Genomic DNA, 56,172 nt, shown 5'->3' on the forward strand with positions numbered 1-56,172 from the left:
CGTCGGTCGTCTATCGTCGCCACGCCTTCGACTACGGCCTGATCCGGCTCGCGTAGAAGGTCTTTCGGCCGGGGCCGTACCACGCGCCCCGGCCGCACTGTCTGTGACAGCGTGTATCGCCTTTTTCCTTACTTTGGAGTAAGTTGGTGGCCTCGGGTTCTGTGTGAGAGGAATATGTCGTGGCTGCCAAACGTCGTGCTGTGATCGTGTCGGGTGTGCGGACGCCGTTCGTGCGGGCGTTCACCGACTACACCCGGCTGGATTCGATCGACCTCGCCGATGCGGCGGTCGCCGGACTGCTGGAGCGGACCGGCCTGCCGAAGGATCAGGTCCAGGCGATCGTCTGGGGCGGAGTGATCCTGCCCAGCGCCGCGCCGAATATCGCGCGCGAGATCGCGCTGGATCTGAAGCTCGATCCGGGCTGTGAGGGTTACACCGTCACCCGGGCGTGCGCGTCCGGTCTGCAGGCGGTCACCTCGGCCGCCGCGGCCATCGAGCGCGGTGAGTACGACGTGATGATCGCGGGCGGAAGCGATTCCACCAGCAATGCCGAGGTGAAACTGCCGCAGAAGGTGGTGCACGCGGCGGCCCCGCTGGCCCTGGGCAAGCCCAAGCCGAAGGACTATCTGTCGGCCGTGGCACAGCTGGCGCCGTTCACCGATATCGTGCCGCGCCGGCCCAAGATCGCCGAGCGCACCACCGGTGAGGTGATGGGCGAGTCGGCGGAGAAGATGGCCGGGATCCACGGCGTCACCCGCGCGGCCCAGGACGAATTCGCCGCGCGTTCCCATCACCGGGCCGCCGCGGCCATCGAATCCGGGCGCTTCGACCGCGAGGTGCTGGAAGTCGTGACGCCCGAGGGGAAATCGGTGCGTCGCGATGGTCTGGTGCGCGCCGGGACCAGCGTCGAGAAACTCGCCAAGCTGGCCCCGGTCTTCGCCAAGGACGGGACCGTCACCGCCGGTAATGCCAGCCCGCTCACCGACGGCGCCTCGGCGGTGCTGCTGATGAGTGAGGAGAAGGCCCGCGCGCTGGGCTTCGAGCCGCTGGCCGCGTTCCGCTCCTGGACCTACGTCAGCGTCGATCCCACCGATCAGGTGCTGATCGGCCCGGCGATCTCCATGCCGCGCGCCCTGGACAAGGCCGGAATGTCGCTCGGGGACGTCGATTTCGTCGATATCCACGAGGCCTTCGCCGCGCAGACCCTGTCGGTGGTCTCCGCGCTGGCCAGCGACGCCTGGGCCAAGGATCGCCTGGATCGCGACACCGCCGTCGGCGAGATCGATCCGGCCGTGCTCAATGTGCACGGCGGTTCGGTCTCCCTCGGCCATCCCTTCGGCGCGACCGGCGCGCGCATGGTCACCACCATGGCCAACGAGTTGGCGATCTCCGGCAAAAGCGCCGCGCTGCTCGGCATCTGCGCCGCGGGCGGCATCGGGGCGTCGGCGGTGCTCGAGCGCGTCTGAAATTCGATTGAGGCGGGCGTTTCCGGCTGGTATCAAATCCTCATGTCCGAATCGCCCGTTTCCGCCGATATCCGCCTGCGTCCCGTCACGGCGGAAACCGCCTGGGACATCTTCGAACTGAGCAAGACGCTCTCCACCGAGCAGCGGAACATGGTGGCGGACAACGCGGAATCGGTCGCCGAGGCGCATTTCTCCGAGCGCGCCTGGTTTCGCGCGATCTACGTCGGCGATGAACCGGCCGGATTCCTGATGTTGCACGTCGGGGCCGACGAGGAGATCGACTGCGACGGGGTGTATCTGTGGCGGTTCATGATCGCCGGGCCGTACCAGGGCCGCGGCGTCGGTCGGCGGGTGCTCGAATCGCTGGCCGGATATCTGCGCGGGCGCGGCGTCCGGGAGTTGCACACCAGCTACGGCATCGGGCCGGGCTCACCCGAATCGTTCTACAAGGCGGTGGGTTTCGTGCCGACGGGGGAGTTCTACGGCGACGATCACGAGGTCGGCGCGGTGCTGCGCTGGTGAGGTCTAGGGGCGGAACCGCTCCCAGTGCACGGCCTCGGTCAGCGGCCGCCGGGCTCGCCAGCCGAAGCGCTCCAGATCCGGAACCTCCTGGAATTCGTGCACCGGGCCGACGCACAGCCAGGCGACCGGGCGAATGCCGGGCGGCAGGCCGGTGAGTTCGGTGAGAAACGGTTCGTCGTAGAAGCTGACCCAGCCCACACCGATGTTCTCGGCCGTGGCTGCGAGCCAGAGGTTCTGGATCGCGAGAATGGTGGAGTAGAGCCCGGTTTCGGGCACGGTCGCCCGGCCGAGCACCTGCGGGCCGCCGCGTCCGTCGTCATGGGTGACCACGATGCCGGTTCCGCTCTCGATGATCCCCTCGATCTTGATCGGTTCGAAGGTCCGCGCCCGCTCCGGCGGCAGCGATTCCCGGAACGCCACCCGCTTATCCGCCACATGCCCCGCGAACTTCTCCAGCGTCCCCCGATCCCGCACGACCACGAAATCCCACGGCTGCGAATTCCCCACGCTCGGAGCCCGATGCGCCGCATCCAAGATCCGTAGCAGCGTCGCATCCGCCACGATCTCGCCCGTGAACTCCGCGCGCACATCCCGCCGTCGCCGGATCACGTCGTATATGTCGGCCCGCATCCCAGCAGTCAACCAAAGCCCGCACCACCCGACGAACCGCACCCCTTCCAGCGTTCCGCACCCATTTCAGGCAGCCACAACGGGTGCGAAGCGCCGGAAAGGGTGCGGCGAGGGGTACCGAACGTTGTCGCACCCTTTCTCGCGCTTCGCACTCGCTGTGGGTAGCCGCAGCGGGTGCGAAGCGCGGAAAGGGGTGCGGGGTCAGCCGACGGTGACGGGCTCGCGGCGCGCGGCGATGCGGCGGCGGCCCTCCTTCAGGGCCGTGCGCAGGCCGCGACGGCGTCCGGTCGAGGCGTCGATCGTGGACGCGCCGCCGAAGACCTTCTCGGAGCGGGTCTCCGGGGCGTCGTGGGTGCTGCGGCGCAGGTACTTGTTGGGCAGCGACAGCTTCATGATGGTGCGCCAGGACTTGGCGTACTGCACCGGAAGCGAACCCGTGGTGTAGGGCAGGTCGTACTTGTCGCACAGCGCGCGCACCCGCACCGCGATGGCGCGGTAGCGGTTGCTCGGCAGATCGGGGAACAGGTGGTGCTCGATCTGATGCGACAGGTTGCCGGTCATGAAATGCATGAGCGTGCCGCCGGAGATATTGGCGCTGCCCAGCATCTGGCGCAGATACCACTCGGCCTGGGTCTCGTTGTCCACATCGAATTTGGTGAACTTCTCCGCGCCGTCGGGGAAGTGGCCGCAGAAGATCACGGCATTGGTCCACACATTGCGAATGACGTTGGCGGCGAGGTTGGCCGTCAGCGTCGACAGGAAGAACGGGCCCGTCAGCAGCGGGAACAGCAGATAGTCCTTACCAGCCTGCTTACCGATCTTCTTCAGCACCAGGCGACGGTCGGCCTCGAACTGCTTGCGCTCGGGGCTACCCGGCGCCCACTTCTTCTTGGCGAGCTTGCCCAGCTCCAGATGCTGAACGGCCACACCGTATTCGAAGAACATCTGCAGCAGCAGGTTGTAGACCGGCTGGCCGAGGTAGAACGGCGACCACCGCTGATCGCGGGTGACGCGCAGCAGGCCGTAGCCGATGTCGTCGTCCATACCCAGCACATTGGTGTACTTGTGGTGCAGGTAGTTGTGGGTGATCTTCCAGTGCTCGGAAGGGCCCACATTGTCCCATTCCCACGTCGCGGAGTGGATCTCCGGATCGTTCATCCAGTCCCACTGCCCGTGCATGACGTTGTGGCCGATCTCCATGTTCTCGATGATCTTGGCCGCGGACAGCAGGGCCACGCCCGCGAACCACGCGGGCGGGAAGAAACTGGCGAACAGCACTCCGCGCCCGCCGATTTCGAGGACGCGCTGTAACCGGATCACATTGCGGATGTAGCGCGCATCGCGCTCGCCGCGGGAGGCCTCGATCTCGCGCCGGATCGAATCCAGCTCGGCACCGATCGCTTCCACATCCTCGGGAGTGAGGTGGGCGTATTCCTTGACATCCGAGATTGCCATGGGGGTTACACTACCGTAGGTTACGGTTCCGTAGGTTAACTCTGGATTGATTCACAGTTGTGATCTGCGCCGCATTGTGAATGTTATCAAGGCCGCGCGTGACGCCGCCGAACGCGCCAGAGGGCCCGCTCGCGCAGGGCCCTTCGGCGCAGCGATTGCTGCTCCTCGCGGGCCTTGTCCTGCAGGGCCTGTTTGGCCTCGCGCAGCGCTTCCTTCTCCTGGCGTGCCTTCTCCTTCAGGGCGACCTTCGCCTCGGCCATGGCCGAGCGCAGGCCGCGGCGGCGACCGCTCTGCGGATCGAGTCCGGGCCAATGGCTTTCGGCCCACTGCGCGAACATCCGTTCCGAAGAGGTCTCCGGTGCGTTGTCGGCGGTGCGCCACAGGAACCGATCCGGCAGTGCCAGTTTGTGAATCGTACGGAATGCCAGCAGATATTGCTTGCCGAGCGAACCGGTCGTATACGGCAAATCGTATTTATCGCACAGTTGGCGCACCTGGGCGGCGATCTCGGGATACCGACTGCTCGGAATGTCCGGGAACAGATGATGTTCGATCTGGTAGCAGAGGTTGCCGCTCATGAACGCCATCGTCGGGCCGGCCTGGAAATTGGCGCTGCCCAACATCTGTCGCAGATACCACTCCGCCCGCGTCTCGTCGGCGAAGTGCTCCTCGGTGAATTTCTGGGCGCCGTCGGGGAAGTGACCGCAGAAGATCACCGCGTAGGCCCACAGATTGCGGATCAGGTTCGCGGTGGCGTTCGCCTTCAGCGTCTGCTTCCACGCCGGACCGGTGAGCAGCGGATAGATGACGAAGTCCTTGGCCACCTGCCGACCGGCCTTGCGCGCGAACGCCTTGTTCGGCTCGGACAGCAGCTTCCACGGCGATACGCCGGTCTGCTCCTTCTCCGCCGACAGATCGTGCAGCGCGATACCCCACTCGAAGGTCGCGGCGAGGATGAGATTGGCCAGCGGCTGCACCAGATGCATTGGCCGCCACTGCTCGTCGCGGGTCATCCGCAGGATGCCGAAGCCCAGGTCCTCATCCTTGCCGAGCACATTGGTGTAGGTGTGATGCGAGTAGTTGTGCGCCCGCTTCCACTGGCCGGACGTTCCGGTCATATCCCACTCCCACGTGGTGGAGTGGATTTCCGGGTCGTTCATCCAGTCCCACTGCCCGTGGCTGATGTTGTGCCCGAGCTCCATGTTCTCGATGATCTTCGCGACCGACAGCATGGCGGTGCCGAGCAGCCAGGCCGAGCGTTTCCGGCTCGCGAACAATGTGGCCCGTCCGGCCGCCTCGAGCATCCGCTGGGCGCGAATCGTCCGACGAATATATTTCGCGTCGCGCTCGCCCAGCGACTGCTCCACATTTCTGCGGATGGTGTCGAGTTCCGCGCCGAGCGTCTCGATATCGGCCGGGGTGAGGTGTGCGTACGCGTTGATATCGGTGATTGCCACTGTGTTGGATTGCCTTCGCTTCGCTTCGGCGTGTTCGCGGCCCGCGAACGGCGCTCGTAAGACTCGCACCCGAGGTGGTCCCGCCGGGTGTGCCGGTGTCTGCCTAGAGGGTAGCCGTTCTCAGTGAACAGGTGTCACGGCCGAGGGCGCGGCTGATCACACGTCGAGGGTGCAGTCGCCCGCGGCCGCCGAGATACAGGTCTGGATTTTCTCACCGGCCTGGCGTTCCATGCCGTTGCGCAGATCCCTGGCGTGTCCGTCGGTGAGCGTTACGACACAGGTCTGGCAGATGCCCATTCGGCAGCCGAACGGCATCTGCACACCCGCGCCCTCACCGGCCTGCAGCAGGCTGGTGGCCCCGTCGATTGCGACGCTGCGGCCGGTGCGGCCGAAGGTGACCGTACCGCCCTGGCCGACCGCCGAGCGGTCCACCTCGAAGCGCTCGACATGCAGGCGATCGCTCAGATCGGCCGCGGCCCAGTGCTTCTCGATATCGTCGAGCAGGCCGAGCGGACCGCACGCCCAGGTGTCGCGTTCGCGCCAGTCCGGGTACAGCTCGTCCAGCCGCGCGAGATCGAATTTGCCGTGCTCACCGGTCAGGTGCAGATGTGAGGTGAAACTCGGATGCCGATCGTGCATTTCGCGCAGCTCCGCGCCGAACATGACGTCCTCGGCCGTGCGCGCGGAGTGGATGTGCACCACATCGGGCACCGTGTCGCGGCGGTCCAGCGTGCGCAGCATGGCCATCACCGGGGTGATACCGCTGCCCGCGGTGACGAACAGGATCTTCGCCGGGGGCGGCTCCGGCAGCACGAATCCGCCCTGCGGCGCGGCCAATCGGACGACCGTGCCCTCGGGCACGCCGTTGACCAGGTGGCTGGACAGGAAGCCCTCGGGCATCGCCTTGACGGCGATCGAGATCAGCCGCTTCGACCGGCTCTCGGCATCGGTCCAGTCGGGTGGACACGTCAGTGAATACGACCGCCAGTGCCAGCGCCCGTCGACCAGGACACCGATGCCGATGTACTGACCCGGGGTGAACTTGAAGTCGAAACCCCAGCCGGGCTTGATCACCAGGGTGACCGAATCCGCCGTCTCCTTGCGCACATCCACGATCCGGCCGCGCAGCTCGCGCGCGGACCACAGCGGATTGACCAGGTGCAGATAGTCGTCGGGCAGCAGGGGGGTGGTGATCCGCGCCGCGGCCCCGCGCAAGGCGTTGAGGCGGGTCCGACCGGCCATCTTGGCTTCGGCCACCGGAGCCTCCAGCCATTCCCGAATACTCTGTACCGATTTCGAGACCATTCGTGCAGACGCCCATTTCCTGTGATCACGCGCCGATCGGCGCTCCTGTCAGCAAGGTTACGGCATCGTAGGTTAGGTCAGGATGGGAGCCGTGTCACTACAGGAGGTCCAAGAGGAAGGGCAGTTCCTGTGCGGCGTACCAAGCCAATTGGTGATCCTCGGCATCGCCCAGCACGAACTCGGCATCCGGATCACCGAGGTCGGCGGCGTCGATGACGTCGACGGCCTTGGCCACGGCCGGTTCGGCCTCGGCCAGGTCCACATGGACCGAGGCGATCTGGTTGTAGGTGATCGCGGCCGAGAGCCGGACCACCGCGTCGTCGAGATCGGGCCGCAGGGCGGCCTCGGCGACGTCCGCGGCGATCACCGCGCGCCGATAGACCGGGGCGTGGTAGCCGTCGTCGTCCTCGTCGCCGCCCGCCGAGCTGACGGCCGCCTCGCGCTCGTCGGCCAGCAGCCGCAGCGACGCGCGCGCGGCCTCACCCATCGCGACCTCGGCCAATTCGTCGTCGTCGCCGGAGGCGTAGGCCTCCCGCAGCGCCGGGGTGACCGCGAACGCCGTGTCGTTGACGGCGCGCAGTTCGCGATCGTTCACCAACTCCCGCAGCATGGCAACGGTCGCCGGGACGTAGACCCGTAGCTTGCCTTCACTGGACGCAGGCACCGAGCATCTCCTCCATCGACTCGCGCACCGCCGCGGACAGCACACCGATGTCGGCCATCGCATCGCGATCGGCATTGAGACCGTAGAACACGTTTCCGTCGTAGGACGTGATTCCGATACTCGAGGCCTGGTTGCGCAGCAGCGGCGACACCGGATACATCTCCAGCATCCGCGCGCCCCCGATGTACATCGGCTGCTGCGGACCCGGCGCATTGGTGATCACCAGATTGAACGTGTGCTCTGCGAAAGTACTCGCAGCCCGCACACTCATCGCATGCAGGCTCGCCGGAGCGAAGCCGGCCATGTGAACCAGGGTGCGGGCGCGCACGCTGCGCCGGTGTCGGGAGTGGGCGTCGGTGGCGTGCCGGATATGCGACAGCCGCATCACCGGATTCGGCTCGCCCACCGGCAGATCGATCAGAAACGAGGACACCTCGCTGGCCGGTTTGAGCTGATCGCCGTGCGGCCCCTCGACATAGACCGACATGGGCACGACCGCGCGCAGCACCGCCGACTGGGTGAGGATCTCCCCGCGCGACTGCAGGAAGGCGCGTAGCGCGCCCGTCAGCACGCCGAGGATCACATCGTTGATCGAACAGTCGAAGCGCCGGCGGATCTTGCGATAGTCCTCGAGATCGGTGCGGACCACGTCGAAGCGGCGATTGCGCGAGGTGCGCGCGTTGAACGGACTGTCGGGCGCGCCGCTGGCGGCCGTGCGCACCAGCGAGACCACCCGTTCCACGGCCCGGCCGGTGACCCCGACGATCGAATTCGCCCCGGCCTCGCGCATCGCCTCGAGGGCCTCGCGCGGCTGACCCGCCAATTCCACCGCGGCCATGGCCAGTAGCTCCACCTCGGTCGGTTCCCGGCGCGCGGACCAGGCGTCGGCGGCCAGCTCGCGCGGCGACGGGCTGGTGTCGAGGATGACATGGCCGATCTCGAGGGCGGTGCTGCCGTCGACCAGGGCGCTGTGGGTCTTGGTGAAGATCGCCCGGCGGCCGTCGGACAGCCCCTCGATCAGATACATCTCCCACAGGGGCCGGGTGTGGTCGAGCGGGCGCGAGGCGAGCCGGGCGACCAGATCGTAGAGCTGTTCGTCGGAACCCGGACCGGGCAGCGCCGAGCGCCGCACGTGATAGGTGATGTCGAAGCGACTGTCCTCCACCCACACCGGCCGCCCCACGGCGAACGGGATCTCGCGCACCTTGCGTCGATAGCGCGGCACCAGCGGCAGCCGCCCCTCGACGAGTTGGACCAGGCGGTCGTAACCCAATCCGCCCTCGTCGGCCGCGCGCACGATCGCGAGTGAACCGATATGCATCGGATTACTGCTCGATTCGAGCCGGTAGAACGACGCATCCTGCGGCGTCAGTCTCGTGATCACGCTTGTCGGTGCTCCCTTCCGGTACCCGCTCCATTGTGAGGTCCCACAAACCGTCGCGCGGCGGCCGTGTGGCAGATCTCGCGGATTCCGTGCGATGCTGGTGCGATTCGTGTCCAGGGGGGCCGACGAAACAGGGGGAAATCGGATGTTGTCGCGCGTGCCGAATGCCGAACCGCCGCTGAGCTCCGCCGGTCGGTCGGGCCGGGCGTCGCTGCCCTGCCGACCGCGACGTGCGGGTGCGGCCTACCGCCTGCGCGGCTCCCAGCGCCGCTCACCGCACGACGGGCGTTCCCCATCCTACGCCGGGCGGGGTGAAATCGGTTCGGGGGCAACGCTATTCGCCGAGCGTTCGCTACGTCTGGTGCTCGAGGCGCTGGACGGTCGGCGCCCGACCGCGCAGCTGGTGCGACTGGCCGACCCCGCCGTGACGGCCACCATCGAAACCCTCGCCCGCACCGGCGTCGCCGATCGCCGCTTGGGCGCGGCGGTACTGGTGACGGTGCGGGCGGAACCGATCGCACCGGGTGTGGCCGAGGTGGTCGCGGGGTACGAACGCGGCGCTCGCCGGTTCGCGATCGCCGCCCGGGTGGCCCGCCGACGTGGCGAATGGCGCCTCGTGGCCCTTAGATTGCGATGATCGCGGCGAATAACGCACCCATGGCTGCCGTGCGGTGCGCGCCCGCCGCCTAGGATGGATCCCGCATTACCATGGGCGATGCTGCCACAGTCAGCCCTGCTCGGGGTTCCAGCCCCGAGGGGGCGCCGAGACGAACAACACCGACCACAGAGGACTGACGAGACCCGTGCCTGCGCTGACACTGACGAGGTTGCTACGTTTTGGTGAGGGTCGCGTCGTCAAGCGGCTCGCGCGGCTGGCCGACGAGGTCATCGATCTCGAGCGGGAGTTCGCGGATCTCACCGATATCGAACTGCGGGACAAGACCGACGAGTTCCGGCAGCGCTACGCCGAGGGCGAATCGCTGGACGAACTGCTGCTCGAGGCGTTCGCGGTCGCTCGCGAGGCGGCGTGGCGAGTCCTCGGCCAGAAGCATTACAAGGTCCAGATCATGGGTGGCGCCGCGTTGCACATCGGCAACGTGGCGGAGATGAAGACCGGTGAGGGCAAGACCCTCACCTGTGTGCTTCCGGCCTACCTCAACGCGCTGTCCGGCGAGGGCGTGCACGTGGTCACCGTCAACGACTATCTGGCCAAGCGCGACGCGGAGTGGATGGGCCGCGTGCACCGCTTCCTGGGCCTCGAGGTCGGGGTGATCCTGGGCGGCATGAGCCCGGCCGAGCGCCGCGCCGCCTACGGCGCCGACATCACCTACGGCACCAACAACGAATTCGGCTTCGACTACCTGCGCGACAATATGACCCACTCGCTGGACGATCTGGTCCAGCGCGGGCACAACTTCGCCGTGGTCGACGAGGTCGACTCGATCCTCATCGACGAGGCCCGCACCCCGCTGATCATCTCGGGTCCGGCCGACGCGTCGTCGAAGTGGTACGCCGAATTCGCCCGCATCGCACCGCTGTTGAAGAAGGACCTGCACTACGAGGTCGACATCAAGAAGCGCACGATCGGCGTGCACGAGGCCGGCGTGGAATTCGTCGAGGATCAGCTCGGTATCGACAATCTCTACGAGGCCGCCAACTCGCCGCTGGTCAGCTATCTGAACAACGCCGTCAAGGCCAAGGAACTCTACGTCCGCGACAAGGACTACATCGTCCGCAACGGCGAGGTCATCATCGTCGACGAGTTCACCGGCCGAATCCTGGTGGGCCGCCGCTACAACGAGGGCATGCACCAGGCCATCGAGGCCAAGGAAGGCGTGGAGATCCAGCCGGAGAACCAGACGCTGGCCACCATCACGCTGCAGAACTACTTCCGCCTCTACGACAAGCTCTCCGGCATGACCGGTACCGCCGAGACCGAAGCGGCCGAGCTGCACTCGATCTACGGCCTCGGCGTGGTGCCGATTCCGACCAACCGCGCGATGGTCCGCAAGGATCAGGCCGATCTGATCTACAAGACCGAAGAGGCCAAGTTCAACGCGGTCGCCGACGACATCACCGAACGGCACGAGAAGGATCAGCCGGTGCTGGTCGGCACCACCTCGGTGGAGCGCTCGGAGTACCTGTCGAAACTGCTGACCAAGCGCGGCATTCCGCACAACGTGCTCAATGCGAAGTTCCACGAGCAGGAAGCGCAGATCATCGCCGAGGCCGGTCGGCCGGGCGCGGTGACCGTCGCGACCAATATGGCCGGTCGTGGTACCGATATCGTGCTCGGCGGTAATCCGGACATCATCGCCGACCTGCTGCTGCGTCGCCAGGGCCTGGATCCGGTCGACACCCCCGACGACTACCAGGCGCACTGGATGCCCACCCTGGAGCGGGTCAAGCAGCAGGTGGAAGAGGATGCCGAGCGGGTGCGCGAGGCCGGTGGCCTCTATGTGCTCGGCACCGAGCGGCACGAGTCGCGGCGTATCGACAATCAGCTACGCGGTCGCTCCGGCCGTCAGGGCGATCCGGGTGAGTCGCGGTTCTACCTGTCGCTGGGCGATGAGCTCATGCGGCGGTTCAACGGCGCGGCGCTGGAGTCGATCATGACCCGGCTCAACCTGCCCGACGATGTGCCGATCGAGGCGAAGATGGTCTCGCGCGCCATCAAGAGCGCTCAGACCCAGGTCGAACAGCAGAACTTCGAGATCCGCAAGAACGTTCTGAAGTACGACGAGGTGATGAACCAGCAGCGCACGGTGATCTACGCCGAGCGCCAGCGCATCCTGGCCGGTGAGGATATGGAGGGCCAGGTCCAGAACATGATCACCGATGTGATCACGGCCTACGTCAACGGCGCGACCGCCGAGGGCTATGTCGAGGACTGGGATCTGGACAAGCTGTGGGGCGCGCTGAAGACCCTGTACCCCAGCAGCATTGATCACAAGGATCTGACCGGCGAGAACGCTACCGGCGAGATCGGCGATCTGAGCCGCGAGGAATTGCTCGAGGCGCTGCTCGAGGATGCCCACGACGCCTACGCCCGCCGCGAGAAGGAGATCGACGATCTCGCGGGCGAGGGCAGTATGCGCAATCTGGAGCGTCAGGTGCTGCTCAGCGTGCTGGATCGCAAGTGGCGCGAACACCTCTACGAGATGGACTACCTCAAGGAGGGCATCGGCCTGCGTGCCATGGCGCAGCGCGACCCGCTGGTCGAGTACCAGCGCGAGGGCTTCGACATGTTCGCCGCCATGCTGGAAGGTCTGAAGGAGGAGTCGGTCGGCTTCCTGTTCAACCTGCAGGTCGAGGTGCAACAGCCGCAGCCGCAGGGTGTTTCGGTGGATCCGGGCCTGCGTTCGCCGGTCGGCGCGATGGCCGGTGGCCCCGCCGCACCCGTAGACGAGCAGCCCGTCGCCCCGGCGGCCCTGCGCGCCAAGGGAATCGGCGATCGCCCGAACGTCGGCGGCCTGACCTATTCCGGTCCGGACGAGGGCGGCCATGTCGCGCGCCACAGCGGTTCGGAGGAGTACGGCGACGACCGCCCCGGCGACGGGATGACCCGCCGCGAACGCCGGGAGGCCCAGCGCTCGGAGGGCCGGCACGCCAAGCCGCCGAAGACCAAGCGCCGTCACTGATTTCGAATGAAAACGCCCTCCCGCCGCACGGCGGGAGGGCGTTTTCATTGCCACGCGTTGCGTCGCCCGATGAGCTTGGTATGCACCCGCTGCCGGAGAGGTCGATGAGGGGCAAGGACATCGGTCCGGCAGCGGGGCTATCGGTAGTTTGCGGTGTCGTCGCCCGTCGGGGGAACTGTTGCGGTGTTGCCGGTTGTTGCCGGATTTTTGCGATGTGGCAATACCGTTCGGTCGGCCCGGGTACCGTTCGGGAATGGAGCGGGCGGCCGTCGAAGCGTGGATGCACGGATACGAGTTGGCTTGGCGGTCACCGGGAACCGCGCGACTGCGCGATCTGTTCGCCGAGGAGATCGGATATCTGCCCTCGCCCTGGGCCCAGCCGGTGCGTGGACTCGCGGCGCTGGCCCGCTTCTGGGAGGACGGCCGATCCGGGCCCAACGAGCCGTTCACGATGACCTTCGACATCGTTGCGGTGGAGGGGGATACGGCCGTCGTACGGGTTGCGGTGGAGTATCCGGCCGATCACCCGAGCCGTTGGCGCGATCTGTGGATCATTCGCTTCGATTCCCGCGGGCACTGCACCTGGTTCGAGGAGTGGCCGTTCGCGCCGAAGCAGGCCGACGGCCACTGAAAATCATTCGGCCAGTTCGTATTTGGTAACGACCTCCGCATCCCATTCGATGCCCAGACCGGGCTTGGCGGGGACGACGACCCGATTGTCGCCGTAGTGCAGGCGGCTGTCGGCGGTCAGCAGCTTCTCGAAGTTGTAGATGCCCTTCTCCGCCGCGAAGTATTCGACCACCAGGGCATTGGAGATCGCGCCACACAGGTGGACGTGCAGATTGTGATGCCAGTGCGGCGCCATGCGCAGGCCGAAGGCGTCCGCGAGGTGAGCGATGCGCAGCCATTCGGTCACTCCGCCGCACACCCCGGCATCGGCCTGCAGCACCGCGGCCGACCCGGCCTCGACGAGTCGCCGGAACTCCCAGCGGGTCTGATGGATCTCGCCGGTCGCCACCGGGGTGCGGATGGCACGCGCCAGCTCCGCGTGACCCGAGATCGCCTCGGGGGACAGCGGTTCCTCGAACCACCACAGCGGGACGTCACCGGCGGCGCGTTCGAAGGTCTCGATGGCCACGCGTGCCTCGGCGACCGAACGGTAGGCGTTGTTGGCGTCCAATGCGAGCCGCCCGTCGCCGATCGCCGCGACCGCGGCGGCCACCCGCTCGGCATCCTGTGCGATCGGCAGCCCGCCCACCTTGATCTTGTGATCGATGAAGCCCTGGGATCTGTTGAATTCGATTTCGCGCATTACCGCATCGGTCCACTCACCCTCGTCGGGCCGGTAGTAGCCGCCGGAGGCGTAGGCGGGCAGGGTGGTGGTCGCGCCGCCGAGCAGCGAAACCAGAGGTACACCGGCCTTTTTCGCGCGCAGATCCCATAGCGCGATATCGATGGCCGACAGCGCCCGCACCACCGCGCCGCGGCGACCCTCGAGCAGCGTCTCCTGGTAGGCCCGATCCCACAGTCCGACGACATCGTCGTGATCGGCCCCCAGATACACCGGCGCCAGCAGATCCTCGACCGCGCATCTGGCCAGCCGTCCGCCGCCGGTGCCGGCGTAGGTGTAGCCGGTGCCGACGACACCGCTGTCATCGGTGATGTCGACCAGGACGTAGTGGCGGAAGTTCAAGTCCCGATTGGACATTCGGGTCGGCCGGTCGACCGGGACGCCGACCGCGCGGGCCTGGATTCGGGTGATCGTCATGTCATGCTCCTGAGCTCGCGGCGGTGCGCACCGCCTGGACATTGGCGAATTCGGCGACGCCGTACGCGCCGAGTTCGCGGCCGTAACCGCTGGCCTTGACGCCGCCGACGGGCAGTCGCGGATCGGATTCGGAAATGCGGTTGACGAAGACCGATCCGGCCGAGACGCGATCGGCGACATGGCCGATCAGATCGGGGTCGTCGCCCCAGATCGAGCAGCTCAATCCGTACGTGGAGGCGTTGGCGGCCGCGATGGCGGCGTCGGGCGAGTCGACCGCCAGCACCGCGCCGAGCGGTCCGAAGGTCTCCTCGATGAACGCGGTGACGGAGGTGGCGGGTACCCGCACCAGCGTGGGCGGGAACCAGGCCCCTGGACGGTCGTCGATATGTCCGCCGGTCAGCACCCGCCCGCCCTCGCCCACGGTCGCGTCGAGTTGCGCGCGCAATTCGTCGCGCAGATCCACCCGGGCCATCGGGCCGAGGTCGGTGTCCGGATCGGCCGGATCGCCGTAGGTCAGCGCGCCGAGCTCGGCCAGTGCGGCGTCGACGAAATCGTCGAAGACGTCGCGCTGCACGATGATTCGCTTCGCCGCGATACAGCTCTGGCCGGTGTTGAGGAATCGTGAGCGCACGGCCGCGGCGGCCGCGGCGGCGATATCGGCGTCGGCCAGGACGAGGAACGGATCCGAACCGCCCAGTTCCAGCACGGACTTCTTGACCGCGCGCCCGGCCCGTTCGGCGACGAGCGCGCCCACCCGATTGCTACCGGTGAAGGCGACCGCGGCCACGGCAGGATCGTCGATCAGCGGACCGATCCGATCGGGCGGCAGCGCGATATCGGTGAGCACGCCCGGACCGAAGGACTCTTCGAACAGCCGCCGGACCGCGTGCGCGCTGCCGGTCACATTGTCGGCGTGTTTGAGCAGTACGGTATTGCCGACCGCGAGGGCGGGCACCATCGAACGGATCACCTGCCAGAACGGATAGTTCCACGGCATGATCGCCAGAATCACGCCCAGCGGGCGCAGGCGGATCAGGCCGGTTTCCGGGGACAGGTCGATGTGTTGCGGCGTGAGCAGTTCCGCCAGATTGTCGGCGTAGTGATCGCAGGTGACGGCGCATTTGTCGATCTCGGCGCGGGCCTGGGCGATGGGTTTACCCATCTCCGCGGTGATCAGGTGCGCCAGATCGTCTCTTTTCCCGCGCAATTGAGCGCCCAGTGTGCGAAAGCATTTGGCGCGCAGGTCGATCGGCTCCAGTCGGCCGTGCGCGATCGCCTCGGCGCGCCGAAGATATTCGCGCAGTGCGATTTCGGAGGTGTAGGGGTAGTTGGCCAGCGGTGTGCCGGTGGCGGGGTCGATGGTGGTGATCATGCGAGCTCCCCGACGCGGGCGGCCAACCAGTCCTGGAAGCGGCGACCGAGGATCACCGGATCTTCCAGCAGCTTCGGCACATTCGGCGCGTTACCCGCCTCGAGGCGCACATGCAGCAGCACCGGACCGTTCGTGGCGAGCGCCTCGGGTAGTTCGGCGGCGAGTTCGGCCGGATCGGCCGCGCGCCGTACGGTCCAGCCCGCGGCCTCGGCCAGTGCGCCCAGATCGATGGCGTCGGCATAGGTCGGCAGATCGGCCGTCGCGCCGTAGACGGCGTTGTCCAGCAGCACCATCACCAACTTGTCCGGACGCAGGAAGCCGCCCGTGGCAAGGACATTCGGATTCATCAGCAGCGAGCCGTCACCCTCGATGGTGACCACGCGAGGGATAGGGGTATCGGCCAGCGCGAGGGCCAGGCCGGTCGCGACCGAACCCGCCAGGCCCATCGAATCGAGCAGATACAGCTGATTCGGCCGATCCGCGACCGCCGCGAGTTCCCGGCTGGAGGCCGCGCAGGTGACCACCACGGGCAACCGCGCGGTGTGCTCGGCGATGACGCGCAGCGCATCGATGCGTCGCATGCTCAGGCCCCCTTTCCGTCGGTGTTCCAGAAGTGCGCGAGGACCACGACCGGTCGAAATGTCATGCGCGCGTGGGCTCCGGCCTCGGTGACGACCGCCTCCCAATCGGCGGCCGGGCTACGGCGGTCCAGTTCGAACACCGGAATTCCGAGCCGGTCCAGCAGTGCGGGCGCGTGCTGGCTGAAGGTGTGGATCATCGAGTTGTACTCGCCGAGTCCGCCGCGGGTATTGGCCACGATCAGCAGCGGCAGGTGGTAAGCCAGATTGAAGGTCGTCAATGCGGTGAGCGCATTGCCGAATCCGTTGTCCTGCATGACGATCGCGCCGAATCGCCCCGCCAGCGGCAGCGCGCCGAGCAGGCCGGCGGCCTCCTCCTCGCGGGACAGCGGGAAAACCGTCGACGACCGCCCGGCCGCGCCCCCGGTCGCCTCGACCAGTGCCGAGACGACCGGGGCAACGCTGACCGAGGGCACATAGCCGATCAGATCCGCACCGGTGGCACGGATGCCGCGGGCCAGTGCGGTCGCATAGGAAGTGGGTGGCATGTCGGAAACATACTACTGCCGCTAAGTAGCATGCAACTGGTTTGTAGAATTCGGCGCCGTTAGCGATCGGCGTGAACTAGAAGTCGATCTGCTCGCCCTCGGGCATCGAAACCGCCACCCAGCGCCGCCATTCGGCGACGAGTCCGCGATTGTCCGCACTGGAATGCGCCACCAGCAGATCGCCGGAGCGCACGAGATGTTTGCGCATGGCCCGCTCGGCCCCGACGCCATCGCGTTTACGCAGCGCGTCGACGATATCCCAGTGGTCGCGCAGCGCGGTCTCGACCGGCTGATACCTGGGCACGCTGTGGCGGCCGTCGAGCGTCAGGGTCTGACGCAGTTCGCGAACCACCTTGGCCAGCCGCCGATTTCCGCTGGCCGCGAGGATCAGATCGTGCAGTCGCTCATCGGCGGCGAAGTATTCGGGGCCGCCGTCGGCCAGCCGTTCCATGATCCGGTACTCGGCCAACATGGCCTCGTCGTCGCGGCTGGTCAGCACGGCCGCGGCGCTGCGGCAGGCGGGCGGCTCGAGCAGTACGCGCAGGCTGCACAGATCGACGATGCCGCGGCCGTCCTGGCCGACGATGCGCGCGCCGCGATTGCGTTCGATGCGGACCAGCCCCAGATCGGCCAGTTTCAGCAGCGCCTCGCGGACGGGAGTGCGCGAGGCGCCGAACATTTCGCCGAGTTCGCGGGAGGAGTACAGCACACCGCGTTCGAGCCGTCCCTGCCGGATCGCGTCGCGGATCTCCTCGGCGATCTGCTCGGACTTGCTGTCGGCTGACACATCCTGTGACACGAGACCTCTTCGTGGAACCCGGCGAGCACGGCGACTCGCCCGCGGCCGGATGCCACGGGCGATTGTCCAGCGTAGCCGCCTGCCGAGCGAACTCCTACGCGCCCACGCCGGGGAGCGGTTCGGGCCGAGCGACCCGCACGCGAGCCCGCAGCGCCAGCGTGGCGAGGACGGCGAAGGCGGCGATCTCGGCGAAGATCATCACCCCCATGGACAGGCCGGTATTGCCGCCGCTGGCATCGCGGATCCAGCCGAAGGCGTACGGACTGACGAAGCCCGCGGCATTGCCGAGCGAATTGATCAGCGCGATCCCGCTGGCGGCCCCGGCCCCGGCGAGATATGCCGTCGGCACGCTCCAGAACAGCGGTTTGGCGGTCTGCGCGGCCATCGTCGCGATGGTGATCGCCGCGAATGCGATTGCGGGCGTGCCGAGTTCGGCCGCGGTCGCCACGAAGGCCACCACCGAGACGCCCAGGGCGATGAGCACCGGACGCGAGGAGCGATCGTCGCGGATCAGCCGCCCGCATACGTACATGCAGATCGCGGCCAGCAGGAACGGCACCGCCGACAGCCAACCGATCTGCAGGCTGCTCAGGCCCTTTCCGGCATCCTTGATCACCGAGGGCATCCAGTAGGTCAGCGGATACGCACCGCACAGCAGCAGGAAATAGGCCGCGCACAGCGCGATCACCCGCCGATTGCGTAGTGCGGCCAGATGCCCCACCGGCGCGGCGGTCGCGCGCTCGGCGTCCTCGGCGGCCAAAGTGGCGCTCAGCCAGGACTTCTCGGCATCGGTGAGCCAGCGGGCGCGATCCGGGGTCTCGGTGAGGAACAGGAAGAACGCGATACCCAGCGCGATCGCGGGCACGCCGCCGACCACGAACACCCAGCGCCAGCCCGCCAAACCCAGTGCGCCGTCGAAGGTGTCGAGGATCCAGCCGTTGAGCGGGCCGCCGATCACGCTGGCCACCGGGATCGCCACCATCACCGTCGAGATCACCCGCGGTCGATCGGCATTGGGATACCAACGCGTGAGGTAGACGATGATGCCCGGAAAGAATCCGGCCTCGGCCACGCCGAGCAGGAAGCGCAGGACGCAGACGGTGGTGAAGTTCGGCGCGAACGCCGTGGCCGCCGCGATCAGCCCCCAGGTCACCAGGATTCGGCTCAGCCATACCCGGGCGCCGACCTTGGTCATCACGATATTGCTCGGCACCTCGGCCAGGATGTAGCCGACGAAAAAGATGCCCGCCGCGAAGCCGTAGGCGGTCGCGCTCATGCCGAATGCCTGGTCCATGCCGAATTTGGCGAAGCCGATATTGATCCGATCGACGTAACTCACCACGTAACCGACGACCAGTAGCGGCACGATTCGTAAGGTCACCTTCCGCAGCGCATTCGTCCGGATCTGCTCGGACGCGGGGACCGCACTGGCCATCTTTCCTCCACGAGCTGTGTCATGCCACAATACTGAGTGACATGCCTTACAAGATGAGTAGCATGCTACTCATGCTGTGACGCGGCCCACAAGGACTTCGGGGAAGGTGTTTCGACTAGCCGCCGGATCCGAGGACCCAGGGGTCATTGGACTTCAGGGCGACCAGCAGGCGGCGGATCGCGGCCACCCGGCGCTCCTTACCGGGCAGCTGGTCCAGCGCGCATTCCGGATCGGCGGGCGGGCCCAGATGGGTGCAGCCGCGCGGGCAGTCCTCGATGGCCTCGGCGAGATCGGCGAAGGCCTGGATGACATCGTCGGGGGTGATGTGGGCCAGACCGAACGAGCGGATGCCCGGGGTGTCGATGACCCAGCCGCCGCCGGGTAGCGCCAGTGCGATCGACTGGGTGGAGGTGTGGCGGCCCTTGCCGACGCCGGAGACCTCGCCCACGGCCCGATCCGCCTCGGGGACAAGGCGATTCACCAGCGTGGACTTGCCGACGCCGGAGTGGCCGAGCAGACAGCTGAGCTTGTCGCGCAGCAGGTCGAGGATGGGATCGAGCGCATCCTCGCGGCCGCCGTGCACGATGGTGAGGTCCAGATCCTGGAATTCCGTGGCGAATCCGGATTCCGGATCCAGATCGTGTTTGGTCAGGCACAGAATCGGTTGCAGTCCACCGGCATACGCGGCGGCCATGGCGCGTTCGACGAAGCCGGTGCGCGGCGGGGGGTCGGCCAGCGCCACCACGATGAACAGCTGTTCGGCATTGGCGACCACCACGCGTTCGAACGGATCGGTGTCATCGGCGGTGCGCCGCAATACCGTTCGCCGCTCCTCGACCCGCACGATCCGGGCGAGGCTATCGGGCGCGCCGGACAGATCGCCGACCACACCCACCTGGTCGCCGACCACGATCGGGGTGCGGCCCAGTTCGCGGGCCCGCATGGCCACGATCGGGCGTTCGGGATCGCCCTCTAGCACACAGCTCCAGCGGCCGCGGTCGACGGCGGTGACCATGGCGCCCACCGCATCCCGATGTTCGGGCCGGGTCTTGGTGCGGGGCCGCGAGCCCCTGCCCGGGCGCACCCGGACATCGGACTCGTCGTAGTCGCGCCGCCTCAGCGCGCCGCTCCTTCACCGAAAAGCATTGCCTCCCAAAGGGAAACGAAATTCGGCAGGGTTTTGGCGGTGGTGCCGATGTCCTCGATCTCCACGCCCGGCACTCGCAGGCCCAGGATCGCGCCCGCGGTGGCCATGCGGTGGTCGGCGTAGGAGTGCCACCGGCCGCCGTGCAGTTCGGTCGGCACGATGTGCAGGCCGTCCTCTGTCTCGGTGACCTTGCCGCCCAACCGATTGATCTCGGTGGACAGCGCCGCCAGGCGGTCGGTCTCGTGGCCGCGCAGATGCGCGATGCCGCGCAGGCGCGACGGGGAATCGGCCAGGGCGGCCAGGGCCGCGACGGTCGGGGTCAGTTCGCCGACATCGTGCAGGTCGATATCGATACCGGCCAGGCGTTCCGGCCCGCGCACGGTCAGCCTGCCGTCGAAGCGCCGGGCCTCGGCGCCCATGCGTACCAGGATCTCCCGGATGACATCGCCCGGCTGGGTGGTCAGCTGCGGCCAGTGCGGTATGACCATCTGGCCACCGGTTACCGCGGCCGCGGCCAGGAACGGCGTGGCATTGGACAGATCGGGTTCGATCTCCCAGTCGACGGCGTGAATCGGGCCGGGCTCGACCGTCCAGACCTGTTCGGCCCGTACGTCCTCGGGCGCGTCGACCCGCACATCGGCCTGGCGCAGCATCTGCACGGTCATCTCGATATGCGGCATCGATGGCAGCTGCCCCCCTTGATGCCGCACGGTCACACCCTGTACGAAGCGGGCCGCCGACAGCAGCAGCCCCGAGACGAACTGCGAGGAGCCGGAGGCATCGATGGTGACCGGCCCGCCGCGCAGCGAACCATTGCCGTGCACGACGAACGGCAGCGAGTTCCCGTCGATCTCGACTCCGAGGCTGCGCAGCGCGTCGAGAATGGTGTTCAGCGGCCGTGACCGCGCCTGCTCATCCCCGAAGAACGCCACATCTCCGTGTGCGAGCGCCGCGGCGGGCGGCAGAAACCGCATGATCGTCCCGGCCAGACCGCAGTCGACGGTCGCGCTGCCGAGGGTCGCGGCGGGAGTGACGGTGAGAGTGTCCGCGTCACCGGTGATTTCGGCACCCATGCTCCGCAGCGCCGCGATCATCAGGTTGGTATCCCGACTGCGCAACGCCCCGGTGAGCGTCGACGGCCGATCCGCGAGCGCCGCCAGGATCAGCGCCCGATTGGTAATGGATTTCGACCCGGGCAGCGTCACGGTCGCATGCACGGGCTGTTCGGTATGGGGCGCGGGCCAGAAACTCACCGGTCCATCTTCGCTCATGACAGCTTCCGGCATCCGGGTGGTCATGAAGTTGTAGCCTGCCCGGCTCAGAATTCGAGGTCGGACCAGGGGATGGTGATGGGGAAGGGGTGGTCGAACTGGACGCCGTCGGCATCGGCTTGGGTCCACTCGCCGACCAGAAGGTAGTTGGCCGGATATAGCGGGTGCACACCCTCGGGAAGATCGCCGGGCTGGGTTTCGAGGCCATAGGCTTTGACGACCTCGATGGCGCTGCTCTCGCGGGCGAGCGCAACTTCCCAGTACCACGGGATCCCGGCACTGGCGTAGCGGGCTTTCTTGGCTTCGACGATGGTTTGGGTGTTGGACGGTGACAGCACCTCGCCGACCAAGGCGACATCCACCGATCGGATGTCCTGATAGGGACCGGACAGACAGCGGTACACCAGGAAATCTGGCGTGACGAAGTCGGATTTGCCGCTCGCACCGAAGAAGACGTTGCTTTCCAGGTCGACACGCCAACAATGCTCGGTTTGGGTCGACATATCCTTACGTGCGCAGGACTCGAACCCGTTCGTCAGCCGGCGCATGAATGTCTGGTGCTCGGCAGGGCCTCGACGTAGCCACACCACCCGCCCCTCCCACAGCTCGATCTGCTCCGCGATCTCTTCGGGAAGTCGCTCCAGTTCCTCCCAGGTCATGTACTCGGGGAGGTCGGGCTGCTCGACGTGTGGGGCGGCCATGGCTCAATGCTAGCCGAAACCCGGTGCGACCAGCCGGTTTACCGGTGGCCGGACCGGACACGAACTTACTTGTGCCGACCGTGGATCAGCGGGACCACCTTGCGGAGGAGGTTCATGGTGCGGTCGGTGCGGGTGTAGCTGAGCAGGGCCATGCCGGGGACGGCGAAGCGCTGGACGGCGATCGAGTGGGGGCTCGTGAATTCCAGGAGGCCGGGGGCGCCGTGGATGCGGCCGATGCCGGAGTCGCCTACGCCGCCGAAGGGCAGGGCCGAGATGGCGGCGAAGCCGAGGACCGAGTTGACCGAGGTGGCGCCCGCGCGCAGGCGGCGGGCGATCTCCAGGCCGCGTTTGCGGGAGAAGACCGTGGAGCCGAGGCCGTATTTATTGCTGTTGGCCAGTTCGACCGCCTCGTCGATACCGGTGACCGTGCGGATGGTGACCGTAGGGCCGAAGGTCTCCTCGCAGACCGCCTCCGAGCTCTCGTCGGCGTCGACCAGGACGACCGGCTCGATGTAGTTGCCCTTGATCGACTCCGGCCCGCCGAGCACCGCGGTGCCGCCCTTCTTCAGGGCGTCCTCGATGTGGCGGCGCACGATATCGATCTGGCTCGGCATGGTCATCGGGCCGTAGGAGGCCTTGCTGTCCGAGCCGGGGTGGATATCGGTGAGGATGCGCTTGACCTCGGCGATGAATTCGCCGCTAATCGACTTGTCGACATAGACCCGCTCGACGCCCGCGCAGGTCTGGCCGCTGTTCATGGTCGCGCCGTAGGCGACCGCGTCGGCGGCGGCCTTGATATCGGCGTCGGCGGCCACGATCACCGCGTCCTTGCCGCCGCATTCGAGCAGGACGGGAGTCAGCGTTTCGGCCGCGGCGGCCATGATCTTCTTGCCGGTGGCGGTGGAGCCGGTGAAGGCGATCTTGTTCACGCCCGCGTTCACCAGGGCCGCGCCGGTCGCGCCGTAGCCGTTGATCGTGGCGAAAACGCCCTCGGGCAGTTCGGGATTCGCCTCGGCGAACAGGGCGGCCAGGAAATTGCCGATCCCCGTGGAGTATTCGCTCGGCTTGAACACCACGGCATTGCCCGCGGCCAGCGCGTAGGCGATCGAACCGTTGGGGGTGTAGACCGGGTAGTTCCACGGGCCGATCACGCCGACCACGCCCAGCGGACGCTGCTCGATATAGGCGGCGAAATTGGACATCAGCGCGCCGGGGGAGACCTTCTTGGGCTTCAGCACCTTCTCGGCATTGTTCGCGGCCCACTTGATGTGTTCGAGGGCCAGCATCAATTCCAGGAAGGCGTCGTCGCGCGGCTTGCCGTTCTCGGCATGGATGAGATCGCAGAATTCCTCGGAGCGGGCGACGATGCGACTGCCCCAGCGCAGCAGATGGCGCTTGCGATCGGCATAGCTCAGCCGACCCCAGACCGCGGCGGCACTGCGAGCGGTGGCGACGGCGGCCGCGACCGCCTGCTCATCGGCGATCGGATGGCTGGCGATGGTTTCACCCGTGGCCGGGTTGACCGAGGTCAGCGTGGTCTCGCGGGTGACGGCGGTGGACTCGGTGGTGGACATTTCTCGGCGACCCCTAGTGAGACGGTTACGGCACGAAGTTCTCACACCATAGATGTGATGTCAATTGCCTTCAGTTGCATTTCCGGCCATCTTTCCGTCGTTTCGGTCAACCACTTGTCGGTACCCGGTGGCAGCATGGGGTTCATGTGCGGCAGATACGCGACCACGGCGAATCCGGCCAGGCTGGCCGCCGAGCTCGATGCCATCGACGAGACCGACTCCGGGGATCGCCCCGACGCCGGTCCCAATTACAACGTGGCGCCGACCAATCAGGTGCTCACGGTCGTCGAGCGCCACGATCGCGACCATCCGGACGACGATCCGCGGCTGCGGGTGCGGCGCATGCGCTGGGGCCTGATCCCCGTGTGGACCAAGGCCGCCGAACCGGGAGTCCCGGTCAAGGGCAAACCGCTGTTCAACGCCCGCGCCGACAAGGCCGCCACCACCGCCTCGTTCCGCGACGCGGTGAAGCGGCGGCGCTGTCTGGTACCGATGGACGGCTGGTACGAATGGCTGGTCGAGGGCCAGACCGATAAGGGCAAGGCGATCAAGCAGCCCTATTTCATGTCCCATGCCGACGGCTCGCGGCTCTATATGGCCGGACTGTGGTCGACCTGGCGCGACAAGGAGACGCCGCAGATGCGGCCGCTGCTGTCGTGCACGATCCTCACCACCGACGCGATCGGCGATCTGACCAAGATTCACGACCGCATGCCGCTGCCGATGCCGCGCGAACACTGGGACGCCTGGCTGGATCCGGACCACCCCGCCCCGCTGGAACTGCTGGAAACGCCTCCGGTGGAATGGATTTCCGATATCGTCGCCCGTCCGGTGTCGCCGCTGGTGAACAGCGTGCGCAACAACGGCCCGGAACTGCTGGCCGATACCTCGCACAGCGAACAGGCCGGTCAGATCAGTCTGATCTGACCGGTCCGGTCGTCACATATCGCAGCGGACCGCCGAGACCGCCACGCTGAGGCCGCATTTCACCACGCTCGCGCCGAGATCGACGAGTTTGGTGGTCAGGCTGCCGCCGAACTTCTCGGCCTTCTCCGCCTGTTTACCGGGTTCCTGTGCGGCCCTACCCGGTCCGGGACCACCCATGGGGTAATTCGAATCCACCGGTGTCACGGTCGCCGGGGCCGCGACCGCGATACCGGATCCCATGGCTAGCAGGGCACCGCCCGACACAGCGACGATCATGGTGCGGAAACGGTGTCGATCGGACATGTCGCATCACATCCTCGGGTCGAACGAATCTGGCCCGATAAGTAAGGCATACGCGCGCGGTCGTTTTGGGTGATTTGCGCGTTTATTGCCCGTGACCCCGGCGTGTCCGGATACGGGAAGACGGCCCCACTTCGCAGTGGAGCCGCCTTCCCCGGCGGATATCAGATCGGCTGGGCCGTGGCCACCTCGCGTTCGTTCGCCTCGGATCCGGCCTGGATGCCGCCCGCGGTGCGCAGCGGCACCTCCTTCCAGAACAGCACCAGGACCAGGGCCAGGGCCGCGATGCCGGTGACCGACAGGAATACCGTCGACATCGAATCGGCGAAGCCAACCTTGAACGGCCGGGCCAGCGTCGGATTCAGCTGCTGGATCACCGAACTGTCGTTGAGCACGCCGCCGGCGGCCGAGACGTCGTGGGCGGCAAGACCCTTCGACAGCGCGGCATCGGCCGGATTGGCGCTGTGCACACCCTCGGCGACGGCCTGCTGGAACGCCGGCTGCGAGGCCGAGGACTGCAGTTGGTTACCGATGTTCGGGGTCAGCTGGGCGAACAGGATGGACAGGAACACCGCCACGCCCAGGGTGCCGCCGATCTGCCGGAAGAAGGTCGCGGCTGCGGTGGACACGCCCATATCCTTGGGCGGCAACGCGTTCTGCAGTGCCAGGGTCAGCGGCTGCATCAGATTACCCAGGCCAAGACCGGTGATCGCCATGAAGATCATCACCAGCCACAGCTGGCTGTCGGCGGTCACGAAGTGCAGCAGGAACAGACCCAGCGTCAGCAGTGCCGCGCCGATCAGCGGGAAGGCCCGATAGCGCCCGGTCCGCGAGATGGTCTGACCGGCCACGATCGAGCCGAACATCATGCCCATCACCATCGGCAGCATCTGCAGACCCGCCACGGTCGGACTCGAACCGCGCACCACCTGCAGGTACTGCGGGATCAGGCTGATGCCACCGAACATGGCCGCACCGACCACGAACGAGATGAGCACGCCCAGGGCGAAGGTCGAATTCCTGAACATCCGCAGCGGGATCAGCGCCGCGTCACCCAGTTTGGCCTCGACCGCGACGAAGCTGAGCACGCCCAGCACGCCGATCACGTAGCAGAGCACCGAATTGATACTGCCCCAACCCCATTCGCGACCCTGCTCGGCCACGACCAGTAGCGGCACGATGCCGACGGCCAGCATGAGCACGCCCCACCAGTCGATACGAACGCCCGGATGCGGCCGCTTCGGCAGGCGCAGCACCTTGGTCACCACGGCCAGCGCGAGCACGCCGACCGGCACGTTCACCAGGAACACCCAGCGCCAACCGGTGATGCCCAGCAGATCTCCCTGACCGGCGAACAGGCCGCCGAGCACCGGGCCGACCACGCTCGAGGTGCCGAACACCGCGAGGAAATAGCCCTGGTAGCGGGCGCGTTCACGCGGGCTGACGATATCGCCCATGATGGTCAGCGCCAGTGACATCAGACCACCCGCGCCCAGGCCCTGCAGCGCGCGGAAGGCGGCCAATTCGTACATCGACTGCGCGAACGAACAGGCCAGCGAGCCGATCACGAAGATCGTGATGGCCGCGAGGTAGAACGGCTTACGGCCGTACATATCGGACAATTTGCCGTAGAGCGGGGTCGCGAGGGTCGCGGTGATCAGATAGGCGGTGGTCACCCAGGCCTGCAGGGAGTAGCCCTGCAGATCGTCGGCGATGGTGCGGATGGCGGTCGACACGATGGTCTGGTCGAGTGCGGCCAGCAGCATGCCGAGCATCAGGCCGCTCATGATCACCAGGATCTGGCGGTGGGTGAAACCGGATGCCTCCGATCTCGGTTCTTCGATGGTTGTCGTCACGAATCTTTCTCCGTCGCAGAGTTTTCGGAAGTCGGGGGAGTCAGGATGGCGGGCCGGGCGGCCTCGTAGTCGTCGACGAATCGGTGCAGCAGTCTCCCCAGCAGTGCGCGTTCGTCGTGGTCCCAGTTCGCCATGACCCGATCCAGGGTCTGATTGCGGCGCCGGCGGATCTCCGCGGCGACCTCCCGGCCGGCATCGGTGACGACCAGAACGCTGGCCCGCCCGTCGGCCGGATCGGCCCGACGTTCGATCAGTCCGCGTTTGACCAGGTGCGCGACCTGGCGGCTGATCGTGGAGGCGTCGGAGTAGAGGGCGTCGGCCAGGGCTCCCGAACGCATCGGGCCGTCGCAGAGCAACCGGAAGATGATTCCGTAGGCCGCGACCTCGATCTCACCGCCGGATATCGCGGCGATCTGCGCCTGGGTGCGTTCGCGAATCTTGCCGAGCCGGATCAGCTGCTGGGCGATCTGGTCGATCACCGCGTCGCTGTCCATGGGTCTGTCGCCTCCTTGTGCGGGTCAACTGCTTGTACGAAGCAATTGGTTGTATCTGACAAGTAGTTGTACGCAGCAAGTATGCCGAGATATTCCCCCGACAGGCAAGTAGTTTTTCTGTGACCTGAATCGTGCCTGGTCAGCCCTGGATCACCGGGGCGGTCACCGCCTTGGTGAGCCGGATCAGATCCGCGGGGGCAAGTTCGATCTCGAGGCCGCGGCGGCCCGCACTGCACAGCATGCGGTCCCAGTTCAGCGCCGAGGCATCGATCACGGTGGGCAGCAGGCGCTTCTGGCCCAGCGGCGAGATACCGCCCAGGACATAGCCGGTGATGCGTTCGGCCTTGGCTCGGTCGGCCATCGCGGCCTTGGGAACGCCGAGCGCGGCCGCGGCGGCCTTGAGCGACAAGGTGTTCGGCACCGGCAGCACGGCGACCGCGAGGCTACCGGTGGACAGCTCGATCACCAGCGTCTTGAAGATCTGCTCGGCCAGCACGCCCAGCTGTTCGGCCAGTGCCGCGACGGCCTCGGCGCCGAAGGAGTCGCTGCGCGGATCGTGGGGGTAGGCGTGCACGCGGTGGTCGGTCTTCGTTTGGGTCAGAACCCGGATCGCCTGGGTCGATGCACCTGCCATGCGGGTCAGATTAGGTGCCCCGGCCGGTCGGGCCCAAAGCATTTACGCCTTGCGTGGGAACACAGCGAAGCCCCGGCATGTTGCATGCCATACGCAGCACAGCCCACCCAGCGAGACCCCGAAGGAGTGTGCCGGTGACCGTTCTGGTCGATGAACGCCCGGTGGCCCCCGTCACCGGATTCCTGCTGCCCACCCCGCTCGCGGTAGATTCGAAAGCTACGGCGATCGAAGGGATGGGCGTGACGAGCGACGACGATTTGGCGGCCGGCATCGACGAGCCCGATGACCCGGCCATCGATGACGATTTCGCGGATGACGAGCCGGGTGCGCGCAGCAATTCGAGTGAGACGGAACTGGCCGAGCGGTTCGAGCGCGACGCGCTCCCGCTGCTGGATCAGCTCTACGGCGCGGCCCTGCGGATGACCCGCAATCCGGCCGATGCCGAGGATCTGGTGCAGGAGACCTTCGCCAAGGCGTTCCAGGGCTTCCGATCCTTCCGCGAGGGCACCAATCTGCGTGCCTGGCTGTACCGGATCCTGACCAACACCTATATCAACTCCTATCGCAAGAAGCAGCGCCAGCCCGCGCAGTATCCGACCGACGAGATCACCGACTGGCAACTGGCCTCTACGGCCGAGCACACCTCGACGGGTCTGCGCTCGGCGGAGATGGAGGCGCTCGAGGCGCTACCCGACGACGACATCAAGGCCGCCCTGCAGTCCCTTCCGGAGGAGTTCCGGATGGCGGTGTACTACGCCGATGTGGAGGGCTTCCCCTACAAGGAGATCGCCGACATCATGGGGACCCCGATCGGTACGGTCATGTCCCGTCTGCACCGCGGCCGCAAGCAGCTCAAGACCCTGCTGGCCGACGTGGCGCACGAACGTGGATTCGATCGGAACCGAGCGGGCGAGGGCACGCGTCAGGAGGTAACCCAGTGAGCGGCGGTGACAAGGACATGGAACTGGACTGCACGGCGGTGCTCGCCGACGTCTGGCTCATGCTCGACGGCGAATGCGACGACGCGACCCGCGAGCGGTTGCGCCATCACATGGACCACTGCTCCCCGTGCATCGAGGCCTACGGCCTGGAGGAGAAGCTCAAGCGTCTGCTGCACACCAAATGCGGCGGCGACCGCGCGCCGGAGGGATTGCGGGAGCGGCTCACGCTGGAGATCCGTAAATCGGTGACGATCACCGAGACGACGATCGAAACCAAAGAGGTCTAGTCCGAGAAACAAGCAGAGCGGCACGCCATCGAATTGGCGTGCCGCTCAGTGCTTTTACGAGGCGCCGCGGATGGGCGCCGACCACTCAAGCGTTGGGACGCTTGCCGTGGTTGGCCCCGTTCTTACGGCGGCTGCGCTTCTTACGACCACGCTTACCCATAGGTATCTCCCTTTTCTAGCCCCGGATCCGGGGTGCGAACTCGCCGCGGCGGGCTTGTTCCCGGCATGACAGGTTACAGCCACCCGCTGCGCGCCCGGCAATCGGATGGCGGACCGGTGACCGATCGGCGTCGGGCCTAGCGCTGCGGCGGACCGTACTGCGCGGGCGGGTACTGCTGCTGACCGTAGGGCGGGGCCTGCGGCGGGTATTGCTGTGGCGGATAGGGCTGCTGGCCGTAGTAGGGCGCGGGCTGCGGCGGGTACTGCTGAGGTGCGTACTGCTGCTGCGGATACGGCTGTGGGGGATAGGGCTGCTGGGGATATCCGTGCGGATACTGCTGCGGCGGAGTCTGCGGCGCGGCGGCGTCGCCGTCCTCCTTACTCGTGGATCGCAGCGCCATCACCACCGCCACGATCACGATGAGCACGCAGATCGAACCCACGATCCACTTGGTGACGTCGCTGTCGCCACCGTGGATGCGCAGGCCGCGGGCCTGATGAGACTCCGCGGCCAGCAGCTGGACATGTGACATGAGGGTGTGTTGAGGCAAGGAACTTCCCGGAAAGACGTATCGGACCCGAATCGGGCTGGACAGTACGGTATTTCCGGCGTCGGCGAGAGCCGTCGATAACGGGGGCATTCGCGGGTTCTGGGGCGGTGTGCTTGGCTGTACCGTCTACGGATGCGGGGCAGCACACTGCCGATTCCACGAGAGGGTGTCATGGCTGAGGAAGTTCACGCCGAGATGGTGTCGACCGTCGCCGAGATCGTCGCGCGGGAAGGCGCGCCCATCAAGGAGGGTGACACCCTCGTGATGCTGGAGTCGATGAAGATGGAGATCCCGGTCGTCGCCGAGCTGAGCGGAACGGTCACCTCGATCAACGTCAAGCCCGGCGACGTGCTGAAGAAGGGCGATCTGATCGCCGTCATCTCCTGACATCCGCCCACCGGTGCACCCGAGGCGTAGGGGAGGATATTCACATCGGGTGAAGGAGCGTGGTTGATGTCGACTTTGAGCGATCTGCTGGCGGAGCACACCGATCTACCGGGCGCCGCCGTGGATCATCTGCAGCGGATGGTCGGTGATTGGCAGCTGCTGTCGGATCTGTCGTTCGCGGATCTGCTGCTGTGGGTGGGTGCGGGCCCGGTCTCGGAGGGGGCCGACGTCGTCTGCGTCGCCCAGTCCCGGCCGACCACCGCCGCGACCGTGCATCCGCGGGATCTGGTCGGCTCGCTGGCCTCCAAGGAGGATCACGCGCAGGTCTTCGAGGCGCTGCTGACCGGTGAGATCGTGCGGATCGACTCCGATGTCGAATCCACCGGCGTCTATCACCCCACACCCATGCACGCGATCCGGGAGGCGATTCCGGTGCGGGTGGGTTCGGATGTGATCGCCGTACTCGGACGCGATACCGAGGTGCAGCGGACCAAGGTGCGCGGCGGTCTGGAACAGGCGTACATGTCGTGCGCGGACGATCTGTGCCAGATGATCTCCGAGGGCACCTTCCCGACGCTCGAGGATCGCACCGGCTCGCATTCCAGCCCGCGCGCCGGGGACGGCTTCATCCGCCTCGACACCGAGGGCGCGGTCGTCTACGCCAGCCCCAATGCGCTGTCGGCCTATCACCGCATGGGCCTGCAGAGCGATCTGGCGGGCCAGGATCTGGGCCAGACCACCCGTTCGCTGATCACCGATCCGTTCGACGCCCAGGAGGTCGTCAGCGATATTCAGGCCGCGCTGGCCGGAAAGTCGGGGCGGCGCATGGAGGTCGAGGCCCGCGGGGCGACCGTGCTGCTGCGGACCATCGTGCTGCGCCCGCACGGCGAACTGGCCGGGGCCGCGGTGCTGGTCCGCGACGTCACCGAGGTGAAGCGGCGCGACCGCGCGCTGCTGTCCAAGGACGCGACCATCCGCGAGATCCACCACCGGGTGAAGAACAACCTCCAGACCGTCGCCGCGCTGCTGCGCCTGCAGGCCCGCCGCACCGAGAACGAGGAGGCGCGCCTGGCCCTGACCGAATCGGTCCGCCGGGTCACCTCGATCGCGTCGGTACACGAAATGCTGTCGATGTCGGTGGACGAAGAGGTCGATCTCGACGAGGTCGTCGATCGGCTGCTGCCGATCATGGCCGATGTCGCGACCGTGCACACCGCGCGCATCAAGGTGCGCCGCGCGGGTTCACTGGGAGTGTTCTCCGCCGAGCGTGCGACGCCACTGGTGATGGTGCTCACCGAATTGGTGCAGAACGCCATCGAGCATGCCTTCGATGCCGGTGAAAACGGCACCGTGACAATTCGTTCCGAACGTTCGGCACGCTGGTTGGACGTGATCATCAGCGATGACGGGCGCGGTTTGCCCGATGGTTTCAGTTTGGAAGGTTCCGATCGTTTGGGACTGCAGATCGTAAGAACGCTCGTCACAGCCGAATTGGGCGGTTCGATCGGATTGCACCCCGGCGCGGATGTCGGAACCGATGCGGTCTTACGAGTTCCGTTGGGCCGTCGATCTTCTCGCTGAGTGCGAAAACAATGAAGCCCGGCACCTCGCGGGTGCCGGGCTGAAAATGCGTTATGGCCGGGCTGTGCGGTTATCGCGTGGCCGTAACGCGCAGCGTCGTACTAGACGACACTGCGGGTGCGGGTGCGCGCGTTGCGACGCTTCAGCGCCCGACGCTCGTCTTCGCTCATACCACCCCAAACGCCGGCGTCCTGTCCCGACTTCAGGGCCCAGGACAGGCACTCGGCGGTTACGGGGCAGCGGGCGCAGACCAGCTTGGCATCGGCAATCTGCGCGAGCGCAGGACCGCTGTTACCCACCGGGAAGAACAGCTCGGGGTCCTCGTCGCGACAGATGGCCTTGTGGCGCCAGTCCATTCCTCTGCTCCTTTGCATGGGCGCGCTGCGGCGCCTCGGGTTAGTTGTCCGTTCACTTGTGCGACTCGAATGTTTCCGCACGGTTGCTTGTGAATGCTTTCACGAACACCGTAGATGTCAATAGGTTTGTGGTGCACCGTGGGGAAGCTCACGCTGTAAGGCCCCTACATGGGGACCTGCGGAGTCCTTTGTACTCGCTCGCGCCGGTTTTCGCAGCACAACTGCGATGTTTCTCAGTTGTGTCGGCCCGGATCCGATCGCGGCGCGACCACCTCGAGCACCTCCGGCACCGCCGTGAATTCCACCACGCTGCGGCGGCCGATGAAGTCGCCGTCAATTTGCAGCCCGATCGGTTGGTCGGCGGTGATCCGAACCGATGGCACATCATCGGTTCGAAACAAACTGCGTGCCTTGGGGTTTCCATCCGCGGACAGCAGTTGGCGAGCGACCCACAGTGTGGGCAGTACCCCCATCGTCCGCATGGCAAACACTCCGAGTCCGCTTTCGAATCGGGTGCCGGGGTTGGTTCGCACCGGTCGCGAGTCGAGATAAGTCCAGGGACTGGTGTTGGTCACGAACGCGTAATGCACGTCCGTGACCGGTTCGTGATCCGGAATGTCCAGGGTCAGTGTCGGTTCGCGGCGTTTGGATCGGAAGAACTGTCGGACGGTCGTGCGCAGATATCGGGCCGGGGTGGCCGGATGGCCGTTGGCGCGACTGTGATCGATGGCCTCGCACACATCGGCGTCCAGGCCCACGCCCGCGCTGAAGGTGAACCAGCGATCCTCGGCCAGACCCAGGCCGATGCGCCGTTGGATGATCGGCGCGGACGAGGCGGTGTCCAGCGACATCAGATCGATCAGCTGATTGGTGGCCGCCACGGGATCGGGTTTGATGCCCAGCGACCGGGCGAACACATTGGCCGAGCCGCCGGGGATGACGCCGAGCCGGGGAATCCACGCCTGTTCGTCGGCGACCTGCGGCAGCGGCAGGAATCCGTTGATCGTCTCGTTGACCGTGCCGTCGCCGCCGTGCACGACGATCAGATCCATCTCGTTGGTCGCGGCCCACTGCGCCAACTCCGCGGCGTGCCCGCGATGCTGGGTGTGCGCGACGATCAGCTGGGTGCGGCTCTCCAGGGCATGGGCGAGCAGATCGCGGGTGGCCGGTGTGGTCGAGGTGGCGTTCGGGTTCACGATCAACAGGGTCCGCACGTGAGCAGCGTACTGGCCCGGGCATGCGACGAATTCGGACGCGGGTCTTAGGCTGGCCGGGTGGCGAACCAGGACATCCCCGTGACGGTGCGCGGCGCCGGCGCGGTCGCGGCGCTCGAGGGACTGACCGGCGTGATCATCGCGATCGTGCTGGTGGCCAAGGGCACTCAGGGGAACGAGAGCGCGGCCCAGGCCTACGGCACTGCGGGTTATTTCGCGATTCTGGCGGGCGCGGTGCTGGCCGCGGGCGTCGCGCTGTATTTCGGCAAGCGCTGGGGGCGGGCCATCGTGGTGCTCGCGCAGATCCTGCTGCTGCCGGTCGCGTGGTACATGTTCAGTTCGCACCGGCCCGAACTGGCCGTTCCGGTGGGTTTGGCCGCCGTGGTCACCCTCGTGCTGATCTTCTCCCCGGCCTCGAATCGCTGGATGGCCGGACTCTACGGCTCGGTCGACTGAGCGCGCGGCGCGCGCCACATCGACCACATGGGCGGCCCGCCCTCGGTGACGTCGAGCTGTTCGACGACCTCGAAACCGAAGCGTTCGTAGTACGGGACGTTGTCGGGCTTACTCGATTCCAGATAGGCCGGTGATCCGGTCTCGTCGCAGTGGCGCAGCCGCTCGGTGAGCAGGACATGGCCGAAACCCTTGCCGCGGACCGCGGGCCGGGTGCCCAGGAACATCAGATACCAGTGCGGTTCGGCCGGATGATGGGTCGCCATGCGCTCGGCCATCCGGCGCGAGGCGTTGACCCGGGTACGGAACGCGCGAATGAAACTCGGCACCATGCGCATGCCGTCGCGATCGTCGAAGTTCCAGTGCCCGGGCGTCGTCCACATGGCCGCGCCGCCGATCGCCCCGGATTCGTCGACCGCCACCTCGATGCGGCCGTGTTCGAGGAAGTGGTGGCGGGCCATGGTCGCGAAGACGAGACGGGACCGCTTCCGCACCGCGGCCGAGTCGCCGATGAGCCAGCCCATGATCGGATCGTCGGCGAAGGCGAGCGCGAGTGCCCGCGACATTTCCGGAACGTCGGACGCGTTGGCAACCCGGACTGTGGGACCCATGCGCCAACGATACGGCCGCGGGCCGTCGCGGCTGTCGCCCCGAAAACCACCGTCACCCGCGCAATGGCCCCTCAGTGAGCCGTGGGCGAGTTTTTGGACGGTTGTCCACTTCGGATATGCGCGCGGACCTCTCAGGCCGTCCCGAGGCGCTTCAGCGCCTCACCGGAGAGTCGGTAACCGGTCCATTCGCTCTGCGCCTCCGCGCCCAGCGACTTGTAGAAGTCGATCGAGGGGGTGTTCCAATCCAGCACCGACCAGTCGACGCGCTGATATCCCCGGGCCACGGCCTCGCGGGCGAGTTCGGCGAGCAGGGCCCTGCCCAGTCCGAGGCCGCGCGCCTCGGGCTTGACGTAGAGGTCCTCCAGATAGATGCCGTGCGTACCGGTCCAGGTCGAATAATTCAGGAACCAGATCGCGCCCCCGAGCACCTCACCGTCCGGATCACGCTGTGCCACATGGGCGAATAGGGCCGGATTCGGGCCGAACAGCGCCGCGTGCAACTGCTCGGCGGTCAACGCGCATTCGTGCCGTGCCTTCTCGTATTCGGCGAGGTCGTAGACGAGCTCCACCAGGGCGGGCACGTCGGCGGGGGTGGCGCGGCGAATCATGGGGCGGCTCCGTCGAGTTCGGGGACGAGATTGTGGGCGAGCACCGTGCGCGCCTGATGATCGTGGCCGAGCACGCTGATCGCGCCGGTGGACAGGAAGAATCGGCGACCCTCGCGGACGTCGAATTCGGCCCAGCGGGCGATCAGCGCGCGCGAGAAGTGGCCGTGGCCGACGAGGACGACATCGCGTTCGTCGAGGGCGGGCAGCACCGCGGCCAGCACTCGATCGGCGCGGTCCTGCACCTGGGCGGCCGTCTCACCGCCCGGGGCCGGGTGGGTGAAGATCGTCCAGTCCGGCACGCTCTGCTGGATCTGCGGGGTGGTCAGGCCCTCGTAGTCGCCGTAATCCCATTCGACCAGATCGTCGTCGAGGCGGGGACCGGTCAGCCCGGCCAGCTGCGCGGACTGCACGGCGCGCTGTTTGGGGCTGGTCAGCACCAGCGGATCGCGCAGCCGCAGCGTGGCGAGCACCCCCGCGGCGGCCTCGGCCTGCGCCCGTCCGAGCGGGGTGAGCGGCACATCGGTGCGACCGGTGTGCTTGCGCGCCTTGGACCACTCGGTCTCACCGTGCCGGAGCAGGACCAGCCGGAATTCCGTTTCGCCCATGTGCTGATCATGCCCGACGGGTATTCGGTCGTGAGCAACCGGGCGTTCGGTTCGGCTACTGGCCGAGGCCGTACAGCTGTCCGCCGCGCAGTTCCAGCACGGTCGGGCCGACGACCGCCAGGGAGATCGGCTCGCGGTGATAGTCGGTGCGCTGCACCGGGATTCGGTTGATCTGCGCGCCGGTCATGGGATCGAGTACGCCCAGTCCCGCGGCCGTCGGCATGAGCAGTTGGCTCGCCATCATGGTGGGACTGCCCAGTGCGTCGGGGGCGGTCCAGACCGGATCCAGCGTGCTCGCGTTCAGGGCGATCAGGGAGTTGCCGCTGAAGACGAAGAAATTCGAGCCGAGCCGGGTGGTGGCGGTCGTATCGGCCAGCGGCGCGGTGAGCCGATGCACCGCGACGCTGTTGGCGGCCTGATCGAAGACTGCCAACTCCGGTGCGGCGGTGTCGGTTCCGGGTAGATAGAGCGCGATTCGATTGTCCGCCACCGCGATCACGCGCGCCTTGTCCGAGACCGCGCCCGGATCGGTGAGCACATGTGAGCCGTACTCCTCGGGCACGGTGTTGTCCTTGGGCGCGGGATTGAGCACGCTGAGGCGGACGGCGGCGTCGTCGGGGCAGCGCTCGAGCACCGCCAGCCGCGAGGTGTTGGACGCGGCCGAGAGCAGTTTGCAGCCCTTGCGCGGCTGGGTCCGGACATTGACCGGCGCGTCGACGTAACCGTATTCGAGCGTGCGCACCAGATCCGGACGCCACATCTCCATCCGGTCCGGGCCGAGCGCGAGGACGTAGTTGCCATCCGCGGAAAGCCGGATCTCGCGGTCCATATAGCTGCTGCGCGCACTGCGGCGCAGGCCGGAATCGGCGGTCAGCAGGGTGGTCTGACTGCAGCCGCGGTCGTCGCGATAGGTCGCGACGACCGTGCCGAGCTGACTTTCCACCCCGCACAGCGCGATATCGCGCTGGTACTTCCACACCTGCGCGCCGGTCATCGGATCGCGGCCGGTGACCGTGCCGCCGTCGCCGGTGACGGCGAGTCCGCCGCCGATCAGCGCCCGCCCCGCCGTCGCGTCGGCGGCGTGCCACAGCTCGTGCAGCGAGGTGGGCAGGTGATCCACGGGGGTCACCGGCGGGGCCGGATGCGTGGCGGGTTCGGAGACCGTTCCCCGCGCATCACTGGTCGCCCACACGATGATCAGCGCGATCACCACCACGACGGCGATCGCGGCTGCGGCGTACAGGTCGGCGCGCGTCCGCCGTTCGGGTGCGAGCACGTCAGCGAGCGTAGTGCTTAGACCGAGGCGACGGCCACCGGCGTCTCGGCGTCCTCGTTCGCGGCGGGCTTGCGACGGCGACGACGGCGGCGGGCGGGCTTGTCCGCACCCGACTCGTCCTCGGCCTCGGCGACCGGCTCGGTGGGCGATTCGACTTCGCCTGCGCCACCGTCGGTGTCACCCTCGGCCCCGGTGCGGCGACGGCGGCGACGGCGACGCGCGGGCTTGTCGGCGGTCGAATCCGATTCCGGCGCATCGACTTCGGCGCTGTCATCGGCCGAAGCCGTTGCGGCCGAATCATTGTCGTTCTCGCCATCCGCGCGCTCGACGACCTGACCCCGCACGGTGCGGCGGCGGGTGCGCTGCCGCGGAGCGCGCTTCTCACGCTCCACCACGACCGCGTCCTCGTCCCGTTCGACGGGCTTGCGGCGCAGCGTGCCGGTGGCGTCCTCGGGGATGCCCAGGTCGGCGAACAGGTGCGGCGAGCGCGAATACGTCTCCACCGGCTCCGGAATGCCAAGGCCCAGTGCGGAATTGATGGACGCCCAGCGGTTCAGCTCATCCCAGTCGACCAGGGTGACCGCGACGCCGGTGCGTCCGGCGCGGCCCGTGCGGCCGATGCGGTGCACGTAGGTCTTCTCGTCCTCGGGGGTCTGATAGTTGATGACGTGGGTGACGTCGTCGATATCGATGCCGCGCGCGGCGACATCGGTGGCGACGAGCACGTCGATCTTGCCCTTGCGGAATTTGTCCAGGGCCTTCTCGCGCGCGATCTGACCCAGATCGCCGTGCACGGCCCCGACCGCGAAACCGCGCTCGGCCAGTTCGTCGGCGACCTTCTGCGCGGTGCGCTTGGTGCGGGTGAAGATCATGGTGGCGCCGCGGCCCTCGGCCTGCAGAATGCGCGCGATGACCTCGTGCTTGTCCAGTGCGTGCGCTCGGTACACGAACTGCGCGGTGCGATCGTGCACCGCCGAATCGTGCGGCTCCTCGGCGCGGATGTGGGTCGGCTTGTGCAGGAAGGTGCGTGCCAGGGTGATGATCGGGCCGGGCATGGTCGCGGAGAACAGCATCGTCTGGCGCTGATCCGGAACCATGGTCAGGATGCGCTCGATATCGGGGAGGAAGCCCAGATCGAGCATCTCGTCGGCCTCGTCCAAGACCAGCACGCCGACCTTGCCGAGGATCAGATGCTGCTGCTCGGCCAGATCCAGCAGGCGGCCGGGCGTGCCGACGACCACGTCGACGCCGGAGCGCAACGCGGAGATCTGCGCCTCGTAGGGGCGGCCGCCGTAGATCGAGGCGACCCGCAGCGGGCCCTGATGGTTGGTCAGATATTTACCGGCGTTCTCCAGATCCTTCGTGACCTGGATGCACAATTCGCGGGTCGGCACGATGACGAGCGCGCGCGGGGTGCCGTCCAGCGGCGTGGTGCCCGAATCGGTGGTGGCGATGCGGTGCAGCAGCGGCACGCCGAAACCGAAGGTCTTACCCATTCCCGTGCGGGCCTGGCCGATCAGATCCTCACCGGCGAGCGCCAGCGGGAGCGTCAGTTCTTGAATCGCGAACGTGCGTTCGATTCCGATCTCGCCGAGGGCGCGCACGATTTCCGGGCGCACTCCCAATTCGGCGAATGTGGGTGCGGTATGGCCGGGGTCGAGTTCGGCGGTCAACAGGGTGTCGGTCAACCCCGGTTCCTGTTCGACGGTGATCTTGCTCAGGTTCTTACCTTTCCTCGTGTTATCGCATCTCGCGCGCACGAGGTGTGGAAAAGCCACATATCCGACGGTGTGTCCACCTCGGCCACTGCGGGATGCCCGGTCGGCATCTACCTGGCGCGGCGCAATGGTGTCGCGGATGGTGCGCGCACATTTTCGCTGGGCCCCGGCTACCCCTGCTCGGTACCACAACGTCTTCAGCGCGGCGAGCGAAAATTTCCGTTGCCCATCGGGATTGTAGCGTGATAGCTTTCTCTGCCCCATTTCCGCCACCCCGCAAATGGGTTCGTCCGGATAGCGGAGTTGTTCTCCACTTCTTTCCTTCCGCTGCGCCGGTGTCGCGTCGTACGCTGCGGCACATGGCAATTCATCGGCGACGGCCGATTTTTCCGATCCGCTCACAGGTCCGAACGGCCGTCGCCACGGTGGCCAACACCACATATGTGAGACATCGTGTCACAGGATAGGTTCGGTGCCGTGAGTCTGGCAGATTCGGTGAGTATCGCCGCCCGCAACGCCTGGGCCCTGACCTTCGGCGACGGCATCCAACCCCCCACACCGACCCCCTCGACCGTGCTGTGGGACGAACCGCACAGGCGATTGCACCGCTTCGAGCGCGCCGAGGGCGCGATCGGCGGATCCGATCCGACGCCGATCCTGCTGGTTCCGCCGCTGGCCGCCCCGGCCTTCTGCTTCGACCTGCGGCCCGATCAGAGCCTGGCCCGCTTCCTACTCGACGCGGGACGCAATCCGTACCTGGTCGACTACGGCGAAATCACCTTCGCCGATCGGCGGATGGGTTTCGAGGATTGGGTCGACGACATCCTGCCCACGGCGATCGGCCGGGTGTCGGCCGATCGCGACGGTGCGCCCGTGGACCTGGTCGGCTGGTCGCTGGGCGGGATCCTCGCCCTGCTGACCGCGGCCGCCGACGCCGCGCTGCCGATCCGCTCGATCACCGCGATCGGCGTGCCCCTGGACTACGACCGGATGATCGGCGTACCGCAGCTGCGCGCGGTCGCCCGCATCACCCGCGGCCTGGCCACCTCCACGCTGGTGCGCGCGGCCGGCGGCGTGCCCGCGCCGCTGACTCGGATCGGCTATCGGGCCACCGCCTGGGAGCGCGAGCTGCGCCGCCCGCTGTTCATCGCCGCGAATCTCACCGATTCGGCGACCCTGGCGCGGATGGAATCCGTCGACCGGTTCCAGGCCCAACTGCCCGGATATCCGGGCCGGTTGTACAACCAGCTGTGGAGCCGGTTCATGCTGGCCAACGACATCGGCAAGGGTGTGGTCCGGCTGGGGGAGCGTGAGATCGCGCTCGCCGATGTGACCGCGCCGGTGCTGCTGGTCGGCGGTCCCGACGACGTCATCACCCCCGCCGCGGCGGTCGAGCACGGTAAGACCACGCTGACCGGGGCGGCCGAGGTCCGCTACGAGACCGCGCCGGGCAGTCATCTGGGCATCCTCGCCGGGCCGTCGGCGCGGGAAACGACGTGGACCTACCTCGAGAAGTTTCTGCGAGACAGGCAGTGACCGGCGGGACCGGCGGGGCCGCGACTAGGGTGGTCGGCATGGGAGTTAACCCGTCTGCCGCAGTGGGTGTTTCGACCGAGTCCACCCCTCGCATCCCCGCCGACCATTCCGGCGTCACCGATCTGTTCGCCGTACTCGCCTACGGTGAGATCTCCGCGTTCTACCGGCTCGCCGAGGAGGCGAAGCTGTCGCCGACGCTGCGCGGCAAGGTCGCCGTGGCCAAGATGGCGGCCGCGGAGATGGACCATTTCGACACCCTCGAGCAGGCGCTGTCCGGCCGCGGCGTCGACGTATTCGACGCCATGGCGCCGTTCGTGCGCGCCCTGGACGCCTACCACGACTCCACCGATCCCTCGACCTGGCTCGAGTCGATGGTGAAGTTCTATGTCGGCGACGGGATCGCGGCCGATTTCTACACCCTGCTCGCCGATGCGCTCGCGCCCGAGGTGGCGACGGTCGTGCGCGATGTGCTGGCCGAGACCAACCACTCCGAATTCGTCATCGAGGAGGTGCGCCGCGCGGTCGAGGAGAACCGCTCCGAGCGTGACCGACTCACGCTGTGGGGCAGGCGGCTGCTCGGCGAGGCGATCACCCAGGCGCAGTACGTCATGGCCCAGCGCGACGAGCTGACCGAACTGGTCCTCGCCGCCACCGGCGATCTCACCGGCATCGCCGCGCTGTTCGAGCACATGCAGAACAGCCACGCCGAGCGTATGCGGGTGCTCGGGCTCGGCTGAGGGCTGTTCACTCGCCGCGTAACTTTCGGCGTTTGTCCTGCACTAATCTGAGCGGGACATCATCAGGGACTAGGAGGTTGGCCGTGGAGGTCAAGATCGGCATTTCGGATAGCCCGCGCGAGCTCGTGATCACCAGCTCGCAGACCCCGGAAGAGGTCGAGGCGCTGGTGTCCGGTGCGCTGCAGGGCGGCGGCGGCGTGGTCACGCTGACCGACGAGAAGGGCCGCAAGTACCTGATCCAGGCCGCCAAGGTCGCCTACGTGGAGATCGGCACCTCGACCAGCGGCCGGGTCGGCTTCGCGGCCGTCTAGAGCTGGATACGCGAAACGCGGCGAAGCATTCGCTCCGCCGCGTTTTTCGTTGTCTGCCTAGCCCTGGGGGTGTAGCGGCACGCGCGAGAGGCCGCCCCAGCACAACTGGACCGTCGTATCGACGGCCTCCTCCTTGGGGATCGGCCGATCGGCCTCGAGCCAGTAGCGGGCGCTGATCTGGCTCGCGCCGACCAGTCCGACGGCGAGGATGCGGGCGCGATACGGGTCGAGCCCGGAGTCGTGGGCGACCAGATCGAAGACCGCGTCCACACATGCCTCGGTGGCCTGTTCCACCCGGCGCTGGACCTGCGGCTCGCTGGTGAGATCGGATTCGAAGACCAGACGGAAGCCCTGGGTCTCGTGATCGACGAAGTCGAAGTACGCCTGCACCGCGGCGCGGACGCGCTGGCGGTTGTCGGTGGTGGAGCGAAGCGCCTGCCGCACGCTCGACACCAGGGCGTCGCTGTAGTTCTGCAGCACCGCGACATACAGTTCGAGCTTACTCGAGAAGTGCTGGTAGAGAACGGGTTTGGAGACGCCCGCGCACTGCGAGATCTCGTCCATTCCGGCGGCGTGATACCCGCGTAGCACGAAGACCTCACTGGCCGCGGCGAGCAGTTGCGCGCGACGGGCGTCGCGAGGCAGGCGAGTTCCGCGCTTGCTCGGCATGGCCTCGGACGACAGTCGATTCGACGTCATCCGGTCCACGAGGTCTGTCATTTCGGCTCTCCCAATCGAATCCCGGCGTCGGAAATGGGTGTGCACGGGTATCCCACGAACGATACTCGCATGCGGGCCCGCGTGCTGATCCCTGTTCGCACACTATTGCGGTCGTCCAAGACGGGCGACCGGCTTGTCTTTCAATCTATTGGCAACCGGCCAGTAACCGGCCACCGTGAGAAATCTCGCACAGTGGTGAGAAATCTCGCAACCCCCGATGCTCGGGTCACGTCCTTCGGTGCGGCCGCGCGTGTTGTGAGACGCTGAATGCCGTGACCGACCAACGGGGCAGATCGACCGGCGGGCGCGAATCGCGCCGCCCCGTGGGCGCTGTCGCATCGCGAGCGAGTGCCCTCGGCTCGAGACGTAAGAGTAAGCCACAACCGGAGATCTACGACCCACTCGGGTTGTATTCGGATCCGGAGGGGCCGTCCGAGCAGCTCACCCAGCATGTCGACAAATCGCATCAGCCGCTGCGGGCCAGCTGGGATCCCACCGCGCCCGACGAATCCCCCGCCCGGCCCCGGCCGGACCGCGAGATGCCGCGGCAGAGCGCGCTGGGCCGATTCGTCTCCACCTATGGCTGGCGGGCCTACGCGCTGCCGGTGCTGTTCGTGATCACGGTGCTGGTGGTGTTCGATGCCGTCAAGGGGGGTGGCACCGCGGCCAGCGGGCCGCCGGGCGTCGGGCGGCTGAGCGAGCGCAAACCCGGCATCTTCGGCGCGCCGCCCAAGGGCGACTCCAAATTCTCCGAATCCCTGCCGACCGGCACCCTGCCCGACGGCGGCCCGTTCGCCGAATCCGCCGCGGGCACATGGCATCCGGTGCCCGGTGCGGGCCCGCAGATCGGCACGGGTCAGGCCCATGTGTTCACCTATACCGTCGAGGTCGAGGACGGTGTGGACACCACCGGCTTCGGCGGCGACGCCGCGGTGGCCAAGATGATCGACGCCACCCTGGCCAATCCCAAGAGCTGGATTCACGATCCCAAATTCGGCTTCCGCCGCATCGACTCCGGCAACCCCGACTTCCGCGTCTCGCTGACCTCGCGCCAGACCACCAAGTCCGCCTGCGGCTTCGAGATCCCGATCGACTCCTCCTGCTACAACTCCGATCTCGACCGCGTGGTCCTGTCGGAGGTGCGCTGGGTGCGCGGCGCGCTGTCGTTCCAGGGCGATATCGGCTCGTATCGGCAGTACCAGATCAACCACGAGGTCGGCCATGCCATCGGCTACCACGAGCATCAGCCCTGCGAGACCGACGGCGCCCTGGCCCCGGTGATGATGCAGCAGACCTTCGGCACCCGTAACAACGACATCGCCGCCCTCGATCCGGAGGGCGTGGTCCCGATGGACGGCAAGAAGTGCCGCTTCAACCCCTGGCCGTATCCCACGGGATAGCGTGCGCGACGATAGGTCGGGAAGAACTGTCCGGTTCGCTGTGTTGCACGGGTGAGCGTGATCGGCGAATTCGAGTCGAGGAGTCTGCAGACGTGTCATCACCAAAGTCCCTGCCGCCATTGGTCGAGCCGGCAGCGGAGCTGACCCGTGACGAGGTCGCCCGCTACAGCAGGCATTTGATCATTCCCGATCTGGGCGTGGACGGACAGAAGCGGCTGAAGAATGCCAAGGTGCTGGTGATCGGCGCGGGCGGACTCGGTTCGCCGGCTCTGTTGTATCTGGCCGCGGCCGGGGTCGGCACGCTCGGCATCGTGGAATTCGACGAGGTCGACGCCTCGAATCTGCAGCGGCAGATCATTCACGGCGAATCCGATATCGGTCGTTCCAAGGCGGATTCGGCGCGCGATTCCATTCTGGAGATCAACTCCGGAATCACCGTGGAACTGCACAAGTTCCGCCTCGACAACGACAATGCGGTCGAGTTGTTCTCCCGCTACGACCTGATCGTCGACGGCACCGACAACTTCGCCACCCGCTATCTGGTCAACGACGCCGCGGTACTCGCCGGGAAGCCCTATGTGTGGGGTTCGATCTACCGGTTCGAGGGCCAGGTGTCGGTGTTCTGGGAGGACGCCCCGGACGGGCGCGGCATCAACTACCGCGATCTGTACCCCGAGGCCCCGCCGCCGGGCATGGTGCCGTCCTGCGCCGAGGGCGGCGTCCTGGGCGTGCTGTGCGCATCGATCGGCTCGATCATGGTGACCGAGGCGATCAAGCTGCTCACGGGTATCGGCGAACCGCTACTGGGTCGGCTCATGGTCTACGACGCATTGGATATGAGCTACCGGACGATCAAGCTGCGCCGCGATCCGGAGCGTCAGCCCATCACCGAGCTGATCGACTACGACGCGTTCTGCGGTGTGGTCTCCGAGGAGGGGCAGGCGGCCGCACTCGGTTCCACCGTCACCGCCCGCGAGCTGAAGGATATGCTCGACGCCGGTAAGGATGTCGCGATCATCGACGTCCGCGAGCCGGTCGAATGGGATATCGTCCGCATCGACGGCGCGACGCTGGTGCCCAAGGACCGCATCCTGTCCGGCGACGCGCTGGCCGAACTGCCGCAGAACCGCCCGATCGTATTGCACTGCAAGACCGGTGTGCGTTCGGCCGAGGCGCTGGCCGCTCTCAAGCGTGCCGGTTTCTCCGACGCGACCCACCTGCAGGGCGGAATCATCGCCTGGGCCAAGCAGATCGACCCATCCCTGCCGGTGTACTGAGAGCTCCGGCGCGGCACCCGGATTGGACAAAGACCCGGGAGTACGGTACGGCCGTGACTTCTGTGGAACCGCCCGAGCACGTGCGTGCCACATTCGGACTTCGCGAGGAAACCCCGATCGCGCTGGGTGATTGGGACGGTGGCTGGCGCTGTGGGGATGTGGTGCTCAGTCCGGTGGCCGATCATGCGCGCGCCGCGTGGTCGGCCAAGGTTCGCGAGACGCTGAAGGTGGACGGGCTACGGCTGGCGCGCCCGGTGCGCGCGACCGACGGGCGGTATGTCGTATCCGGGTGGCGCGCGGACACCTATCTCGAGGGCACGCCCGAACCGCGCCACGACGAGGTGGTCTCGGTCTCGCTGCGTTTGCACCAGGTGACCGCGAAGCTGGATCGCCCGCGCTTCCTGGTCCAGCAGCCGATCGCGCCGTGGGTCGATGTCGACGTCTTCGTCGCCGCCGATCGGGCGGCCTGGGAGCCGGTTCCGTTGCGCAGCCTGAAGATCGGCGGCATGCTGCCGGTCACCTCGCCCGACGGCCAACGCAGTCTGGAGATGCTCGCGCAGCTGGCGACCCTGCGTAAACCGGTGCAGTCCCCGCCGCAGCTGGTGCACGGCGACCTGTTCGGCACGGTGCTGTTCGCCGGGGCCCAGACTCCCGGTCTCACCGACCTCACGCCCTACTGGCGACCGGGCCCCTGGGCCGCGGGTGTCATCGTGGTCGACGCCCTGTCCTGGGGCGGCGCGGACGACGGCCTGCTGCAGCGCTGGTCGGATCTGCCCGAATGGCCCCAGATGATCCTGCGCGCGGTCATGTTTCGGTTAGCCGTCCATGCCTTACACCCGCGATCCACCCCGGAGGCTTTTCCCGGTTTGGCCCGCACGGCGGATATGGTTCGCCTGACGGTGTGAAAGTCCCTGTGCCGCAACGGGCGAAAGCCGTGCCGGGGACGAATCGGTTGGCCCGGCACGGCTTTCGATATCTGCAGCGCGCTCAGATATTCGCGTAGGCCAGCGACGGAGCCCGGCCTACCGCGAACGACGAACGCAGATAGAACCACCAGGTGATCGCCCCCATGGCCACGAACGCCACCGCGTAACCCCAGAACGCGGGCGTCATACTGCCGTGGAAGTGCAGCGCCGATTCCCGCAGCGCCTGCTGCACGATCCAGCCGCCGGCCGCGCCGACGGCGCCCACCACGCCGATCGCCGCGCCCGCCTGGCGCTTGGCCGCGATGGTGGCATCGGCCGGATCCTGGCCCGCCTCGCTCGCCCGCTGTCTGGCCGCCGCGGCGAAGATCGACGGGATCATCCGATAGGTCGAGCCGTTGCCGACGCCGGTCAGCACGAACAGCAGCAGGAACGAGATCAGATACAGCGGAAAGTTCTTCGCCGCCAACGACGCCACGATCAGCACGGTCGCCACCGCCATTCCGCCGAAGACGTACAGCGTGATCCGCGCCCCGGTCAGCCGATCGGCGATCCACCCGCCGAACGGTCGGCTCAGCGAACCCACGAACGCCCCGAGGAATGCGAGATTGCCCAGCGTGCCCATCCAGCCGATCTTGGCCAGCTCCGGGAAGTTCGACTTGATCAGTGTGGGAAAGGCGAAGGAGAACCCGATGAACGACCCGAAGGTCCCGATGTAGAGCACGGCCATGATCCAGGTGTGCGGATTGGCCAGCGCCAGTTTGTAGGACGAGCCGTCGGCCTTGGCGTGGGTGATCGAATCCATGTACCGCAGCGCACCGGCCATGGCCACGAGTACGAACGGAATCCACATCAGCGTGGCCAGCGTGATGCCGAAGCGGTATCCGCCCGCGTCCTTGGCCGTCAGATGCGTACCCAGCGTGATCACCAGCGGTACGAACAGCTGGGTCTGCGCCACACCGAGATTGCCGCCCGCCGCGTTGATCCCCAGCGCCGCGCCCTTACGTCCCTCGGGGAAGAAGAAGTTGATATTGGCCATCGACGAGGAGAAGTTGCCGCCGCCCACACCGGCCAGCGCGGCCAGAATCATGAAGACCCAGAACGGAGTCGCGGGCTGATTGACGAAATACGCCAGTCCCAGCGTCGGAATCAGCAGCATGCCCGCGCTGAACACCGTGAACGCCCGCCCGCCGAATTTCGGGATCGCGAAGGTGTACGGAATTCGCAGCGCAGCGCCGACGAGCGTGGGCGTGGAGGTCAGCAGCAGTGAATTGGCCACTGCCACAGGGTTTCCCTTGCCCAGTCCGTCCAGGAAGTGGAAACCCGCGGGACCCATGGCGGTGACGACGCTGGCCCACAGCACCCATACGCTGAAACCCAGATTCTCCGCGAATACCGAGAAGGCGAGGTTTTTGCGCGCGGTCTGCTTTCCGCCGTTCTCCCAGAAGGTTTCGTTGTCCGGTTCCCAACGATCGAGCCAGCGGCCGCGGGACTGGTAGGTGAAGGTCATCGGGCTTCCTCTCGAGCTGGAGACGAGCCATACCGTACGAATACGCCGTTACGGCGAAGGCACGCGCGATGACGTTCGGGCCAAATCTCGCTCACCGCGCGCCGCCGCGCGCGGTGACGAGTTGTTCACCTGTCGGGATACTCCGCGATCAGCGTGCCGAAGAAGCAGTTGGCCACCCGCGCGGCCCGTTCCGGATCGCCCTCGATGACCGCCTCCACCAATTCGGCGTGCTCGCCGTGGTAGTCCTCGGTCAGTCGCGCCGAGCTGGACCGAATGCCCTGTTCGATGACCGGCAGCAGCGAATCGTAGAACTCCAGGTACACCGCGTTGTGGCTGGCGACCACGATCGCGCGGTGCAACCGCACATCGGCCTCGATCGCCTCCTGCGCCTCCTGGCCCTGTTCGTCCCACAGCTGGCGGCGGGCCTCGAGCAGGCGGCGCAGATCCGCGATGTCGTTGTCGTCGCGACGTTCGGCTGCCAGCCGGGCGGCGGTGGTGTCCAGCGCGCGGCGCAGCTCGAGTATGTCGCGGGTGACCGCGTCGGCGAAGTACTTGGTGAGCGTGCCGCCCAGATCGGACGTCGCGATCACATAGGTACCCGAGCCCTGGCGACGTTCGAGCATTCCGGCGTGCACGAGCGCCTGGACGGCCTCGCGCACGGTGTTACGACCGGTGCCGGTGAGCTCGGTCAGCTCCGGTTCGGTGGGAATACGGGAACCGACAGGCCAACGGCCGGAACGGATTTCGGCACGCAGCTGCTCGGTCACCTGAGCGATGAGGCTGGTGCGACGAACGGGTTGCACGGACAACAGAGTACCCCGCATCACATTTGTTGCCGCATAACATCCAATCATCCTATGATTTTTCGGTGACAGTAACCGCTGAGCAGACGACCCAGCAGCAGCTCCGCTCCCAGCGCCGCCGCGGCCTCGTCGAGGGGCGGCTGCTCGTGCTCGCCGCGATCATCGTGTCCGCATCGACCCTGCGTATCGCGGTTACCGCCTTCAGCCCGCTCGCCGAACGGATCGGCCAGGACATCGGCTACGGGACCGCCGTGGTCGGCGTATTCGGCATGATTCCGACGGCCATGTTCGCCTTCGCGGGCGTCCTAACCCCTATTCTCGAGCGCCGCCTCGGACTCGAACGCACCGCGCTGGTCGCCATGCTGGCCGTGGGCCTCGGACAGGCCGTGCGCGCGATCGTGCCCGACACCTGGGAGCTGCTGGCCTTCTCCGCGCTGGCGCTGGCCGGTATGGGCGTCGGCAATGTGGTGATTCCGCCGCTTGTGAAGCGGTACTTCTCCGATCGTGTCGGCGTGCTGAGCTCGCTGTACATCGTGATGGTGCAGCTGGGCACGGTCGTGCCCGCGCTGGTCACGGTGCCGGTGGCGAATGCGCACGGCTGGCGGGTGTCGCTGGGAATGTGGGCCGTGCTGGGCTTCGTCGCGGTCCTGCCATGGGTGGGCGTCCTGCGCGGCCGCCACGGACGCGATCAGGCCGACCGCACCGCCGTACCCGCCGAGGCGGGCGAGGCCGCGGGCAAGGTCTGGCGTTCGCCGCTGGCCTGGGGCATGGCCGGAATGTTCGGTATGACCTCGCTGACCACCTACGCCATGTTCGCCTGGCTGCCCAAGATCTTCGCCGATGCCGGGGCCAGCGAGGCCTTCGGCGGCACGATGGTCGGCATCTTCTCGCTGATCGGCCTGGTGGCCGCGCTGTCGGCGCCGACGATCACCGCGCGCATCGCCAATCCGTTCCCGATCGTCATCGTCTGCGCGCTGTGCTTCTTCGGCGCCTTCGCCGGACTGCTGATCGCGCCGATGAGCGTGCCACTGCTGTGGGTGCTGCTGCTGGGCCTGGGCCCGAGCACCTTCCCGATCGCGCTGACGCTGATCAATCTGCGCACCCGCACCCAGGCCGGTTCGGCCGCGCTGTCCGGCTTCACCCAGGGCGTCGGCTACGCGGTGGCGTGTGTCGGGCCGCTGCAGTTCGGTGTGCTGCACAGCGTCACCGGCGGCTGGGGCGCGCCGTTCGCGCTGCTGTGCGTGGCCGTACTGGTGCTGCTGGCGGGCGCGTGGCAGGCCTGCAAGCCGCGGGTTCTGGAAGATACCTGGAACTGATCCGGTCTCACGGGCCGTCGCGGCGGCCCGTGAGCAACCGTTGATTCAGCGGTCATCTAGCGCAGCATCGGCGCAATACCGGTTTCCTACCTTGGGTTCATGCGGAGCCGGGAGATCGAGCACTGGGATGCCGAGGATGTCGACGCCTGGGAGGCGGGCGGTAAGGATGTCGCGCGCCGGAATCTGATCTGGTCGGTATTCGCCGAACATGTCGGATTCTCGGTGTGGTCGATCTGGTCGGTCATGGTGCTGTTCATGCCCGCCGATGTATTCGGCATCGATCCGGCCGGGAAGTTCATCCTCGGCGCGGTGCCCACATTGGTCGGCGGCGTACTGCGCATTCCCTACACCGTCGCCACCGCGAAATTCGGCGGGCGCAACTGGACCATCGTCAGCGCGCTGGCGCTGCTGATCCCGACCCTGTTGACGCTGTATTTCGTCAATCGCCCGGACACCTCGTTCACGACCTTCCTGATCGTGGCCGCGTTCGCAGGCCTGGGCGGCGGCAATTTCGCCTCCTCGATGGCCAATATCAACGTCTTCTATCCGCAGCGGCTCAAGGGCTGGGCGCTGGGCCTCAATGCCGGTGGCGGCAATCTCGGCGTGCCGGTGATCCAGCTGATCGGGCTGGGCGTCATCGCGGCAGTGGGCAGCGCCTACGGACACGCCTCGGTGGTGTGCCTGGTGTATCTGGCGCTCATCGTGGTGGCCGCGGCCGGTGCGGCGCTGTTCATGGACAATGTGCGCAATCAGCGGGCCGACTACTCCTATATGCGGATCGCGCTGCGGGTTCCGCAGTCCTGGGCCGTGGCGTTCCTCTATATCGGGACCTTCGGCTCGTTCATCGGCTACGGATTCGCCTTCGGCCAGATCCTGCAGGTCAGCTTTCTGGCCGGGGGAGATCGACCCACCCAGGCCGCGCTGCACGCCGCCCAGATCGCCTTCATCGGACCGCTGCTCGGCTCGCTGGCCCGCCCCTACGGCGGTAAATGGGCCGACCGCTTCGGCGGCGCGCGGGTGACCCTGGCCGGATTCGCGGCCATGACGGTCGCCGCGCTGGTGGTCGCCGCCGCGAGCGCGATCGCCGACGGTAACGACCATGTGCCCAGCGGTGCGGTGATGGTGGCGCTGGTGGCCGGATTCATCGCGCTGTTCGTGGTGTCCGGCATCGGCAACGGCGCCGTCACCAAGATGATCCCGTCGGTCTTCGCCGCGAAAGCCCAAGGGCTGCCGCTGGATCCGGCCGAGCGCGCGGTGTGGTCGCAGAACACCTCGGGCGCGATGATCGGCGTCGTCGGCGCGATCGGCGCGCTCGGCGGGGTCGCGATCAACCTGGTGCTGCGCAGCTCCTACGCCTCGACCAAATCCGCGACCACCGCGTTCTGGGTATTCACAGTCTTCTACCTCGTCTGCGCCGCCGTGTGCTGGGCGGTATTCCTGCGCCGCCCCGCCGAGCGGGCGAAGACCTTGCCGCACAACGTAACCGCCGACCTGCCCGTTCGGGCCTGACCGCACCACAGGAGTACGCAATGGACAACACCGCACGCAGAACCGTGGTCGTGGTCGGGCACGGTATGGTCGGCCACCGCTTCGTCGAGGCCATGCGCTCGCGCGACACGGCCGGGCAGTGGCAGGTCGTGGTGCTGGCCGAGGAACAGCTACCGGCCTACGACCGGGTCGGGCTGTCGTCCTATGTCGGCGCGTGGGACGCGAGCGCGCTCGCGCTGCCCGGTAACGAATACGCCGGTGACGAACTGGTGGAACTGCGCCTGGGACAGCGCGCCGAGACGATCGATCGCAATGCCCGCAAGGTCACCACCTCCGGCGGCGATGTGATCGCCTACGACGCACTGGTTCTGGCGACCGGATCGTATGCCTTCGTACCGCCGGTGCCCGGCCACGATCGCCCGGAATGCTTCGTCTACCGCACCCTCGAGGATCTCGACGGCATCCGCGCCGCGGCCGAGGCGGCCGGCCCCGGCGCGGTCGGCGTGGTGGTCGGTGGCGGTCTGCTCGGCCTCGAGGCGGCGAATGCGTTGCGACTCATGGGAATGACGCCGCATGTGGTCGAATTCGCGCCGCGGCTGATGCCGGTTCAGGTCGACGAGGGCGGCGGCGCGATTCTGGAGAGTCTGGTCACGCAGCTGGGCCTGCACGTGCACACCGGCGTCGGCACCTCGGCCATCGAGGGTGCGGAAGGCGGTGCGGGGCTGCGGATCTCGCTGTCGGACGAATCGACCATCGATGCCTCGCTGGTGGTGTTCTCCGCCGGTATCCGCCCGCGCGATCAGCTCGCTCGCGAGGCCGGGCTGGAGGTCGGGCCGCGCGGTGGCGTCGTCACCGATCTGGGCATGCGCACCTCGGATCCGGCGATCTACGCGGTCGGCGAGGTCGCGGCCGTGGAGGGCGTCTGCTACGGCCTGGTCGCCCCCGGCTACACCACCGCCGAGATCGTGGCGGACCGATTGCTCGGCGGCGCGGGCGAATTCCCGGGCGCGGATCTGTCGACGAAGTTGAAACTGCTCGGCGTGGATGTGGCGTCGTTCGGCGACGCGCACGCCACCACCGAAGGCGCGCTGTCGGTGGTGCTGCACGACGCCGCCAAGGGCACCTACGCGAAACTCGTTGTCTCCGACGACGCCAAGACGCTGCTGGGCGGCATCCTGGTCGGCGACGCCTCGGCGTACGCGGCGCTGCGGCCGCTGGTCGGCAGCGAACTTCCGGCCGAACCCGCCGCGTTGATCTCCCCGGCGGGTGCGGAACTGGGCGCGGACGCCCTGCCCGACGAGGCCCAGATCTGTTCCTGCAACAACGTTTCCAAGGGCGACGTCTGCGGCGCCATCGCCGAGGGCGCCTGCGATATCGCCTCGGTCAAGAGCTGCACCTCGGCCGGAACGTCCTGCGGCGGTTGCGTTCCCATGCTCAAGAAGCTGCTCGAACAGTCCGGCGTGGAGATGTCCAAGGCGCTGTGCGAGCATTTCGGGCAGTCGCGCGAGGAGCTGTTCCACATTGTCGCGACCACCGGCATCCGCAAGTTCTCCGAGCTGATCGCCCGCTACGGCACCGGAATGGGTTGCGATATCTGCAAACCCGCGGTCGCCTCCATTCTGGCGTCGACCTCGAGCGATCACATTCTCGACGGCGAACAGGCCGCGCTGCAGGACACCAACGACCACTTCCTGGCGAATCTGCAGAAGAACGGCACCTATTCGGTGGTGCCGCGGATGCCCGGCGGTGAGGTCACCGCGGAGCAACTCATCGAAATCGGGCAGATCGCAAAGGATTTCGGCCTCTATGTGAAGGTGACCGGAGGTCAGCGCATCGACCTGTTCGGCGCGCGGGTGGAGCAGCTGCCGCAGATCTGGCAGCGGCTGGTCGATGTCGGCATGGAATCCGGGCACGCCTACGGCAAGTCGCTGCGCACGGTGAAAAGCTGTGTGGGTTCGACCTGGTGCCGCTACGGGCAGCAGGATTCGGTCGGCATGGCGGTGCTGCTGGAGAAGCGCTATCGCGGACTGCGTTCGCCGCACAAGCTCAAGCTCGGCGTCTCCGGCTGCGCGCGCGAGTGCGCGGAGGCGCGTGGCAAGGATGTCGGCGTCATCGCCACCGAGAACGGCTGGAACCTCTATGTCGGCGGCAACGGCGGCCTCACGCCCAAGCATGCGGTGCTGCTGGCCGGTGACCTCGACGACGAGACGCTGATCCGCTACATCGACCGCTATCTGATGTTCTACATCCGCACCGCCGACCGGCTGCAGCGCACCGCGCCCTGGCAGGAGTCGCTGGCGGGCGGCATCGACTACGTGCGGCAGGTTGTCTGCGAGGACTCCCTCGGCATCGCCGCCGAACTCGAGGAGACCATGGTCCGCCATGTCGCGGGCTACAAGGACGAATGGGCCGCGGTGCTCGAGGATCCTGCGAAGCTGTCGCGCTTCGTCTCCTTCGTCAACGCGCCCGAGCAGGCCGATCCGACCATCACCTTCGACGACAGCGGGGAACGGAAGGTTCCTGTATTGCTCGGCATGCCCGACGTGCCCGGAGGAGGCAGCCTGCGTAACCACGGAGGGCACCGGGCAGGCCGCGTCGGACACGGCATGCCCGAGATCCCGGTCACATCCATCGACGGGAAATGAGCGCGTAATCCAGCGGAAACAGAACGCCGGTACCAAGGGGTAGGGCGTTCGGAGGAGAGTACCGATGACCGTGATCGACACACCCGGTATTACCCAGGTCACCAGCACCGGATGGACCTCGGCCTGCCGGCTCGACTATCTGATTCCCGGCCGCGGGGTCGCGGTATTGCTGCGCGACGGCCATCAGGCCGCGCTGTTCCTGCTGCCGGACGGGATGCTCTACGCCGTGGGCAATATCGACCCGTTCGGGCGGGCCGCGGTGATGTCGCGCGGCCTCGTCGGCGATCGCGGCGGCGTGCCCGTGGTGGCCTCGCCGTTGCTCAAGCAGACCTTCTCGCTGCTGGACGGGCACTGCCTGGACGATCCCGCGATGGGGCTGCCGGTCCACGCCGTGCGGGTCGTCGACGGACTGGTCCTGATCTCGAACGAGCCCGTGCGCCACGGCGGCGGTGACACCGCATGACCAAGCCCGTCGGGCCGCAGCCCGAATGTCTCGACGGCTTCACCGTCGGCATCACCGCCGCGCGCCGCGCCGACGAGCTGGGCACCCTGCTGGCTCGCCGCGGCGCGAATATCGTTGCCGCGCCCGCGATCCGGATCATCCCGCTCGCCGATGACAGTGAATTGGAGCGGGTGACACGACAATTGGTGGCCGATCCGCCCCGGATCACGGTCGCCACCACCGGAATCGGTTTCCGGGGCTGGATGGAGGCGGCCGAGGGCTGGGGGCTGGCCGAGAGCCTGCACGCCACCCTGGACTCCACTCGGCTGCTCGCCCGCGGTCCCAAGGCCAAGGGCGCCATCCGCGCCGCCGAACTGCGCGAGGAATGGTCGCCCGCCTCCGAATCCTCCGCCGAGGTCCTCGATCATCTTCTCGCCGAGGGCGTGGAGGGGGTGCGGATCGCGGTGCAGTTGCACGGCGCGACCACCGAATGGGAGCCGGTTCCCGACTTCTGTGAGGTATTGCGTTGTGCGGGAGCCGATGTGGTGCCGGTGCCGGTGTATCGCTGGACGCCGCCGGAGGATCAGGGTCCGATGGATCGGCTGATCGAGGCGATCGTCACCTCGGCGCTGGACTGCGTCACCTTCACCAGCGCTCCCGCGGTGGCCTCGATGCTCATGCGCGCCAAGGAAACCGGACTGTTGGACGGGCTGCTGCACGCCATGCGGACCCGCGTGCTGCCCGCCTGCGTCGGGCCGATCACCGCCGCGCCGCTCGAGGAGCTCGGCGTGGCCACGACGATGCCCGCGCGAGCCCGACTGGGTGCGCTGGCGCGGCATGTGGCCGAGGAACTTCCCCGGCGCGCCAATCGAATTCACGCCGCCGGGCATATGTTGAGCGTGCGCGGCGGCTGCGTGGTGGTCGACGGCGAGGTGCGTCAGCTGGCCCCCGCGCCGATGGCGCTGATGCGGGCGCTGGCCCGCCAGCCCGGCCGGGTGGTCTCGCGCGAGGATCTCCTGGCGGCCCTGCCCGGCGGCGGTGACGACACCCATGCCGTCGAGACCGGAATCGCCCGTCTGCGAGCGGGTTTGGGTACGCCGAAGGCCATTCAGACGGTGGTGAAGCGCGGTTATCGGCTGGCGCTGGATCCGGCGGAGTGCGTCGACAACAATCCGCGGCCGTCGGTCGGCGGATACGACCAGTCGAGGCGTCCGCAGCGGCCCATTCCGCTGGCCGGAGTCTGAGTCGCGAGACATTCGTTAGGAGGTGCGTGATGTCCGATCCCGCATTGGTACTGGTCGCCCACGGCACGAGAAGTACGCGCGGCGTCGCCATGGTCGCCGAATTGTCCGAGGCCGTCGCCCGTGAGATCGGCGGCCCCGTCCGAACCGCCTTCGTCGACGTCCTCGGCCCCTCGCCGGCCGAGGTCCTGCGCGACCTGAATCCGGTTCCCGCCGTGGTGATCCCCGCCTTCCTGGCCTCCGGCTACCACGTCTACCAGGACGTCCCCCGCGAGGTAGCCGCCAGCACCCACCCCGCGGTAGCCATCACCCCCGCCCTGGGCCCCGACCCCGCCCTGGCCCGCATCATGCACATCCGCCTGCGCGCCGCGGGCTGGCGCCCCGGCGACGCCGTGGTCTTCGCCGCCGCAGGTTCCTCGGACCCCCGAGCCCACCAGGACATAAACCAGGCCGCCACCCTCCTGTCGACCCGCCTGGCCACCCCCGTCCACACGGCCTACATAGCCACCGGCACCCCCCGAGTCCCAGAAGTAGTAACGGCCCTACGCAATTCAGGCCACCCCCGAGTCTTCACAGCCTCCTACCTCCTGGCCCACGGCCTCTTCCACGAACGCCTCCAAACCTCCGGCGCCGACGGCACAGCCGCCCCCATAGGCACCCACCCCGCCGTAGTCCGCCTCCTGGCATCCCGCTACCACCAAGCCGCCAAAACCCTCGTCCACACTCCGGCCTGAGCGACCTCTGCGCCGGGGCAAGGGTCCTTTGTCACAACTTTGGTCCATTTGGGGGAGGTTGGCGGGACGGAAATGATCCAATCTTGTAACATCAGGGTGCGTGAGCGAGCGCATGGAGCGGTTCCTGGAGTGGCGGAATCGGGTGGCCGATGGGGATAGTGAGCGGGCCATCGCGGTGCGGATGGGGATCGGGAACAATCGGGTGGGGCGGCATTTGCGGGAGAGTGATCCGCCGGTGGCCGAGACCGTTATCGACTTCGCGCGGGCCTACGGGGTGAATCCGGTGGATGGGCTGGTGGCGGCGGGGTTGGTCGCGCAGGAGGAGGCCCTGCGGGCCGCGGCCAGTGAGCCGTTGCGGTCGGCCTCGACACTGCAGCTGCTCGAGGAGCTCACCCGTCGGGAGCGGGAACATCT

The 56,172-nt window shown here is 67.2% G+C and carries 57 protein-coding genes (2 of these 57 running past the window's edge); 25 read left to right on the top strand and 32 right to left on the bottom strand.

The annotated features are described in order from the left end of the window. The 3 genes from hpf to NP4_RS00525 form a co-directional block, all read left to right on the top strand. On the top strand, nt 1–56 hold the end of the coding sequence (gene hpf / locus NP4_RS00515; protein ID WP_082875394.1) for a ribosome hibernation-promoting factor, HPF/YfiA family. 730 nt of this gene lie to the left of the window's left edge; only the last 56 of its 786 coding nucleotides appear in the window; the start codon falls outside the window, past its left edge; it ends in the stop codon at nt 54–56. A gap of 123 nt (nt 57–179) precedes the next feature. Next, entirely contained in the window at nt 180–1,466 is a 1,287-nt protein-coding gene (locus NP4_RS00520; RefSeq protein WP_062507881.1) for an acetyl-CoA C-acyltransferase, read from the top strand. A gap of 42 nt (nt 1,467–1,508) precedes the next feature. Further along, on the top strand, nt 1,509–1,988 hold the full coding sequence (locus NP4_RS00525) for a GNAT family N-acetyltransferase (RefSeq protein WP_067990154.1): 480 nt from the start codon (nt 1,509–1,511) through the stop codon (nt 1,986–1,988). Between the two features lie 3 nt (nt 1,989–1,991). Here the strand turns inward: NP4_RS00525 and bluB are convergent, their stop codons facing one another. The 6 genes from bluB to NP4_RS00555 all read right to left on the bottom strand — a co-directional run bounded on the left by bluB (nt 1,992) and on the right by NP4_RS00555 (nt 8,883). Beyond that, on the bottom strand, nt 1,992–2,618 hold the full coding sequence (gene bluB, locus NP4_RS00530; RefSeq protein WP_067990157.1) for a 5,6-dimethylbenzimidazole synthase: 627 nt from the start codon (nt 2,616–2,618) through the stop codon (nt 1,992–1,994). A gap of 201 nt (nt 2,619–2,819) precedes the next feature. Beyond that, entirely contained in the window at nt 2,820–4,073 is a 1,254-nt protein-coding gene (locus NP4_RS00535; protein ID WP_067990160.1) for a fatty acid desaturase family protein, read from the bottom strand. An 86-nt stretch (nt 4,074–4,159) separates the two neighbouring features. Beyond that, the gene (locus tag NP4_RS00540; RefSeq protein WP_067990163.1) at nt 4,160–5,530 is read right to left on the bottom strand and encodes a fatty acid desaturase family protein; all 1,371 of its coding nucleotides are present in this window, start codon (nt 5,528–5,530) and stop codon (nt 4,160–4,162) included. A 156-nt stretch (nt 5,531–5,686) separates the two neighbouring features. Then, on the bottom strand, nt 5,687–6,835 hold the full coding sequence (locus NP4_RS00545) for a ferredoxin reductase (RefSeq protein ID WP_067990166.1): 1,149 nt from the start codon (nt 6,833–6,835) through the stop codon (nt 5,687–5,689). A 97-nt stretch (nt 6,836–6,932) separates the two neighbouring features. Then, a complete protein-coding gene (locus NP4_RS00550; protein WP_373863797.1) occupies nt 6,933–7,499 on the bottom strand; it encodes a DUF6912 family protein in 567 nt (188 codons plus the stop codon). Then, nucleotides 7,483–8,883 (bottom strand): WS/DGAT/MGAT family O-acyltransferase, encoded by a 1,401-nt coding sequence (locus NP4_RS00555; protein WP_067990171.1) that lies wholly within the window; start codon nt 8,881–8,883, stop codon nt 7,483–7,485. The genes NP4_RS00550 and NP4_RS00555 overlap by 17 nt, the downstream gene beginning before the upstream one ends. Nucleotides 8,884–9,028: 145 nt before the next feature. Between NP4_RS00555 and NP4_RS00560 the strand changes: the two genes are divergently transcribed. From NP4_RS00560 to NP4_RS00570, 3 genes are all read left to right on the top strand, one after another. Continuing rightward, a complete protein-coding gene (locus tag NP4_RS00560) occupies nt 9,029–9,520 on the top strand; it encodes an Rv3235 family protein (protein WP_082875395.1) in 492 nt (163 codons plus the stop codon). A 166-nt stretch (nt 9,521–9,686) separates the two neighbouring features. Then, entirely contained in the window at nt 9,687–12,524 is a 2,838-nt protein-coding gene (gene secA, locus NP4_RS00565) for a preprotein translocase subunit SecA (RefSeq protein WP_067990173.1), read from the top strand. Between the two features lie 253 nt (nt 12,525–12,777). Next, a complete protein-coding gene (locus NP4_RS00570) occupies nt 12,778–13,155 on the top strand; it encodes a nuclear transport factor 2 family protein (RefSeq protein WP_067990177.1) in 378 nt (125 codons plus the stop codon). Nucleotides 13,156–13,158: 3 nt separating this feature from the next. On the opposite strand, the gene NP4_RS00575 is transcribed toward NP4_RS00570, so the two are convergent. The 10 genes from NP4_RS00575 to NP4_RS00620 all read right to left on the bottom strand — a co-directional run bounded on the left by NP4_RS00575 (nt 13,159) and on the right by NP4_RS00620 (nt 23,717). Beyond that, complete coding sequence (locus NP4_RS00575) at nt 13,159–14,292, bottom strand: mandelate racemase/muconate lactonizing enzyme family protein (RefSeq protein WP_067990180.1); 1,134 nt, start codon at nt 14,290–14,292, stop codon at nt 13,159–13,161. A gap of 1 nt (nt 14,293) precedes the next feature. Next, a complete protein-coding gene (locus NP4_RS00580) occupies nt 14,294–15,664 on the bottom strand; it encodes an aldehyde dehydrogenase family protein (RefSeq protein WP_067990182.1) in 1,371 nt (456 codons plus the stop codon). Beyond that, complete coding sequence (locus NP4_RS00585; RefSeq protein WP_067990186.1) at nt 15,661–16,245, bottom strand: thiamine pyrophosphate-dependent enzyme; 585 nt, start codon at nt 16,243–16,245, stop codon at nt 15,661–15,663. Before NP4_RS00585 ends, NP4_RS00580 begins: the two co-directional genes overlap by 4 nt. 2 nt (nt 16,246–16,247) lie before the next feature. Beyond that, nucleotides 16,248–16,790 (bottom strand): thiamine pyrophosphate-binding protein, encoded by a 543-nt coding sequence (locus tag NP4_RS00590; RefSeq protein ID WP_067990189.1) that lies wholly within the window; start codon nt 16,788–16,790, stop codon nt 16,248–16,250. Nucleotides 16,791–16,866: 76 nt separating this feature from the next. Beyond that, a complete protein-coding gene (locus tag NP4_RS00595) occupies nt 16,867–17,589 on the bottom strand; it encodes a GntR family transcriptional regulator (protein WP_067990192.1) in 723 nt (240 codons plus the stop codon). 94 nt (nt 17,590–17,683) lie between these two features. Next, complete coding sequence (locus NP4_RS00600) at nt 17,684–19,024, bottom strand: MFS transporter (protein ID WP_067990194.1); 1,341 nt, start codon at nt 19,022–19,024, stop codon at nt 17,684–17,686. 115 nt (nt 19,025–19,139) lie between these two features. After that, a complete protein-coding gene (gene rsgA / locus NP4_RS00605) occupies nt 19,140–20,144 on the bottom strand; it encodes a ribosome small subunit-dependent GTPase A (protein ID WP_067990198.1) in 1,005 nt (334 codons plus the stop codon). Then, nucleotides 20,141–21,442 carry a 3-phosphoshikimate 1-carboxyvinyltransferase gene (gene aroA, locus NP4_RS00610; protein WP_067990540.1) on the bottom strand — a complete coding sequence of 434 codons (1,302 nt, stop codon included), beginning with the start codon at nt 21,440–21,442 and terminating at the stop codon, nt 20,141–20,143. Before aroA ends, rsgA begins: the two co-directional genes overlap by 4 nt. A gap of 47 nt (nt 21,443–21,489) precedes the next feature. Further along, nucleotides 21,490–22,143 (bottom strand): Uma2 family endonuclease, encoded by a 654-nt coding sequence (locus NP4_RS00615; RefSeq protein WP_067990201.1) that lies wholly within the window; start codon nt 22,141–22,143, stop codon nt 21,490–21,492. 65 nt (nt 22,144–22,208) lie between these two features. Then, a complete protein-coding gene (locus NP4_RS00620; RefSeq protein ID WP_067990203.1) occupies nt 22,209–23,717 on the bottom strand; it encodes an aldehyde dehydrogenase family protein in 1,509 nt (502 codons plus the stop codon). A 144-nt stretch (nt 23,718–23,861) separates the two neighbouring features. On the opposite strand from NP4_RS00620, the gene NP4_RS00625 reads away from it, so the two are divergent. Further along, on the top strand, nt 23,862–24,644 hold the full coding sequence (locus NP4_RS00625) for an SOS response-associated peptidase (RefSeq protein WP_067990542.1): 783 nt from the start codon (nt 23,862–23,864) through the stop codon (nt 24,642–24,644). A 12-nt stretch (nt 24,645–24,656) separates the two neighbouring features. Here NP4_RS00625 and NP4_RS00630 read toward each other — a convergent pair whose 3' ends face one another. The 4 genes from NP4_RS00630 to ybaK all read right to left on the bottom strand — a co-directional run bounded on the left by NP4_RS00630 (nt 24,657) and on the right by ybaK (nt 27,928). Further along, nucleotides 24,657–24,947: a hypothetical protein gene (locus NP4_RS00630; RefSeq protein WP_067990208.1), complete on the bottom strand. Its 291-nt coding sequence runs from the start codon at nt 24,945–24,947 to the stop codon at nt 24,657–24,659. A gap of 161 nt (nt 24,948–25,108) precedes the next feature. After that, nucleotides 25,109–26,731 carry an MDR family MFS transporter gene (locus NP4_RS00635; RefSeq protein ID WP_082875416.1) on the bottom strand — a complete coding sequence of 541 codons (1,623 nt, stop codon included), beginning with the start codon at nt 26,729–26,731 and terminating at the stop codon, nt 25,109–25,111. Nucleotides 26,732–26,796: 65 nt separating this feature from the next. After that, nucleotides 26,797–27,294: a MarR family winged helix-turn-helix transcriptional regulator gene (locus tag NP4_RS00640; RefSeq protein WP_062507837.1), complete on the bottom strand. Its 498-nt coding sequence runs from the start codon at nt 27,292–27,294 to the stop codon at nt 26,797–26,799. 139 nt (nt 27,295–27,433) lie between these two features. Beyond that, entirely contained in the window at nt 27,434–27,928 is a 495-nt protein-coding gene (gene ybaK, locus NP4_RS00645) for a Cys-tRNA(Pro) deacylase (RefSeq protein ID WP_067990214.1), read from the bottom strand. Nucleotides 27,929–28,161: 233 nt separating this feature from the next. Between ybaK and NP4_RS00650 the strand changes: the two genes are divergently transcribed. Both NP4_RS00650 and rsrA read left to right on the top strand, forming a co-directional pair. Then, nucleotides 28,162–28,869, top strand: a complete 708-nt coding sequence (locus NP4_RS00650; protein WP_373863799.1) for a sigma-70 family RNA polymerase sigma factor — start codon at nt 28,162–28,164, stop codon at nt 28,867–28,869. A gap of 17 nt (nt 28,870–28,886) precedes the next feature. After that, on the top strand, nt 28,887–29,156 hold the full coding sequence (gene rsrA, locus NP4_RS00655; RefSeq protein ID WP_114755471.1) for a mycothiol system anti-sigma-R factor: 270 nt from the start codon (nt 28,887–28,889) through the stop codon (nt 29,154–29,156). Between the two features lie 85 nt (nt 29,157–29,241). On the opposite strand, the gene NP4_RS43240 is transcribed toward rsrA, so the two are convergent. Continuing rightward, nucleotides 29,242–29,316: a 50S ribosomal protein bL37 gene (locus NP4_RS43240; RefSeq protein WP_115061593.1), complete on the bottom strand. Its 75-nt coding sequence runs from the start codon at nt 29,314–29,316 to the stop codon at nt 29,242–29,244. A gap of 136 nt (nt 29,317–29,452) precedes the next feature. Then, the gene (locus tag NP4_RS42035; protein WP_067990220.1) at nt 29,453–29,848 is read right to left on the bottom strand and encodes a hypothetical protein; all 396 of its coding nucleotides are present in this window, start codon (nt 29,846–29,848) and stop codon (nt 29,453–29,455) included. 189 nt (nt 29,849–30,037) lie between these two features. On the opposite strand from NP4_RS42035, the gene NP4_RS00665 reads away from it, so the two are divergent. Both NP4_RS00665 and NP4_RS00670 read left to right on the top strand, forming a co-directional pair. After that, entirely contained in the window at nt 30,038–30,253 is a 216-nt protein-coding gene (locus NP4_RS00665; RefSeq protein ID WP_067990223.1) for a biotin/lipoyl-binding carrier protein, read from the top strand. 66 nt (nt 30,254–30,319) lie between these two features. Beyond that, complete coding sequence (locus NP4_RS00670; protein ID WP_067990226.1) at nt 30,320–31,834, top strand: sensor histidine kinase; 1,515 nt, start codon at nt 30,320–30,322, stop codon at nt 31,832–31,834. Nucleotides 31,835–31,935: 101 nt separating this feature from the next. Here the strand turns inward: NP4_RS00670 and NP4_RS00675 are convergent, their stop codons facing one another. Both NP4_RS00675 and NP4_RS00680 read right to left on the bottom strand, forming a co-directional pair. Further along, nucleotides 31,936–32,190: a WhiB family transcriptional regulator gene (locus tag NP4_RS00675; protein ID WP_062507827.1), complete on the bottom strand. Its 255-nt coding sequence runs from the start codon at nt 32,188–32,190 to the stop codon at nt 31,936–31,938. A 233-nt stretch (nt 32,191–32,423) separates the two neighbouring features. Further along, entirely contained in the window at nt 32,424–33,404 is a 981-nt protein-coding gene (locus NP4_RS00680; protein ID WP_067990229.1) for a diacylglycerol/lipid kinase family protein, read from the bottom strand. A 60-nt stretch (nt 33,405–33,464) separates the two neighbouring features. Between NP4_RS00680 and NP4_RS00685 the strand changes: the two genes are divergently transcribed. Then, nucleotides 33,465–33,860 (top strand): hypothetical protein, encoded by a 396-nt coding sequence (locus tag NP4_RS00685; RefSeq protein WP_245996872.1) that lies wholly within the window; start codon nt 33,465–33,467, stop codon nt 33,858–33,860. Here NP4_RS00685 and NP4_RS00690 read toward each other — a convergent pair. The 5 genes from NP4_RS00690 to NP4_RS00710 form a co-directional block, all read right to left on the bottom strand. After that, nucleotides 33,842–34,468 carry a GNAT family N-acetyltransferase gene (locus tag NP4_RS00690; RefSeq protein WP_067990232.1) on the bottom strand — a complete coding sequence of 209 codons (627 nt, stop codon included), beginning with the start codon at nt 34,466–34,468 and terminating at the stop codon, nt 33,842–33,844. The genes NP4_RS00685 and NP4_RS00690 overlap by 19 nt on opposite strands. Nucleotides 34,469–34,599: 131 nt before the next feature. Then, nucleotides 34,600–35,076 carry a GNAT family N-acetyltransferase gene (locus NP4_RS00695; protein ID WP_067990234.1) on the bottom strand — a complete coding sequence of 159 codons (477 nt, stop codon included), beginning with the start codon at nt 35,074–35,076 and terminating at the stop codon, nt 34,600–34,602. Continuing rightward, a complete protein-coding gene (locus NP4_RS00700; RefSeq protein WP_067990237.1) occupies nt 35,073–35,681 on the bottom strand; it encodes an acid phosphatase in 609 nt (202 codons plus the stop codon). Before NP4_RS00700 ends, NP4_RS00695 begins: the two co-directional genes overlap by 4 nt. Before the next feature lie 55 nt (nt 35,682–35,736). Continuing rightward, the gene (locus NP4_RS00705; RefSeq protein ID WP_067990240.1) at nt 35,737–36,957 is read right to left on the bottom strand and encodes an Rv3212 family protein; all 1,221 of its coding nucleotides are present in this window, start codon (nt 36,955–36,957) and stop codon (nt 35,737–35,739) included. A gap of 17 nt (nt 36,958–36,974) precedes the next feature. Continuing rightward, nucleotides 36,975–38,645, bottom strand: coding sequence for a DEAD/DEAH box helicase (locus tag NP4_RS00710; protein WP_211335710.1), 1,671 nt, complete (start codon nt 38,643–38,645; stop codon nt 36,975–36,977). A gap of 507 nt (nt 38,646–39,152) precedes the next feature. Between NP4_RS00710 and NP4_RS00715 the strand changes: the two genes are divergently transcribed. The 3 genes from NP4_RS00715 to NP4_RS00725 all read left to right on the top strand — a co-directional run bounded on the left by NP4_RS00715 (nt 39,153) and on the right by NP4_RS00725 (nt 41,259). Further along, nucleotides 39,153–40,211, top strand: coding sequence for a polyhydroxyalkanoate synthase family protein (locus NP4_RS00715; protein ID WP_067990247.1), 1,059 nt, complete (start codon nt 39,153–39,155; stop codon nt 40,209–40,211). A 38-nt stretch (nt 40,212–40,249) separates the two neighbouring features. Continuing rightward, a complete protein-coding gene (locus tag NP4_RS00720) occupies nt 40,250–40,948 on the top strand; it encodes a ferritin-like fold-containing protein (protein WP_067990252.1) in 699 nt (232 codons plus the stop codon). A gap of 83 nt (nt 40,949–41,031) precedes the next feature. Further along, nucleotides 41,032–41,259, top strand: a complete 228-nt coding sequence (locus tag NP4_RS00725; RefSeq protein WP_062507812.1) for a DUF3107 domain-containing protein — start codon at nt 41,032–41,034, stop codon at nt 41,257–41,259. A gap of 57 nt (nt 41,260–41,316) precedes the next feature. Here the strand turns inward: NP4_RS00725 and fasR are convergent, their stop codons facing one another. Continuing rightward, the gene (fasR, locus tag NP4_RS00730; protein ID WP_062507810.1) at nt 41,317–41,979 is read right to left on the bottom strand and encodes an HTH-type transcriptional activator FasR; all 663 of its coding nucleotides are present in this window, start codon (nt 41,977–41,979) and stop codon (nt 41,317–41,319) included. Nucleotides 41,980–42,251: 272 nt separating this feature from the next. On the opposite strand from fasR, the gene NP4_RS00735 reads away from it, so the two are divergent. From NP4_RS00735 to NP4_RS00745, 3 genes are all read left to right on the top strand, one after another. Beyond that, nucleotides 42,252–43,379, top strand: a complete 1,128-nt coding sequence (locus NP4_RS00735) for a DUF3152 domain-containing protein (protein WP_373863798.1) — start codon at nt 42,252–42,254, stop codon at nt 43,377–43,379. 92 nt (nt 43,380–43,471) lie between these two features. Further along, nucleotides 43,472–44,656: an adenylyltransferase/sulfurtransferase MoeZ gene (gene moeZ / locus NP4_RS00740; RefSeq protein WP_062507806.1), complete on the top strand. Its 1,185-nt coding sequence runs from the start codon at nt 43,472–43,474 to the stop codon at nt 44,654–44,656. 53 nt (nt 44,657–44,709) lie between these two features. Further along, nucleotides 44,710–45,561 (top strand): TIGR02569 family protein, encoded by an 852-nt coding sequence (locus NP4_RS00745; RefSeq protein WP_067990257.1) that lies wholly within the window; start codon nt 44,710–44,712, stop codon nt 45,559–45,561. An 82-nt stretch (nt 45,562–45,643) separates the two neighbouring features. Here NP4_RS00745 and NP4_RS00750 read toward each other — a convergent pair whose 3' ends face one another. Then, entirely contained in the window at nt 45,644–47,089 is a 1,446-nt protein-coding gene (locus NP4_RS00750) for an MFS transporter (protein ID WP_067990261.1), read from the bottom strand. A gap of 125 nt (nt 47,090–47,214) precedes the next feature. After that, nucleotides 47,215–47,892: a FadR/GntR family transcriptional regulator gene (locus NP4_RS00755; protein WP_067990548.1), complete on the bottom strand. Its 678-nt coding sequence runs from the start codon at nt 47,890–47,892 to the stop codon at nt 47,215–47,217. Between the two features lie 65 nt (nt 47,893–47,957). Here NP4_RS00755 and NP4_RS00760 point away from each other — a divergent pair, with 65 nt between their 5' ends. From NP4_RS00760 to NP4_RS40560, 7 genes are all read left to right on the top strand, one after another. After that, nucleotides 47,958–49,208, top strand: coding sequence for an MFS transporter (locus tag NP4_RS00760; protein WP_067990263.1), 1,251 nt, complete (start codon nt 47,958–47,960; stop codon nt 49,206–49,208). A gap of 99 nt (nt 49,209–49,307) precedes the next feature. Next, entirely contained in the window at nt 49,308–50,717 is a 1,410-nt protein-coding gene (locus NP4_RS00765; protein WP_067990267.1) for a nitrate/nitrite transporter, read from the top strand. A 20-nt stretch (nt 50,718–50,737) separates the two neighbouring features. Then, nucleotides 50,738–53,341 carry a nitrite reductase large subunit NirB gene (nirB, locus tag NP4_RS00770; protein WP_082875396.1) on the top strand — a complete coding sequence of 868 codons (2,604 nt, stop codon included), beginning with the start codon at nt 50,738–50,740 and terminating at the stop codon, nt 53,339–53,341. Between the two features lie 64 nt (nt 53,342–53,405). Beyond that, a complete protein-coding gene (gene nirD, locus NP4_RS00775; RefSeq protein ID WP_067990270.1) occupies nt 53,406–53,804 on the top strand; it encodes a nitrite reductase small subunit NirD in 399 nt (132 codons plus the stop codon). After that, nucleotides 53,801–55,027, top strand: a complete 1,227-nt coding sequence (locus NP4_RS00780) for a uroporphyrinogen-III synthase (RefSeq protein ID WP_067990273.1) — start codon at nt 53,801–53,803, stop codon at nt 55,025–55,027. The genes nirD and NP4_RS00780 overlap by 4 nt, the downstream gene beginning before the upstream one ends. 29 nt (nt 55,028–55,056) lie before the next feature. Continuing rightward, nucleotides 55,057–55,758, top strand: a complete 702-nt coding sequence (locus NP4_RS00785; protein WP_067990276.1) for a sirohydrochlorin chelatase — start codon at nt 55,057–55,059, stop codon at nt 55,756–55,758. A gap of 100 nt (nt 55,759–55,858) precedes the next feature. Then, on the top strand, nt 55,859–56,172 hold the 5' portion of the coding sequence (locus NP4_RS40560) for a hypothetical protein (protein ID WP_156524871.1). 79 nt of this gene lie beyond the right edge of the window; 314 of the gene's 393 nt are visible here — the first part of the coding sequence; its start codon is at nt 55,859–55,861; its stop codon lies beyond the right edge, outside the window.

This window comes from Nocardia pseudobrasiliensis NBRC 108224 (assembly GCF_001613105.1).
Taxonomy (GTDB): Bacteria; Actinomycetota; Actinomycetes; order Mycobacteriales; family Mycobacteriaceae; genus Nocardia; species Nocardia pseudobrasiliensis.

Excerpts from the sequence above, each read along its gene's own strand:
- NP4_RS00640 (WP_062507837.1), bottom strand. The coding sequence starts at position 27,294 with ATGGACAGCGACGCGGTGATCGACCAGATCGCCCAGCAGCTGATCCGG.
- NP4_RS00720 (WP_067990252.1), top strand. The coding sequence starts at position 40,250 with ATGGGAGTTAACCCGTCTGCCGCAGTGGGTGTTTCGACCGAGTCCACC.
- NP4_RS00625 (WP_067990542.1), top strand. The coding sequence starts at position 23,862 with ATGTGCGGCAGATACGCGACCACGGCGAATCCGGCCAGGCTGGCCGCC.
- NP4_RS00615 (WP_067990201.1), bottom strand. The coding sequence starts at position 22,143 with ATGGCCGCCCCACACGTCGAGCAGCCCGACCTCCCCGAGTACATGACC.
- NP4_RS00665 (WP_067990223.1), top strand. The coding sequence starts at position 30,038 with ATGGCTGAGGAAGTTCACGCCGAGATGGTGTCGACCGTCGCCGAGATC.
- NP4_RS00590 (WP_067990189.1), bottom strand. The coding sequence starts at position 16,790 with ATGCCACCCACTTCCTATGCGACCGCACTGGCCCGCGGCATCCGTGCC.
- rsrA (WP_114755471.1), top strand. The coding sequence starts at position 28,887 with ATGGAACTGGACTGCACGGCGGTGCTCGCCGACGTCTGGCTCATGCTC.
- NP4_RS00620 (WP_067990203.1), bottom strand. The coding sequence starts at position 23,717 with ATGTCCACCACCGAGTCCACCGCCGTCACCCGCGAGACCACGCTGACC.
- bluB (WP_067990157.1), bottom strand. The coding sequence starts at position 2,618 with ATGCGGGCCGACATATACGACGTGATCCGGCGACGGCGGGATGTGCGC.
- NP4_RS00690 (WP_067990232.1), bottom strand. The coding sequence starts at position 34,468 with ATGGGTCCCACAGTCCGGGTTGCCAACGCGTCCGACGTTCCGGAAATG.
- NP4_RS00570 (WP_067990177.1), top strand. The coding sequence starts at position 12,778 with ATGGAGCGGGCGGCCGTCGAAGCGTGGATGCACGGATACGAGTTGGCT.
- ybaK (WP_067990214.1), bottom strand. The coding sequence starts at position 27,928 with ATGGCAGGTGCATCGACCCAGGCGATCCGGGTTCTGACCCAAACGAAG.
- nirB (WP_082875396.1), top strand. The coding sequence starts at position 50,738 with ATGGACAACACCGCACGCAGAACCGTGGTCGTGGTCGGGCACGGTATG.
- NP4_RS00670 (WP_067990226.1), top strand. The coding sequence starts at position 30,320 with ATGTCGACTTTGAGCGATCTGCTGGCGGAGCACACCGATCTACCGGGC.
- NP4_RS00700 (WP_067990237.1), bottom strand. The coding sequence starts at position 35,681 with ATGGGCGAAACGGAATTCCGGCTGGTCCTGCTCCGGCACGGTGAGACC.
- NP4_RS00545 (WP_067990166.1), bottom strand. The coding sequence starts at position 6,835 with ATGGTCTCGAAATCGGTACAGAGTATTCGGGAATGGCTGGAGGCTCCG.
- NP4_RS42035 (WP_067990220.1), bottom strand. The coding sequence starts at position 29,848 with ATGTCACATGTCCAGCTGCTGGCCGCGGAGTCTCATCAGGCCCGCGGC.
- NP4_RS00695 (WP_067990234.1), bottom strand. The coding sequence starts at position 35,076 with ATGATTCGCCGCGCCACCCCCGCCGACGTGCCCGCCCTGGTGGAGCTC.
- NP4_RS00560 (WP_082875395.1), top strand. The coding sequence starts at position 9,029 with ATGTTGTCGCGCGTGCCGAATGCCGAACCGCCGCTGAGCTCCGCCGGT.
- NP4_RS00650 (WP_373863799.1), top strand. The coding sequence starts at position 28,162 with ATGGGCGTGACGAGCGACGACGATTTGGCGGCCGGCATCGACGAGCCC.
- NP4_RS00675 (WP_062507827.1), bottom strand. The coding sequence starts at position 32,190 with ATGGACTGGCGCCACAAGGCCATCTGTCGCGACGAGGACCCCGAGCTG.
- NP4_RS00630 (WP_067990208.1), bottom strand. The coding sequence starts at position 24,947 with ATGTCCGATCGACACCGTTTCCGCACCATGATCGTCGCTGTGTCGGGC.
- NP4_RS00575 (WP_067990180.1), bottom strand. The coding sequence starts at position 14,292 with ATGACGATCACCCGAATCCAGGCCCGCGCGGTCGGCGTCCCGGTCGAC.
- NP4_RS00750 (WP_067990261.1), bottom strand. The coding sequence starts at position 47,089 with ATGACCTTCACCTACCAGTCCCGCGGCCGCTGGCTCGATCGTTGGGAA.
- fasR (WP_062507810.1), bottom strand. The coding sequence starts at position 41,979 with ATGACAGACCTCGTGGACCGGATGACGTCGAATCGACTGTCGTCCGAG.
- NP4_RS00580 (WP_067990182.1), bottom strand. The coding sequence starts at position 15,664 with ATGATCACCACCATCGACCCCGCCACCGGCACACCGCTGGCCAACTAC.
- NP4_RS00600 (WP_067990194.1), bottom strand. The coding sequence starts at position 19,024 with ATGGCCAGTGCGGTCCCCGCGTCCGAGCAGATCCGGACGAATGCGCTG.
- aroA (WP_067990540.1), bottom strand. The coding sequence starts at position 21,442 with ATGAGCGAAGATGGACCGGTGAGTTTCTGGCCCGCGCCCCATACCGAA.
- NP4_RS00765 (WP_067990267.1), top strand. The coding sequence starts at position 49,308 with ATGCGGAGCCGGGAGATCGAGCACTGGGATGCCGAGGATGTCGACGCC.
- NP4_RS00585 (WP_067990186.1), bottom strand. The coding sequence starts at position 16,245 with ATGCGACGCATCGATGCGCTGCGCGTCATCGCCGAGCACACCGCGCGG.
- NP4_RS00785 (WP_067990276.1), top strand. The coding sequence starts at position 55,057 with ATGTCCGATCCCGCATTGGTACTGGTCGCCCACGGCACGAGAAGTACG.
- nirD (WP_067990270.1), top strand. The coding sequence starts at position 53,406 with ATGACCGTGATCGACACACCCGGTATTACCCAGGTCACCAGCACCGGA.
- NP4_RS00535 (WP_067990160.1), bottom strand. The coding sequence starts at position 4,073 with ATGGCAATCTCGGATGTCAAGGAATACGCCCACCTCACTCCCGAGGAT.
- NP4_RS00635 (WP_082875416.1), bottom strand. The coding sequence starts at position 26,731 with ATGAGCGGCCTGATGCTCGGCATGCTGCTGGCCGCACTCGACCAGACC.
- NP4_RS00525 (WP_067990154.1), top strand. The coding sequence starts at position 1,509 with ATGTCCGAATCGCCCGTTTCCGCCGATATCCGCCTGCGTCCCGTCACG.
- NP4_RS00780 (WP_067990273.1), top strand. The coding sequence starts at position 53,801 with ATGACCAAGCCCGTCGGGCCGCAGCCCGAATGTCTCGACGGCTTCACC.